This window comes from Acidovorax sp. 22279 (assembly GCF_052045435.1).
Taxonomy (GTDB): Bacteria; Pseudomonadota; Gammaproteobacteria; order Burkholderiales; family Burkholderiaceae_C; genus Acidovorax; species Acidovorax delafieldii.
The window spans coordinates 1-56,982 of record NZ_JBQEOV010000001.1 but is presented as its reverse complement, the minus strand read 5'-3'; the positions used below and the strand labels follow the sequence as shown (position 1 = coordinate 56,982).

Below are 56,982 nucleotides of genomic sequence, written 5' to 3'. Positions count from 1 at the left end.
CGGCAGGAGCTGCCCCAGGTGCGTTTTGTGTCGGGCGCATTCGATGCCAGTCTGGTGCAGGGCCAGAACCTGCACGCGGTCTATCGTTCGCCAGGGCTGAGTCCCGAGGCAGTGGCTCCTGTTTTGGAAGCGGCTCGTGCAAACAACATCAGCGCTGGCGGTGAGTTGAGCCTGTACGCCACGGCCTTGGCCGCGCTGCGTGCATCGCATGCATATGGCCCGGCCGTGCTGGCCATCACCGGCACCAACGGCAAGACCACCGTGACCTCGCTCACCGGCCAGCTGGTGGAACGCTCGGGCAAACGCGTGGCCGTGGCCGGCAACATCGGTCCGCCCCTGCTCGACACGCTGGCAGAACACCTGGATGCCGACACTTTGCCCGATGTGTGGGTGCTGGAGCTGTCGAGTTTTCAGCTGGATGGCGTGAATGGGGGGGAAGGGGGCTTCGAACCCACAGCCGCCACGGTGCTCAACATCACGCAGGACCACCTGGACTGGCACGGCAGCATCGACGCTTACGCTGCGGCCAAGGCACGTATCTTTGGCCAGACGGGCTTGATGATCCTGAACCGCGAAGACGCTGCGGTGATGGCCATGCTGCCGCCACCCGTCAAGGTCAAGCTGCAAAAGCCGCAGGTGCGCGCACACATCACTTTTGGTGGCGACATGCCCCGGCGTCCGGGCGACTTTGGCATCGAGGTGGTGAGCGGCATGCCCTGGCTGGTGCGCGCCATGGATGCGGACGAAACCCGCAAGCGTGGCCGCAACGAGGTCGAAGAGGACCTGCACATCCAGCGGCTCATGCCGGCGGATGCCCTGCGCATCCGGGGTCGCCACAACGCCACCAACGCATTGGCCGCGCTGGCGCTGGCCACGGCGGCGGGTTGCCCGCTGGCGCCCATGCTCTACGGCCTGCGCGAGTACCGGGGCGAGCCGCACCGTGTGGAGCCCGTGGCCATCATCCACGGCGTGGAATATTTTGACGACAGCAAGGGCACCAACGTGGGCGCCACGGCGGCTGCGCTGGTGGGGCTGGGCACGGAGCGGCGTTTGGTGGTCATTCTGGGCGGAGAAGGCAAGGGGCAAGACTTTGCGCCTTTGGCAGCCCCCGTCGCGCGCTATGCACGTGCCGTGGTGCTGATCGGCCGCGACGCACCGCTGATCCGCACTGCGCTGCAGGACGCTGGCGTACCACTGCTCGACGCGGGCACCTTGCCAGAGGCTGTCGCACTTGCCGCGCAGCGCGCCCATTCTGGCGATGCGGTGCTGATGTCGCCAGCCTGTGCCAGCTTTGACATGTTCAAGGACTACGAGCACCGCGCCCAGGTCTTTTGCGAGACCGTGCGGGCGATGGCCGACGATGCGGGCCAGTCGGCGGAGGGCATGCAATGACGGCACCCGCCAGCACCCTGTTGCAACGCGTGACCGGCTGGTTCGGTGGCCTGCCCGGCAAGGCGGCCGATGTGTTGCCCGTGCGCGTGGGCGGTACCGAGTACCGCCAGTCGTCCAGCACGCCCGCGAGCGTGCTGGGCTTTGACCAGGCCTTGCTCTGGGTGGTGGTGGCACTGCTGGCGTGGGGGTTGGTGATGGTGTATTCAGCGTCGATTGCCATGCCGGACAACCCGCGCTTTGCCAACTATGCGTCCACCCATTTCCTGACCCGCCACATGATGTACTTGGTGGTGGGGTTTGTGGCGGCACTGCTGGCGTTCCAGGTGCCCATGGCGCTGTGGGAGCGGGTGGCGCCCTGGTTGTTCATCGTGGCCTTGCTCATGCTGGTGGCGGTCCTGATCCCCGGCGTGGGCAAGGTGGTCAATGGCGCGCGCCGCTGGTTGTCCATCGGGCCCGTAGGCTTCCAGCCCTCCGAGGTGGCCAAGTTTGCGGTGCTGATCTATGCCGCCGACTACATGGTGCGCAAGATGGAGGTGAAGGAGCGCTTCTTCCGCGCCGTGCTGCCCATGGGCGCTGCGGTGGCCATCGTCGGCGTGCTGCTGCTGGCCGAGCCCGACATGGGCGCCTTCATGGTGGTGGCCGTGATTGCCATGGGCATCCTGTTCCTCGGCGGTGTGAATGCCCGCATGTTCTTCCTGATCGCAGGGGTGCTGGTGGGTGCCTTTGCGCTGATGATCGCCAGTTCGCCCTGGCGCCGCGAGCGCGTGTTTGCGTACCTGGATCCCTTCAGCGAACAGCATGCACTCGGCAAGGGCTACCAGCTATCGCACTCGCTGATTGCCATCGGGCGCGGCGAGGTGTTTGGCGTGGGGCTGGGGGGCAGCGTGGAGAAGCTGCACTGGCTGCCCGAGGCGCACACCGACTTCCTGATGGCCGTGATCGGCGAAGAGTTTGGCCTGGTGGGCGTGGTCGCGCTCATCGTGCTGTTCCTGTGGATGACCCGCCGCATCATGCACATCGGCCGCCAGGCCATTGCGCTGGACCGCGTGTTCGCAGGGTTGGTGGCGCAGGGCGTGGCGATCTGGATCGGTTTTCAAGCCTTCATCAACATGGGCGTGAATTTGGGCGCGCTGCCGACCAAGGGGCTCACGCTGCCACTGATGAGTTTTGGCGGGTCGGCGATTTTGATGAATCTGGTTGCGCTGGCGGTGGTGCTGCGGGTCGATTACGAGAACAAGCTCCTCATGCGGGGAGGTCGCGTATGAGCACGCAGAAGACCGCCCTCATCATGGCTGGTGGAACCGGCGGCCACATCTTCCCCGGCTTGGCCGTGGCCGAGGAACTGCGCGCACGCGGCTGGCGTGTGCACTGGCTGGGCGCGCCCGGCAGCATGGAGTCGCGCATCGTGCCGCAGCACGGCTTTGCGCTGGAACTCATCGATTTTTCGGGCGTGCGCGGCAAGGGACTTGTCACGCTGGCCCTGTTGCCGCTGCGCCTGCTGCGTGCGTTCTGGCAGGCGCTGCAGGTCGTGCGCCGTGTGAAGCCCGACGTGGTGGTGGGCCTGGGTGGCTACATCACTTTTCCGGGCGGGATGATGGGTGTACTCGCGGGCAAGCCCCTGGTGCTGCATGAGCAGAATTCGGTGGCGGGCATGGCGAACAAGGTCCTGGCAGGTGTGGCCGACCGGGTGTTCACCGCCTTCCCCCAGGTGTTCAAGCAGGGCCAGTGGGTGGGCAACCCCCTGCGCACCGCCTTCACGCAGCAGCCGGGCCCGGCCGAGCGGTTTGCCGGCCGCAGCGGCCCGCTGCGCCTGCTGGTGGTGGGCGGCAGCCTGGGAGCGCGTGCGCTCAACGAGATCGTGCCCCAGGCCATCGCATTGATGCCGGCCGGCCAACGACCCACCGTGATCCACCAAAGCGGTGCGGCACAGATCGATGCCCTGCGCGCCCACTACGCCGCTGCAGGGGTCGAGGCAGAGCTGACGCCATTTATCGACGACACCGCCAGCGCGTTTGCAGCGGCCGACATCATCGTCTGCCGGGCGGGGGCGAGCACCGTCACCGAGATCGCCGCCGTGGGCGCCGCGTCTATCTTTGTCCCCTTCCCGTCGGCCGTGGACGACCACCAGACCACCAACGCGCAGTTCCTCGTGAACGCAGGAGGCGGCTGGCTGGTGCAGCAGCGCGACCTGACGCCGCAAGGGCTGTCTGAAATGCTATTGAAATTAGAGCGTCCCACACTTGTGGATGTAGCGCTCAAGGCCAAAAACATGCAAAAAATCAACGCCACCCGCGAGGTGGTGACTGCCTGCGAGGAGTTGGCCCAACCATGAAACATGCGATTCGCCACATCCATTTCGTAGGCCTCGGCGGCGCCGGCATGAGTGGCATTGCCGAAGTGCTGTTCAACCTGGGTTACCGCATCTCGGGCTCGGACCTGGCCGACAGTGCCACGCTGCGCCGCCTGGCAGACCTCGGCATTAAGACCTGTCTCGGCCACGCGGCAGCGCACATCGATGGTGCCGATGCCGTGGTCACGTCCACAGCCGTCACTTCGGACAACCCTGAAGTGCTGGCCGCACGCGAAAAGAAGATTCCCGTGGTGCCGCGCGCACTGATGCTGGCCGAGCTGATGCGCCTGAAGCAGGGCATTGCCATCGCGGGCACGCACGGCAAGACCACCACCACCAGCCTCGTGACCAGCGTGCTGGCCGAGGCGGGGCTGGATCCGACCTTCGTCATCGGCGGCAGGCTCAACAGCGCAGGCGCCAATGCCAAGCTGGGCAGCGGCGACTACATCGTGGTCGAGGCCGATGAGTCCGACGCGTCGTTCTTGAACCTGCTGCCCGTGATGGCCGTGGTGACCAACATCGACGCCGACCACATGGAGACCTATGGTCACGACTTCGGCCGGCTCAAGGGCGCGTTTGTCGATTTCCTGCACCGCATGCCGTTCTACGGCACGGCTGTCCTGTGTGTGGATAGTCCCGCCGTGCGCGACATCCTGCAGAGCGTGACCTGCCCCATCACCAGCTACGGCTTCTCGGAAGACGCGCAGGTGCGCGCCATCAACGTGCGCGCCGAGGCGGGCCAGATGCGCTTCACCGTGCAGCGGCGCAACGGCGTCACGCTGCCCGATATGGAGATCGTGCTCAACCTCGCGGGCGAGCACAACGTGCTCAACGCGCTGTCGGCCATTGCCGTGGCGGTGGAGCTCAACATCCCCGACGACGCCGTGCAGCGCGCGCTGGCGGGCTTCAAGGGCGTGGGCCGGCGATTCCAGCGCTATGGCGATCTGCCCGCGAAGGACGGCGGCACCTTCACCGTCATCGACGACTACGGCCACCACCCTGTGGAGATGGCTGCCACGCTGGCGGCCGCACGCGGTGCGTTCCCCGGGCGGCGCCTGGTGCTGGCCTTCCAGCCGCACCGCTACACCCGCACGCGCGATTGCTTTGAAGATTTCGTCAAGGTGATCGGCCATGCCGACGCGGTGCTGCTCACCGAGGTGTATGCCGCGGGCGAGGCGCCAGTCGTGGCCGCCGATGGACGCTCGCTGGCCCGTGCCCTGCGTGTGGCAGGGCGCGTGGAGCCGGTGTTTGTGGACAACGTGGCCGATCTGCCCCAGGCCATTGCCGACAACGCACGCGCGGGCGACGTGGTGATGTGCATGGGAGCCGGCTCCATTGGCGCAGTGCCCGGCAAGGTGGTTGAGATGCTACAAAATAATGAGCTGAAAGCGCATGAAGGGAGCGCACTATGACCCTTCCTGAATCGAATATCGATGTGAAGTCGCTGGGCAAGGTTGCCGTCCTGATGGGCGGGGACTCGGCCGAGCGCGAGGTGTCGCTGATGTCGGGCAGCGGCGTGCTGCAGGCGCTGCGCTCGCGTGGCGTGGATGCCCATGCGTTTGACCCCGCACAGAACGCGCTGGGCGACTTGAAGCGCGACGGCTACGCCCGCTGCTTCATCGCACTGCACGGCCGCCATGGCGAAGACGGCACGGTGCAGGGCGCGCTGGAGCTGCTGCGCATTCCGTACACCGGCCCCGGCGTGATGGCCTCGGCCATCGCCATGGACAAGGTCATGACCAAGCGGGTGTGGCTGGCCGAGGGCCTGCCCACGCCCCGCTATGTGTGGCTGGCTCCTGACCGGCAGCAGCGCGAGGTGGTGCGCACCGTGCCCGACGAGCTGGGCCTGCCGCTCATCGTCAAGCCGCCGCGCGAAGGCTCGTCCATCGGCGTGACCAAGGTGCGCGGCTATTCGGACATGCAGGAGGCCGTGCAGCTGTCTGCCCAGTACGACCCCGACGTGCTGTGCGAAGAGTTCATCGAGGGCGAAGAAGTGACCTGCCCCGTGCTGGGCCAGGGTGCCAACGCGCGCGCACTGCCGGTGATCCGCATCGTGGCGCCCGATGGCGCCTACGACTACCAGAACAAGTACTTCACCGACGACGTGAAGTACCAGTGCCCGAGCGGCCTGCCCGAGGCCGAAGAGCGCGAGATCCAGCGCATCGTGCTGGAGGCTTACCGCACCCTGAGCTGCCGGGGCTGGGGCCGTGCCGACCTGATGATCCGCGCGAGCGACCGCAAGCCCTTCCTGCTGGAGATGAATACATCCCCCGGCATGACGGGGCATTCGCTGGTGCCCATGTCGGCCCGCGCCTCGGGCATCAGCTACGAAGAGCTGTGTCTGCGCATCCTCGCGGATGCGGCCCTCGACACGCCCGCAAAACCAAAGGCCGCCTGATGACCCAGACGCTGCCCGCACCCCTGGACGTCAAGCTCATGAACCTGACCGCGTCGGTCTTGTTCGTGGGCTGCGCCCTGGCCGTGCTGGCGGCGGGGGTGGGGTGGGTGCTGCGCTACCCCGGCTTTGCCATCGCACGCATCGTGGTGCAGGGCGAGCTGGTGCACAACAACGCGGTGACCCTGCGGGCCAATGTGGCGCCGCATCTGGTGGGCAACTTCTTCACCGTGGATCTGCGTGCCGCCCGCGAGGCCTTCGAACAGGTGCCCTGGGTACGCCGCGCGCAAGTGCGGCGGGTGTACCCCGGCAGCTTGCGTGTGGAGTTGCAGGAGCATGACGCGGTGGCGTACTGGGGGCCGGACACCGGCTCAGCGCTGGTCAACAGCCAGGGCGAAGTCTTCGAGGCCAATGTGGGCGACGTGGAGCAGGAGGGCCTGCCGCGCCTGCAGGGGCCTACAGGCAGCTCGGCCGAGGTGCTGCAGATGTATGGGCTGCTGGAGCCAGTGTTCAAACCTCTGGGCCTGGACGTGGAAGAACTGCAGCTGACCGGGCGAGGCGGCTGGCGCGCCACCCTCGACAGCGAGGCCGTGGTAGAGCTGGGAGGCGGTACGCCGCAGGAAGTGGTGCAGCGCACGCAGCGTTTCGTACGCACCCTGACCCAGGTGGCCGCGCAGTATGGCCGCCGCGTGGACGCGCTGGAGTCTGCGGACCTGCGCCACGCCGGGGGCTACGCCCTGCGCCTGCGGGGTGTGACCACAGTGACTGCAGACGCAACCGGCGCGACGGCCGTGCGCAAGAGGTAATGGCATGAGGCAAGACAGAGCAAGACGCAGCACGCAGACTGGATGCAGCGTGCTGTCGGCCCCGAGAGGGCGATGTGAGGGCTTGGTGGGGCAGCGGGACAGAACCGAGAAGGGCAGAGACTGATATGGCAAGAGAATACAAAGACGTCGTCGTGGGGCTGGACATTGGCACCGCCAAGGTCATGGCTGTGGTGGCCGAGGTTCTGCCCAATGGCGAGCTCAAGCTCGCAGGCTTGGGCGTGGCCCCAAGCAACGGTCTCAAGCGTGGGGTGGTGGTCAACATCGATGCCACCGTGCAGAGCATCCAGCAGGCGCTGAAAGAGGCCGAGCTGATGGCGGACTGCAAGATCCAGCGCGTCTACACCGGCATCACGGGCAGCCACATTCGCGGTCTCAACTCCAGTGGCATGGTGGCGGTGAAGGACAAGGAAGTCACGTCGGCCGACGTGGCCCGCGTGGTGGAGACGGCCAAGGCCATCAACATCAGCAGCGACCAGCGCCTGTTACTGGTGGAGCCGCAGGAATTCGTGATCGACGGGCAGGATGTGAAGGAGCCCATCGGCATGAGCGGCATCCGCCTGGAGGCCAAGATCCACATCGTGACCGGCGCGCAGAGCGCGGCCGAGAACATCATCAAGTGTGTGCGCCGCTGCGGCCTGGAGGTCGAGCAGCTCATGCTCAATCCGCTGGCCAGCAGCCAGGCGGTGCTGACCGACGACGAGCGCGAGCTGGGCGTGGTGGTGGTGGACATCGGCGCGGGCACGACCGATGTCGCCATCTTCACTGGCGGCGCGATTCGCCACACCGCGGTGATTCCGATTGCGGGCGACCTCATCACCAGCGACATCGCCATGGCACTGCGCACGCCGACCAAGGACGCCGAGGACATCAAGGTGGAAAGCGGCTACGCCAAGCAACTGTTGGCCGACCCCGAGGCGCAGGTGGAAGTGCCCGGCCTGGGCGACCGCAGCCCGCGCATGCTGAGCAAGCAGGCGCTGGCCGGTGTGATCGAGCCGCGTGTGGAAGAAATCTTCTCACTCGTGCAGCAGGTGGTGCGCGAGTCGGGCTACGAAGAAGTGCTGTCGTCGGGCATCGTGCTCACGGGCGGCAGCTCGGTCATGCCGGGAATGATCGAACTGGGCGAGGACATCTTCCTCAAGCCCGTGCGGCGCGGCATACCGAAGTATTCCAGCGCCCTGGCTGACATGGTGGCCCAGCCCCGTGCCGCCACCGTGATGGGGCTGCTTGAAGAAGCGCGCCTGGCCCGTCTGCGCGGCTTCAAGGTGGCTCAGAAGAGTGGGTCCATGAAGACCGCATTCGGGCGCTTCAAAGATTTCATCGTGGGGAATTTCTGACCATGAAATACCCCCTGTGGCTAGCGCGTGGAAGCCCTCACCAGATACCGCGCGAGCGATGGCGATGTATAGGACCGCCACGCACTACAAGAAAAATGATCCCATCTCTCAATTGGCAATTGCATACGAATTTAGAACCAGGAGCTCCAAGATGACCATCGAAATGATCGAAGCCGAAGAATTCAACCAGGGCACCCAGATCAAGGTGATCGGTGTGGGCGGTGGCGGCAGCAATGCCGTCGAGCACATGATTGCCCGCAGCGTGCAGGGCGTGGAGTTTGTCAGCGCCAACACCGATGCACAGGCGCTCACGCGCAGCTCGGCGCACCGCGTCATCCAGCTGGGCAACAGCGGCCTGGGTGCTGGGGGCAAGCCCGAGAAAGCCCGCGATGCGGCTGAGGCGGCGGTGGCCGATATCCGTGAAGCCATCTCTGGCGCCCACATGCTGTTCATCACGGCGGGCATGGGCGGCGGCACGGGCACGGGCGCTGCGCCCGTGATCGCGCGCGTGGCCAAGGAGATGGGCATCCTGACGGTGGGCGTGGTCACCAAGCCTTTCGACTGGGAGGGCGGTCGCCGCATGAAGAATGCGGACGATGGCCTGGCCGAACTGGAAGCCAACGTGGACTCGCTGATTGTTGTGCTCAACGAGAAGCTGCTGGACGTGCTGGGCGACGACATCACCCAGGACGAGGCCTTTGCGCACGCCAATGACGTGCTCAAGAACGCTGTGGGCGGTATCGCTGAGATCATCAACGAATACGGCCAGGTGAACGTGGACTTTGAAGACGTGCGCACCGTGATGGGCGAGCCGGGCAAGGCCATGATGGGCACGGCCACGGCCAGCGGCCCAGACCGCGCACGCATCGCAGCCGAGCAGGCCATCGCCTGCCCGCTGCTCGAAGGCATCGACCTGTCGGGCGCCAAGGGTGTGCTGGTGCTGGTCACGGCCAGCAAGGGCAGCCTCAAGCTGTCCGAGTCACGCCAGGCCATGAACACCATCAACGCCTACGCATCGACCGACGCGCACGTGATCTTCGGCGCTGCCTATGACGAAAGCCTGGGCGACGAGATCCGCGTGACCGTGGTGGCCACGGGTCTGTCGCGTGCCAATGCGCGCCGGCAGCCCATCTCGGTGGTGCAGGGTGGCCTGCGCACTGGTACGGACAACATGGCCTACCAGATGCCTGTCGCCGGTGTGGGTACGCTGGGTGGTGCCGTGGGCGTGCAAGGCGGCCACACGGGCAGCGCGCAGGCCGACTATGGCAGCATGTCGGTACCCAGCGTGTGGCGTACCAACCGCACGCAGGCCGCAGCCCGCGTGGATGCCCTGTCGTCCGGCGGTATGGATGACCTGGAAATCCCCGCCTTCCTGCGCAAGCAAGCGGACTGACAACCGCGCTGATCGCACCCTGCGGCCCCCTCCCGGGGGCTGCAAGACAAAAAGCCCTGCCGGCGCAAGCTGGTAGGGCTTTTTGACTGGGCGAACGTCAGCAGGCTCTCAGGCCCGGGTCGCCCCAGGCCTCTCAGTGATCAGAAAGATTCCCAGTCATCGTTATTGTCAGCCGCAGGCTTGGGGCTGCTTGCCTTGGGGGGCAATGCCGCCGCTGGCGCGGGTGAAGGCGCAGCAGCACGGGGGGCTGCTGGCGCCTTAGACAGGGCCGGGCGGGGCGCTGCCGCACGCACGGCAGGGGCCACGGCGGGGCGGGGCGCAGCTGCGGGGCGGCTGGCCGGGGCGGGAGCGGAGGTGCTGCCGTTCACGCGGAACAGCGCCACCACCTGGGTGAGCTTCATGGCTTGCTCGCGCAGGCTGTCTGCTGCTGCTGCCGACTGCTCCACCAGCGCTGAGTTCTGCTGGGTCATCTGGTCCAGTTGGTTCACGGCGGTGTTGACCTGGGCAATGCCCTGGCTCTGCTCCGATGTGGCCGAGCGGATTTCTCCAATGATGTCTGTCACGCGTTGAACGCTGTCCACGATCTCGGTCATGGTGGCGCCTGCATTGCCCACCAGTTGCGTGCCCGATGCCACCTTCTCCACGGAAGCGTCGATCAATGTCTTGATTTCCTTGGCGGCTGCAGCGCTGCGTTGTGCCAGGCTGCGTACTTCGCTGGCGACCACCGCGAAACCGCGACCCTGTTCACCTGCGCGCGCTGCCTCGACGGCGGCGTTGAGCGCCAGGATGTTGGTCTGGAACGCGATCCCGTCGATGACGCCGATGATGTCGCTGATCTTGTTGCTGCTGGCGTTGATATCCTGCATGGTGGATACCACGCGGGACACCACTTCCCCTCCGCGCGCCGCCACGGCAGCCGCTGAAGTTGCCATCTGGTTGGCGGTCTGCGCGGAGTCGGACGTCTGCTTCACGGTGCTGGTCAGCTCCTCCATGCTGCTGGCGGTGGTTTGCAGGTTGCTGGCCGTGTCTTCGGTGCGGTGGGCCAGGTCGTTGTTGCCCTGGGCAATTTCCCCCGACGCCGTAGCAATGCTGTCCGTGGCCGACCGTACCTCGGTCACCAGCTTGCGCAGCGAGGCCACCATGTGCGCCAAGCCATCGAGCATGGAGCCCGGTGGGGCGGCAGGGATCTGGGCGTCGAGGTTGCCTTCGGCCACTTCGGACATGATGGCAATGGCGTGGGTGGGTTCGCCACCAATCTGGCGCAACACCGAGCGCGACACCAGCAGGCCGATCACCCCCACCGCCACAAACACCGCCACCACCAGTGCAAGGCTCGACCACAGGGCCTGGCGCAGCATGGCATCGACGTCGTCCGTATACAGCCCGGAGCCCACCATCCAGTTCCAGCCGTCCACTTTGACGATGTACTGCAGCTTGGGCACGGGTGTCTGCTGGCCGGGGCGCGCGAACATGGTGGGCACAAAGGCCTTGCCGTCCTTGCTGCTGCGCATGCCGTTGACCAGCAGGCCGATGATGTCCACGCCCGAACCATCCTTGACCTTGCCGAGCATGTCCTGCCCGTCCCACTCGGTCTTGAAGGGGTGCATCACGCCCACGCCCTCGGTGGTCCAGATGTAGAAATATTCGGTCTTGCCCTCGGGGCCACCGTAGCGTGCAATGCGCAGGGCGTCCTTGGCAGCCTTCTGCGCGTCTTCCACCGACATGGCGCCGCTCGCGGCCTTGGCCTGGTAACCGACCACAATGCTGTGTGCGGACTGGACGGCGGTGGTCAGCAGGTCCTTGCGGGACTCGGTGATCAGTCGCCGCTCCTGGAGGAGTGACAGGATGGCCATGATCAGCAGCGCCGTGAGCGCGGTGCCGATCATGAGCATGACTTTCATCTTGAAACTGAGTTTGCTCATGGGAGTCTCCTGTGGGGCGGGTGTCGTGTGTTCATGTTGTGGTTGTTAAGGCCCTGTGTACCAAATTGTGCGGCGAACCATGGGGCCTGCGCAGTAGGTGAAAACGCGGCGGTAGCTCTACGTACGCGTCGCTTTGAGGTGCGACAAGACCTCGGCACGTGCGGGGCGGTGCCGCAGAAACTAAAATGCGCAGATGCTCCAGCAACGCACCCTCAAGACCCTGACCCGCGCCGTAGGCGTGGGTCTGCACAGCGGCCAACGGGTCGAGTTGACCCTGCGGCCCGCGCAGCCGGACACAGGCATCGTGTTCCGACGGGTGGATCTGCCGCAGCCGGTGGACATTCCCATCCGTGCCGAGGCGGTGACGGATACGAGGCTGGCGTCCACCATCGCGGTGGGCAATGCCAAGGTGCACACGGTGGAGCACCTGATGTCAGCCTGTGCGGGGCTGGGTATCGACAACCTGTACGTGGACATCACGGCCGAAGAGGTCCCCATCCTCGATGGGTCTTCGGCCTCGTTTGTGTTCCTGTTGCAAAGCGCCGGGGTGGAACTGCAGAACGCACCCAAGCGCTTTATCCGCGTCACCCGGCCCGTGGAGGTGCGCGAGGGTGAGGGCGCCAACGCCAAGTGGGCGCGCCTCACGCCGTACCACGGCTACAAGCTCAGCTTCGAAATCGACTTTGACCACCCGGCCGTGGACTCCACCGGCCAGCGCGTGGAGTTTGACCTGGGGCAAGGCAACTACAGCCGCGACATTGCCCGCGCGCGCACCTTCGGCTTCACCCGCGATGTGGAGATGATGCGCTCCAACGGCCTGGCGCTGGGTGGTGGGCTGGACAACGCCATCGTGATGGACGACTACAAGGTGCTCAACAGCGACGGCCTGCGCTATGACGATGAGTTCGTGAAGCACAAGATCCTGGATGCCATGGGGGACCTGTACCTCATCGGCAAGCCGCTGCTGGCCGCCTACAGTGCGTTCCGCTCGGGCCATGCCATGAACAACCTCTTGCTGCGCGAGCTGCTGGCCCAGCGTGATGCCTGGGAGGTGGTCACGTTCGAGGACGAGCGCCAGGCTCCCACCGGCTTTGCGCAGCCTGCGCGCGCCTGGTAGGGCCCGCTGGCCATGCTGATCTTTCGCTGGCTGGCCGTGCTGCTGCTCCTGGCGGCGGCCGTGTCGTTCGCGTTTTACGCGGGCACCGGGCAGCCGCGCTACAAGCGCCTGGGGCTCGTCATCCTCAAGTGGACAGTGATTGCCGCCGTCTTTTTCTTCGCGGTGATCCTCATCGGCCGCCTGGCCTGATGCGCGGGCGCTGCACCGCCGTTTTTTCTCTGGCCTATACTCGCGCCTGCTCCGGGGTGTGCTGATGCGCTGAGATGCGAGAGGCCTGAAGAAATTCAGGCCAGCTTGCGAACCCGACGAACTTGATCCGGTTCATACCGGCGGAAGAAGAGCCGACCTCCTTGTCCCCGTGCCCGCACTCCCTGTGGGCACGCCTTGCCTCAGGTGCTGCCATGCGCAGCCACCCGAGGGGCGCACAGGTCCATTCCGGAGCAGACCCACCGCCACCGGAACCAGGAGACCTGCCCATGAACGCCCCCGATCCCCACGCCACACTGGCTGCCCCTGAAAAGTTCGCCGAGCTGCTCGCCCGCACCCGCGAACCCTTCCCCGCATCCCGCAAGGCCTTTATCCCCGGCCACCTGCACACCGACCTGCGCGTGCCCGTGCGCGACATCGCGCTCACCAACGGCGAGCTGGTCAGCGTGTACGACACCTCCGGCCCCTACACCGATCCCAACGCCGTGATCGACGTGCGCCAGGGCCTGGCCAGCGTGCGCGGTGGCTGGATCACCGGCCGTGGCGATGTGGAGCACTACGAAGGCCGCGCCCCCGTAGCTCTGGACGACGGCCAAAAGAGCGAAGATGCCACCCGCCTCGCCCAGCTGCGCGCCGAGGCCGCCGCGCTGCAGCGCAAGCCCCTGCGCGCCAAGGCGGGTGCCAATGTCACGCAGATGCACTACGCCAAGAAGGGCATCGTCACGCCCGAGATGGAATACGTGGCCATCCGCGAAAACGGCAAGCGCGAGTGGATGGAGCAGTACATGCAGGACGCAGGCCGTGAGAAGCGCCTGATGGGCAACCCGATGGGCGCGAGCATTCCGCGCATCATCACGCCCGAGTTCGTGCGCGACGAAGTGGCCCGGGGCCGCGCCATCATCCCCGCCAACATCAACCACCCCGAGGTGGAGCCGATGGCGATTGGCCGCAACTTCCTGGTCAAGATCAACGCCAACATCGGTAACTCGGCCGTCACCTCCAGCATCGAAGAAGAAGTAGAAAAGCTCGTCTGGGCGATCCGCTGGGGCGCCGACAACGTGATGGACCTGTCCACTGGCAAGAACATCCACACCACGCGCGACTGGATCGTGCGCAACAGCCCCGTGCCGATTGGCACCGTGCCGATCTACCAGGCGCTGGAAAAGGTGGGCGGCGTGGCCGAAGACCTGACCTGGGCGATCTTCCGCGACACGCTCATCGAGCAGGCCGAGCAGGGCGTGGATTACTTCACCATCCATGCGGGCGTGCGCCTCGCTTACATCCACCTCACGGCGCAGCGGCGCACGGGCATCGTCTCGCGCGGCGGCTCCATCATGGCCAAGTGGTGCATGGCGCACCACCGCGAGAGCTTTTTGTACGAGCACTTCGAAGACATCTGCGACATCATGAAGGCGTACGACGTGTCGTTCAGCCTGGGTGACGGCCTGCGGCCTGGCTGCGCGTCCGATGCCAACGACGAAGCGCAATTTGCCGAGCTGCACACGCTGGGCGAGCTGACCCAGGTGGCCTGGAAGCACGACGTGCAGACCATGATCGAAGGCCCGGGCCATGTGCCCATGCACATGATCCAGGCCAACATGACCGAGCAGCTCAAGACCTGCCACGAGGCGCCTTTCTACACCCTGGGCCCGCTGACCATCGACATCGCCCCCGGCTACGACCACATTGCCTCGGCCATTGGCGCGGCCATGATCGGCTGGATGGGCACGGCCATGTTGTGCTACGTGACGCCCAAGGAGCACCTGGGACTGCCCGACCGCGACGACGTGAAGCAGGGGATCATTGCCTACAAGATCGCCGCCCACGCGGCCGATGTGGCCAAGGGCCACCCCGGCGCTCGCTCGCGCGATGATGCGCTCAGCCAGGCGCGCTTTGACTTCCGCTGGCAGGACCAGTTCAACCTGGGCCTGGACCCTGAGACCGCCAAGGAATACCACGACGAGACCCTGCCCAAGGACTCGGCCAAGGTGGCGCATTTCTGCTCGATGTGTGGCCCCAAGTTCTGCTCGATGAAGATCACCCAGGAGGTGCGTGACTTCGCCGCCCAGAAGGGTGTGGCCGAGGCTGACGCCCTGGCCCAGGGCATGCAGACCAAGGCGGCGGAGTTCCAGAAGGGCGGGGGCGAGCTGTACATCCCGCTCAAGCCCGTGTGACAGCAGCGCAATAAGCGCAGCTACTGGCCCCGAGGATTCCCTGAAACAGGGCCCCGGGGCCGTGCTTACCCTGTGCGGTGGACCGTCTTGCCCGGCATATAGTCCCGCCCACCCCCGGCCCAGAAGGCGGGGGGTGTGTGTGGCACCAAATTTGCTATGCTGGACTGTCTGTTAAAAAATGTAAGGAAGAGCCATGAATGCTCTCGGCCGCTTCTCCATCCGCACGCGTCTCTACTTCGGAACCGTCTTTTCCCTGATCCTTCTGGTCGTCATTGGTGCCATGGGCTACGTGGCCCTGGACCGAACGCGCGGCACGCTGCAGGTGCTGTTTTCAGAACGCGTGCAGACGCTGACCGACATGTCCGAGCTGCGCACCACCCTGGGTGACCTGCGCCGGACCGAAAAAGACATCATCATCAACTTCAACAACTCGGTCGAGGTCTCTGCCCTGCGCGAGTCCTGGGCCAAAACCCTGACCTCCCTGCGCAAGCGCCTGGCCGATGTGCGGCAAGTGCAGTCGGGCGATGCCGAGTTTGTGGCCTCGATCGACAAATCGCTCGACGAGATCAAGCAGTACGAAACTGGCATCTCACCCATCTTCGAGAAGATCGAGGGCGCGCAGCTTGACGGCGCAGGGGGCGGCGCCTACGCCGACCGCCTGAAGGTCCACATGGAAGCCACCGACAAGCTGTTCTCCAGCCTGGCGGGTTCGGCTCGTGCGCAGATGGACGAGGCCCGCGCGGGTGTCGAATCGCGCACCTCCACCATGGCCGCGCTGATTGGTGTGGGCCTGGTGCTGGCGCTGGCGGTGCTGATTCCGCTCACGTTCTTCAGCGTGCGTTCCATCACAAAATCCCTCGGACAGGCGCAGGAGCTGGCCGAACGCATTGCCAGTGGCGACTTGTCGCGCGATGTGGCGGCCATGAACCAGGATGAAGTGGGCCAGCTGGTAGGCGCCATGGGCCGCATGCAGGACTCGTTGCGTGACCTGGTGCGCCAGGTGCAGGACGCGGCGGGCAACATCTCCACCGCCAGCTCCGAGATCGCCAGCGGCAACCATGACCTGAGCCACCGCACCGAGCAGACAGCGGCCAACCTGGAAGAGACCGCCTCATCGATGGAGGTGCTGACCAGCACCGTGCAGCAAAGCGCCCAGGCCTCGCGCCAGGCCAGCGACTTTGCCTCGTCCGCCGCCGAGGTGGCTGCACGCGGCGGCGCCGTGGTGTCGCAGGTGGTGACCACCATGGACCAGATCACCACCAGCTCGCGCAAGATCGCGGACATCACGGGCGTGATCGATTCGATTGCGTTCCAAACCAACATCCTGGCGCTCAACGCGGCGGTGGAAGCCGCCCGTGCCGGTGAGCAGGGCCGTGGCTTTGCGGTGGTGGCCAGCGAGGTGCGCAACTTGGCGCAGCGCAGCGCCGAAGCTGCCAAGGAGATCAAGGGCCTGATCGGTTCGTCGGTGGAGCGGGTCGAAGACGGCTCGCGCCTGGTGAGCCAGGCCGGCCAGACCATGACCGAGATCGTGAGCAGCGTGCGGCGCGTGTCCGACATCATTGCGGAGATCACCGCTTCGTCGGCCGAGCAAAGCGACAACATCGGCCAGATCAGCCAGTCGGTCACCCAGCTCGACCAGATGACCCAGCAGAACGCGGCGCTGGTGGAGGAGTCCACCGCAGCGTCCGAGTCGCTGCGCGAGCAGGCGCACCACCTCAACAGCGCGGTCAGCCAGTTCAAGCTGCAGGATGGCGCGACGGCATCCCCGGCGTTTAGCACCTCGGCACCCGCAACGCCCGCCGCACCTGCGATGGCCCAGGTGGGGCGCCGGCCCGCGCTGCAGATCCGGTAGTTTGAAGTGTTTTTGGCTGGTAGCGCTAGTGCTTCATGCGCTAACGGCTATCAAAAACGTAGCAAATCAGTCTCGCGTCACCCGCAGCACTTCTTCGCGGCTGGTGATGCCGGCGGCAATCAGGCGTTCGCCGTCGTCCCGCATCAGCGCCATGCCACCCGCCAGCGCTGCGGTGCGGATGTCGGCCTCTGAGGCCTGGTTGTGGATCTGTGCCCGGATCGCGTCCGTGGTCACCAGCAACTCGAACACGCCCGTGCGGCCGGTGTAACCCGTCTGGCCGCAGTGCTCGCAGCCCGCGCCGTGGCAGTGGCTGCAGAACTTGCGCACCAGGCGCTGGGCCAGCACGCCCAGTAGCGACGACGACAGCAGGAAGGGCTCCACACCCATGTCGGTCAGGCGCGTGACCGCGCTGGCCGCGTCGTTGGTGTGCAGGGTGGCCAGCACCAGGTGGCCCGTGAGCGAGGCCTGGATGGCGATCTGCGCGGTCTCGAAGTCGCGGATTTCGCCAATCATGATGATGTCCGGGTCCTGCCGCAGGATGGCGCGCAGCGCTTTGGCAAAGGTCAGCTCGATTTTGCTGTTGACCTGGGTCTGGCCCACGCCCGGCAGCTCGTATTCGATGGGGTCTTCCACCGTCATGATGTTGTTGCGCGTGGCGTCCAGCCGGCCCAGCGCAGCATACAGCGTGGTCGTCTTGCCCGAGCCCGTGGGGCCGGTGACCAGGATGATGCCGTGCGGCTGGCCGATCAGGCCCTCAAAGCGGCGCAGGGTGTCGCCCTGCATGCCCACGGCCTCCAGGCTGAGCTTGCTTTCACTCTTGTCCAGCAGGCGCAGCACGGCGCGCTCGCCGTGCGCGCTGGGCAGGGTGGAGACGCGCACGTCGATGGCACGGGTGCCCAGGCGCAGGCTGATGCGGCCGTCCTGGGGCAGGCGTTTTTCGCTGATGTCCAGGTCGGCCATGATCTTCAGGCGCGAGATCAGGGCGGCATGCAGCGCGCGGTTGGGCTGCACCACTTCGCGCAGCGTGCCATCCACGCGAAAGCGCACGCTGCTGTGGCGCTCGTAGGGCTCGATGTGGATATCGCTCGCGCCGTCGCGCGCGGCCTGCGTGAGCAGGGCGTTGAGCATGCGGATGATGGGTGCGTCGCCGGCTGATTCCAGCAGGTCCTCGACGGCCGGCAGCTCCTGCATCATGCGCGAGAGGTCGGCGTCGCTCTCGACCTCGCTCACCACGGTGGCGGCGCTCGATTCGCTGTGCGAATAGGCCGCGCTGATGCGCTGGGCCAGGGCCGGGGCATCGAGCGCAAGCAGTTGCTGCACCGGGTGCTTGCGCAGCACTTCGGACAGCGCGCCCGCATCGGGGCTGGGGCCGTGCCACAGCACCAGCTGGTGGCCGTCGTCCTCCAGCAGCAGCTGGGCGGTGCGGGCAAAGGCGTAGGGCAGGGGGTGGCGCATGGGTGGCGGCTCTTCTCTTCTTCAGCGTGGCGAGGTCTCTGCGGGCAGGGGCGCCAGCGGCTGTGTAGGCACGGTGGCGGCGCCGGGCTCTGTGCGTTGTGGCAGTGCGGGCAGGATGGGTGCGCCCGACACCGACTTCATCACCACGCTGGGCGCGGGCTGGGTGGTCTGCTGCAGCGCGCGGATGGCCTCGTAGCGGTCCATCATCAATGCGTCGCTGGTGGCGTTATCACGCACCACAATGGGGCGCAGGAAGACCATCAGGTTGGTCTTGTTGCGGGTGCGGTTCTCGCTGCGGAACAGGTTGCCCAGCACCGGGATGTCGCCCATCACCGGCACCTTGTCCTGGCCTTGCGAGTAGCTGTCTTCCAGCAGGCCGCCAATCACGATGATGCTGCCATCGTCCACCACCACGTTCGACTCGATGGAGCGCTTGCTGGTGGTGGGGCCGTTGGCGTTGCTCAGCGTGGCGGTGTCGATCTTGGAGACCTCCTGGTAGATCGCCATCTTCACCGTGCCGTTCTCGCTGATCTGCGGACGCACCTTGAGCATCAGGCCCACGTCCTTGCGCTCCACCGTGGTGAACGGGTTCACCGTGCTGCTGCCGGTGCTGTTGGCGTACGAGCCGGTCACGAAGGGCACGTTGTTGCCGATGATGATGCGCGCCTCTTCGTTGTCCAGCGTCATCAGGTTGGGGGTGGAGAGCACGTTGGCATCGCCGCTGTTCTGCAGGAAGTTCGCCAGCGCGCCCAGGTAGTACTGGCCGTTGATGCGCGGTGCGAGCGCCAGGTTCAGGCCCTTGCCCAGCGAACTGGCCGCCGTCGCGATGGAGGTGGTGGAGCCCGAGGCCAGGGCGGCTGTCACGTTCAGGATGTTGGCACCGGCCGCGCCGGAGTTGGTGCCGATCACGCCCACGGTGCCATCGCCGTTTTTGCCCAGAATGCCCTGCCACTGGATGCCGAACTCGGCCACCTTGTTGGCAGAGACCTCGACGATCAGGCTCTCGACCAGCACCTGCGCGCGGCGGCCGTCGAGCTTGTCGATCACGTCGCGCAGCTGGCGGTACAGCGGCTCGGGCGCCGTGATGATGAGCGAGTTGGTGGTGGGGTCGGCCTGGATCTGACCGCCGGTGGAGGGCTGGTTGTTGTTGGTGCTGCTGGTGCCCATTGCGCTGGTGCTGGATCCCAGGCCGCCGCTGGTGCTGCTGCCGGACGAGCTGCCGTTGGTGGACAGCATGCCCCCGGTGCTCAGCCCGGTGCTGGGTGCGGGCGAGCTGGCACCGCCACCGCTGCTGGCCGCACCGCCATTGCCGCCACCCATGGCCGCCATGGCGGCGCGCAGGGTGGTGGCCAGCTTGGTGGCGTCGGCGTTCTTGAGGTAGACCACATGGATGTTGCCGCTGGCCGCGCTGCTGCCCGGCGCGGGGGCCTGGTCCAGCTGGGCCACCAGGGCGCGCACCTGGGCCACGCGGGCCGGGTTGGCGGCACGCAGGATCAGCGAGTTGCTGCGCGGCTCGGCAATCAGGGTGGTCTTGAACGCGGTGTCGGCCTGGCCGGGCGCGGCCGCGGCTGCGGCACCCCCGTTGGCGCTGCCGCCGTCGATCAGGCGCGACACCAGCGGTGCCAGGTCGCTGGCAATCGCGTTCTTGAGCGGAATCACCTCCACATCGCTGGCGTTGGACACATCCATGGCCGCCACGATGCGCGCCAGGCGCTGCAGGTTGTCGGCATAGTCGGTGATCACCAGCGAGTTGTTGCCGGGGTTCACGTTGATGGTGTTGTTGGGGCTGATGAGCGGGCGCAGCACCGGCACCAGATTAGCGGCGTTTTCGAAGTTGAGCTTGAATATCTGCGTGACGATCTGCCCGCCGCCGGGCGCGCTGCCGGCGTTGCCCTGCACCACGCTCACGCTGCCGCCCTGCAGCTTGGCGTCGGCCTCGGGCACCACCTTGTACAGGCCGGCCGCCTCCACCACCGTGAAGCCCTGCAGCCGCAGCGCGGCCAGGAACTGCTGGAACGCGGCGGCAGGCGTCACCGCGCGCTCGGTCACGAGGTTGAGCTGGCCTTTGACCCGTGGGTCCACCACCACGTTGCGGCCGGTGATGGTGGCCATGGTGCGGGCCACGGCCTCGATCTCGGCGTTGGCAAAGTTGAGCGTGACGGGTTCGCTGGGGCGCACGCTGCCGGTGCGGGTGTCCACCGCCGTCTGGGCGCCAATCTGGCCACTGGCGCAGGTAAATATTGCGCTGGCTGCTATGGTTTTGAGAGTGAAGCGCAGGCGTGGAGCAAACAGGAAAGTCATAGATTCAACCCACGGTGATGATGGAGCGCGCGCCATTGCGCCGTCCGATGATGTTCAGAAGATTGGACAGCGCGGCCTCCCGCTCGGGGGTGGCGCTGGCCTCGCCCGCAAAGCGCAGGCGGTTGCCCACCCACTGGCCGCTGCCGCTCAGTTGCAGGGCCCCGTCGAGGGTGCTGAGGGCGAGCGTGGGCACCTCGCCGCCCTGCAGCACCAGCCGGTAGCTGCCCATGGGGCGCAGGGTGGACAGGCGCGAGGACATGGCCCGCGCATCCATCTGGGCCTGGCCCGACAGCACCATGCGGCCAGCAGCCCATTGCGCCGTCAGCGCGCGTGTCTGCAGTGCCAGCTGTCCCTGCGGCTGCAGGGTGTTCCAGGGGGTGCCCAGGCCCGCCAGCAAGGCCGCGGGCCACTGGCTCTGGCCGTCGGCCACAGTGATTTGCGGGCCGGCCCAGCGCAGGTGCACCTGGGCCCGCAGGGGCTCGGGCGTGCAGCAGCCTGCGTGCAGTTGGGCGCTTAGCCCGCCCCAGGTAGGGCGCAGCTGCCAGTCCACCCGGCCGGGCAGGGCGGCGCTGTCTTTGCTGGCATTGCCGCCGGTCAACACCAATTGGGCCGAGCCGGTCCATACCGTGCCCCTTGGCTGCAGCAACAGCACCTGTCCCTGGGTGGCGCGGGCCACGCCGCCGGCCAGCCAGTGCGCGGGCGCAAAGGCCACCACGGCGGGCAGCACGCCGGCCAGCGCACCGGCCCATGCCCAGCCCCACGCCGTGCGGAGGGCGGAGCGGGGGGCAGGGCGTGTCGGACGGAGGTTGCGGGCCACGGGGGGAATGTATTGTTCAGGTCAGTCCGCGGGTCAGCGGGCCGGGGCGGTGGGCAGGGCCAGCACCACGGTGCCATCCCAGCGGGGCATGGCCACGGGCGCGCTGCCCAGGGTGACGGGCGCATTGCCGGCGGGCGCCGCGGCAGCGCTGCGGGTCAGCCGCGCTTCCAGCGGCGTGGCGCGGGCATTGCTGCGGGCTTGGGCCAGCCATTGGGCCAGCGCGTCGGCCGAAGCCCCTTTGAGCGTGACCGTGGCGCGGTCGCCCGCCACGTTGAGCTGTGCCGTGTTGCCCAGGCGCTGCGTGAGGGCGGTGCGCAGCGCACCCACGGCATCGCCGGGGCTGGTGGCGGGTGTGGCCTGCAGCTGCTGGGCCTCGGCCTGCAGGCTTTGCATGCGCTGCAGCTGGGCGTCGAGTGCGGCGTGCCGCGCGGGCGCGGCGCGCAAGGTTCCGAGCGCGGGGGCGACGGCCACCCACCACAGCAGGGCCAGCGCCACCACCGCGGCGGCGGCCAGCACCAGGTTCTGCTCGCGGGGCGCCAGGGCTTTCCAGCGGTCCTGGAGGGCGGAGGATCGGGTCATGGGCTCACCTCGGTGCGCAGCAACAGGCTGCCATCGTCCACGCGGGCACGGTACCCGGCGGCTTGCAGGCGGCCGGACACCACAGATTCTTCATCGGGCGCCAGGGTTACGCCACGCAGGCGCAGCTCGCCGGGCGTGTATTCGATGCTGCTGGGCAGGCGGCCATCGGGCAAGGCCGCTCCAGCCGCCGCCAGCAGGGGCTCCAGGTCGCGCGCCGACACGCTGCCGGCAGCCTGCCGCAGCTGGGCGAGTTCGCGTTCCATCTGCACCGGCGCATCGACCACCACCTGCACTTTGGGGAAGGTCTGGGTCAGGGTGTTGCGTACGCTGGCCTGTTTGGCGGCCAGCGCCTGCCGTTCTTGCCAGGCCCAGGCATTGAGCCCCACCAGGTGCGCCACCACCAGCACGCCCGCGCCCCAGCGGGCTGCACGCCACTGCGGGGCATACAGCGCCGCGCTCAGCGCGCTGCCCACTTTGCGCAGCGCGCGGGTGCTGCTGGTGCTGGACAGGTCGAACTGCGCCAGGTCCCAGTCGCCGCGGGCGGCATCGAGCGCGCGCTGGCTGGTGGTGTGCAGGGCAATGCGTTGGCCTTGCTGGCCCAGGGTGCGTTCGGCCAGTGCAGCCACGGCGGGCTCGGCGCGGACCATGAGGGCTGGGTCGTCGCCATTGTCGGCGGTCGGCAGGCCGGCGCGTGCCAGTGTCAGGGCCATGGGGGTCAGCGGCAGCACCGCCACGCCTTGGTCGGCGCCATGGCCGGTCAGCACCACATAGGCCTCTTCGGGCGTGCCCAGGGCACACAGCTCGGGCTGGCCGCTGGCCGTGGGGCCGGGCGCAAATTCGGGCACCACGCGGGCCACGCGGCGGCCTGCGGCCTCCAGCGCCTGCAGGTGTTCGCGCAGCCAGGCGCGGTCGCACACGGCCACCCACACCGGCTCGCCGGCCTGCGCACGACTTTGTGCGCCGGGTTGCAGCGCAAAGTGCAGCTGGCTGGCATCGTCCAGCACGCGGTCTTCCAGCAGGCCTTCCAGCAACGAGCGCAGCCGGGGCGTCTGCTGGCCGGCGCCCAGCGGCACACCGGCCGGAATGGTCACGCGCTGCCACGACAGCGCCCGTGCGGGCACCACGGCCACGACCTCGCCGCCGGGGCGGGTGGGCTCGGGCAGCAGGGCAGCGGGTGCGGTGGCGTGCTGGAGGGCGGAATGGCCGTCTGCCGTGAGCGTGTAGGCGTACTCGGAGGCGGGTCCCGGGCGGGCCGGCGGCAGGAAAAGGATCAGGGTGCTCATGGGCGGGTTTTGCGGGCCATTTTAGGGGGCGGGCGTGACGCAGCGGCGGTGTGGGTGGGTGCAGTGTGAGGGTTGTTACACCCTCAGCGCTGTGCCCCGGGCAGCAGTTGCGTGGTTTCCCGGTCGAAGGCGCCGCGTTCGCGCCACAGTGTGGTCACGTCGATGCCCTGTTTGCGCACCAAAGAGCGCTCGTCCACCATCGCATCGCCGAGCCGCAGGCGGCCCCGCACTTCAAAGTACGAAGAGGCCACGGCGTGGGCACTTTCGTTGATGTCGATGCTGGCGCCCACCAGGTCGCGCACGTCGCTGAGGGTGCGGAAGTGCCGCGCCTCGCGGGTCTGCACGATCTTCTGGGCCGTGGCGCTGTCCAGCCCGTCGATGGCGGCCATCAGCACGTTGATGTCGGCGGTGTTCAGATTGACCGGGGTGCGCACCGGCAGCAGCGTCACATGCGGGGCGAGCGCCGCCACCGTGGCCGGGGTCAGGCCCAGCCACCCCAGCTGGGTCACGCTGGGCGGCAGAAGGGGGGCGGAGCCGCTGTCGGCACCCGCACCCGCTTGCGCGCGGCGCAGGCCGTCGATCAGGGTGCTCAGTTGTTGTCCGGGAAGGCCCAGGCGCTCGAACAATCGGGTGAACTGCCGCAGCGCCACGGCCTGCACCTGCCCGCCCTCCGCGAGGTTGGTGATGTTCAGGCGGCCCTGCAGGTCGGTGATCTGGCCCGACAGGAAGGCCTCGGTGGTGTCGGTGCTGGCATCGTCCACCTGGGTCACGTTCTTGTCGGCCGCGAGGAAGGTGGACAGCCGGGCCTCCTGCAGGGGGATGGCCCAGGGTTCGGCCAAGTGGTCGGCCCCGCCGGAGCGCCCGTCCTCGCGCAGGATGAGCCGCGACCAGTCGAGCGCACCGACCAAGATCCAGGTGGACTGCACGTGGCCGCGCTCGGCCGTCTCGACCTCCACCGCGCGCCACTGCTGCCACATCGCGGCCGCCGCAAAGGTGGCGACCAGCGTGACAGTGAGCATGGCGGCGAGCAGCGCGGCGCCGCGCGCCCTGTGCCTGTGCCATGGGCGTTGCCGCAGCGGGTGCCACCGTGGAGCTGGCTTTGCCAGGCCACGGGTGGCGTCCCCCTGGGGGGAGGCGGCGCAGCCGCTCAGGGGGGTACTCACGATCTGCCTCCGCCCAGCACGGGGTTGACCCAGTCGCGCGTCAGCTGGCCTGCCAGCGCCTGGCCCGGGGGCAGGGTGATCTGCACGCGAATGCCATCCGGAATGGCCGAGGTGCTGTCGCCCGACGAGGTGCCCGTGCTCGACTGCGGGTTGGACCACGCGCCGCCCCGGTAGTAGAAGATCTGCCAGCTGTCGAGCGGCAGCAGCGTCACCTCGTAGCGCCGCTCGGCGTCGCCCGGCGTGCGCGCCCACTGGGCGGCCTGCTCCCAGGCCTGCCGCCAGTCGGCGCGGGTGCGCACCGGCGGCGACTGCCAGCGCAGCCACTGGCCCACGCCCTGGTTGTTGTTGCGGCGTGTCCAGGCCACCACCAGCGCACCCTCGTCGGGCACGGCGCTGCTGCGGCGGGTGAGGCGCAGCACCTGGCCGTCCCAGTCCAGCGGCGTGGTGTTGGCAACGGGCATCAGGGCGTCCAGGTCCGTACCCCACTGCCCCAGCGCAGCCTGCAGCACCAGCATCTCGTCTGCCCGCTGGCGCGTGGACTCCTGCGCCCGCACCATGCCATCGAGCCCGCGCCAGCTCAGGATGGCAATCAACGCCATCACGCTGATGGCGACCAGTAGCTCGATGAGTGTGAAACCGCGCGCCCCCCGGGGCCGTGCCACGGCTGCAATGCCAGCGCGAGGTCGGCCCGCCAGGGCTGCCTCGCAGCCAAGGCCGTCGTCCTCCCTGAAAGGGGAGCGCGCGAAGCGACTTGGGGGAGAAGACATCACCATCAATACCGCCCGATGATGGTGGAGAGGCGCAGGATGGAGTTGTCCCCGTCCAGCACCTGCGCATCGATGCGCCGAAAACTCGGGTTGGGCGTAGGCCGCACGATGGTCACCACCTGCAGCTGGCGCCCGGCCTGCTCGCAGGTCAGGTTGCTGTCCCCCACACTGGGCATCTGGCGCGAGAGTCGGGCCTTGACCAGCTCGTTCTCCGCGCAGAGCTGCGCGAGCACGATGTCGGACTGCCGCAGGGCGTTGCGCGTGAGCGCCGTCGTGGCCTGCAGCCCCGCCATGAGGGCAATGGCCACGATGGCCAGCGCCACCAGCACTTCCACCAGCGTGAAACCCCGGTGGCCGATGAGAGGGCGGCGCATCCTCACTGCACCGCATCCACGGAAAACGGGCGCACGCCGTCGGTGGCAATGCGCAGGGTGCGGTCGGGGGAGGACTGGTGGGTGATCAGCACCTGCTGCGGGCCGATCAGGGGCTCGGGGCCCAGTAGCAGCACTGCCGGCCCGCGCACCACGGTGCCGGGGTCCAGCCACTGGTTGGGCAGGGCGGCCTGCGCGTTGCGCGGCAGCCCCTCAAAACGGAAACCCCCTGGCAGCGCGCGCCAGCGCACGGGGATGCCCCCTGCGCGGGACTGTGCACGCGCGGATTCCAGCAGCGCCGCCAGCCGCGCGGCTTCCCGCTCCAGTTGCGTCTGTCCGCCATCGCGCATCGCCAGCCCCACGCCCGCCGTGGCCAGCGCCATGATGCTGATGACCACCAGCAGCTCCAGGAGGGTGAATCCGCGCGAGCGGTTCATGAAGCTGCGCGATGGGAGGTCGCAACGGTCACGGCGCATCCACCAGGCGCACGGCCGCAGCGCCGGGCCGCCCCAAGCAAGGCCGGGCCCCATCCACCAGCGAAGCGCGGGGCGAGCCTGCTGTGGGGAGCAGGGAGTGACACGCCAGAGCACGACCGTGGGGGCCACATTTCTTTACTGCCAGCTGCCAATATCGGCGTCCTTGCCTTCGCCGCCCGACTGGCCATCGGCGCCGAACGACATCACGTCGATCTCGCCCTTGATGCCGGGGTTGAGGTATTGGTAAGGGCGGCCCCAGGGGTCGTTGGGCAGCTTTTCCAGGTACAGCTTCCAGTTGCCCGGTACGGGGCCCGCAGTGGGCTTGATGACCAGCGACTGCAGGCCTTGCTCGGCCGTGGGGTAGCGCTGGTTGTCCAGGCGGTAGAGCTTGAGCGCCTGCATGATGTTGGTGATGTCGGTGCGGGCGGCCGTCACGCGGGCATCGTCGGCACGTTCGAGCACGTTGGGCACGATCAGCGCGGCCAGCACGCCGATGATCACCAGAACCACCATCAGCTCGATGAGGGTGAAACCACGGGCCACGGACTTGGCAACGCGGCGGGGGGCGGAACGCACGAGGAGGGAGAAAGAAGTGTTCACTGCTGGCGGTCTCTCGGATGGTCGAATCGCGTGAATCATAATCCCCGCATGGTGACCAATACGTACAGCAAATGGGGCGTCCGCCTGGGGACTCTGGTGCTCTGGGCAGCAGCCGGCGCCAGTGTGGTCTATTGGGGGCTGCGCCTGTCGGCGCCTTCGTCCGCGTCCTCCGCCCCGGCAGTGGCGCCCGCCCCAGTGGCCATGGACGCGCAGGCGCTGGCGCGTTTGCTGGGTGCTGCGCCTGCAGCCTCTGGCGTGGCAGCGCCGGTGGCACCCACCGCGAGCCGGTTCACTCTGATCGGGGTGCTGTCGGGGCGCAGCAGCGGCGGCGGTGCGGCACTGATTGCCGTGGACGGCAAGCCCGCCAAGCCCTTCCGCGTGGGCGCTGCGGTGGACGAAGGCTTGGTGTTGCAGGCCCTGGGCCCCCGCCAGGCGCAACTGGGGACCAGCATGGGCGGACCCGCTACGGTGACGCTGGACATGCCGCTTAAGAACTAGGCACCTGCTGGCCTACAGCTTCAGGCCAGTTCCCTGATTTCCCATTTCCCCCAGCCCGGCGCCGCCACCGGCCAATCCTCTGAGCGGGGCAGAGCGCTCTCACCCCGCTCCTGCAACCAGGCCACGCAGCGGGCCACTCCGGCGTGGGTGATCCACACCACCTCATTCACGCCCTGTTCAGTGCGCCACGCCTGGGCGGTCTGCAGGGCTGCCGCCACGCGGTGCAGCATGTGGGCCAGGCTTTCGCCCCCGCCGGGTGCGTGGGTGGCGAACCCGGCCACCCAGGTGTCGATGGCACTTTTGCCGATGGCGTCCCAGGGCTGCCCTTCCCAGCGGCCGAAGTCCATCTCGCGCAGCCGGGCGTCGGGAGTGAAGGTCAAATCCGGTCTGAGCGCTTGTAATTCATGCGCCAGCAGCTCACATCTTTGTAGCGTGGAATACGCCACGCACGCAGCGCGCCCCCCCGGGGGCAGGGCCGTTGCCAAGCGCTCTGCCGCAGCGCGGGTGGCCTGCGCGTCGGCCGGCACGTCCCACGCGCCGTAGCAAGTGCCCGGAGGAACCAGCGGGGCTGCATGGCGCACCAGCCACAGGCGGCTGCTGGTGGCGGCAGGGGGGGGCGTCATAGCCATCGCAGTGCGATGGCCGCGCCCAGGTAGAACCCGATCTCGCTCACCTGCTGCGTGGCGCCCAGGCAGTCGCCGGTGAAGCCTTGCAGCCGTCGGGCGAACCAGCGCGCCATCCAGCCCGCGCAGAGCGCGCTGAGAGCAATGGGTGCTACCAAAAAGAGAGCTGTCTGGGCATATCCGACTAGCGCAAGGGGTGGAAAACACCATAAAAGTGCCGCAACCAGTGCGTGGCCGGAGATCTGGTCGGCCAGCGGCTTGCTTTTGGACCGCGCCGTATCACCCACATGCGGCAGGCTGCGCACGATGAGCAGGGGCCAAAAGCGCGACAACACATGCGCGCCGACCAGGGCCGCCAGTGCCACCGGCAGGCTGTGCGCCCCCAGCAGCGCCAACAGGCTGAGCTTGGCCAGCAACGCCAGCACCAGCGCCATGGCCCCGAAGGCGCCGATGCGCGAGTCCTTCATGATGTCCAGCGCGCGTTCGCGGTCGTAGCTGCCGCCCAGGCCGTCGGCGACGTCGGCCAGGCCGTCTTCATGGAAACCACCGGTCATCAGCACCGTGGCGACGGTGCAGAACACGGCGGCCACGGCCGGGGCCAGCGGGTTGGGCGCCAGCGCCCAGTGCAGCGCGGCGTACACGGCCGTGGACAGCAGCGCCGCCAGCCAGCCGATGCCCGGAAAGTGCGCCGCGCTGGCCCGCAGCATGGCCGGGCTGTAGCCCACCCACTGCGCCAGCCGACCGGTGACGGGAATGCGGGTGAAGAACTGCACGGCCAGCAGGTAGTGGCGCAGGGCTTGCATGGTGTGCAGTTGTTGCTCGATGCTTCTTTTTTGATAGCTGTCAAGGCATGTTCAACTAGCGCTTGCAGCCATTTTTGGCATTATTTGGAGCGCAGGAACAGGCGGTAGGCCGGGTTCAGCGTTTCTTCCACATAGGGGTAGCCCAGCGTGGCCAGGAAGGCGTCGAAGGCCGCCTTGTCTTCGGGCGGCACCTGCATGCCCACCAGGATGCGGCCATAGTCCGCGCCCTGGTTGCGGTAGTGGAACAGGCTGATGTTCCAGGTCGGCTGCATCAGGCTCAAAAATTTGAGCAGCGCACCGGGCCGTTCGGGGAAGGTGAAGCGCATCAGGCGCTCGTCCTGCGCCAGCGCCGAATGCCCGCCCACCAAGTGGCGCAGGTGTTCCTTGGCCAACTCGTCGTGTGTCAGGTCCAGCGCCTCGAAGCCGTGGCGGTTGAAGTTCTTGGCGATCTTTTCCGATTCGCCCTTGCCGTTGGTGGTCAGGCCCACAAACACATGGGCGCGGGCGGCGTCGCTGATGCGGTAGTTGAATTCGGTCACGTTGCGCGGGCCGCCGGGCAGGCCGCCCACCACCTCGCAGAAGCGGCGGAAGCTACCGCGCTCTTCCGGAATGGTGACAGCGAGCAGCGCTTCTCGCTCCTCGCCCACCTCGGCCCGCTCGGCCACAAAGCGCAGCCGGTCGAAGTTCATATTGGCGCCGCACAGGATGGCCGCGTAGGTCTCGCCCTTGGTCTTGCGCTGGGCCACGTACTGCTTGATGGCAGCGACAGCCAGCGCCCCGGCGGGCTCGACGATGCTGCGCGTGTCCACAAAGATATCCTTGATGGCGGCGCAGACGGCGTCGGTATCGACGGTGATGTAGTCATCCACCAGGCCCTGTGCCACGCGGAAGGTTTCCTCGCCCACCAGCTTCACGGCCGTGCCGTCGGAGAACAGGCCCACATCGGCCAGCGTCACGCGCTCATGGGCCTGCACCGACTGGATCATGGCGTCCGAGTCGTTCATCTGCACCCCGATCACCTTGATCTCGGGGCGCACGGCCTTGATGTAGTTGGCCACACCCGAGATGAGTCCGCCGCCGCCAATCGCCACGAACACGGCATCGAGCTGGTTGCTGCCCAGACTTTGCAGCTGGCGCAGGATCTCCATGGCGATGGTGCCCTGGCCGGCAATCACGTCCGGGTCGTCGAACGGGTGCACGAAGGTCAGGCCCTGTTCCTTTTCCAGCTGGACGGAATGGCCGTAGGCGTCGGAATAGCTCTCGCCAAACAGCACGACCTCGCCACCGAGGGTCTTCACGGCATCAATCTTGAGCTGCGGCGTGGTGGTGGGCATCACGATCACGGCGCGCGTGCCCAGTCGGTGGGCGCTCATGGCCACGCCCTGGGCGTGGTTGCCGGCCGAGGCGCAGATCACGCCGCGCTGCAGCTGCTCGGGCGTGAGGTGCGCCATCTTGTTGTAAGCGCCCCGCAACTTGAAGCTGAACACGGGCTGCTGGTCTTCGCGCTTCAGGAGTACCTTGTTGTGCAGGCGGCGGCTGAGGTTCTTGGCGGGCTCCAGCGCCGACTCCACCGCCACGTCGTACACGCGGGCAGTCAGGATTTTCTTGAGGTAGTCGGCGGGGGTGAGGTGCTGGGTCATGGCAGGTGCAGGAGGAGAGCCCCACCGGCGCAGGGCGGCGGGCGGGGGCCCACATCATAGGGCGTCGCCCTGGGCAGGGGCGGAGGCCTCTGGGCGGGCTGCCTGTTGCGGCGCAGGGCGACCGAGCAAAAAAAAGCCCCGGGCCGTGAGGCCTGGGGCTAATCCATCCTTTGAGGAGATGGAGGAGACAATCGGTGCGAGGCAAGTGCCGGGTTCCGGGCTTCTTGCCGCCTGCCGGTTCCTTTCTGTTCGAAAGCGGCAGCGCATGGGCGAAGTTTAGCGCGAGTCTTGTTGCGATGCAGCAAAATTCGCATCAAATTCTTTTCGTTTCGGTTTTCCGTGCGAAAAAAACCACGTGTCACACAGGAGAAACACAAATGGAATGCACAGTCAGTTGGACCGGCGGGGCGGGAACCCGTTCTGGCATGGGTTTTGTGGCCGAAACCGGCAGCGGCCATGTTTTGACCATGGACGGCGCCCCCGATGCCGCCAACCCCGCCAACGGCGGCCAGAACCTGGCGCCCCGGCCCATGGAGACCGTGCTGGCGGGCACGGGCGGGTGCACCGCCTATGACGTGGTGCTGATCCTCAAGCGCGGCCGCCATGACGTGCGCGGCTGCAGCGTCAAGTTGACGACGGAACGTGCGCAGACCGACCCGAAGGTGTTCACCAAGATCCACATGCACTTCACCGTCACGGGCAAGGGCATACCCCCAGCCGCCGTGGAGCGCGCGATTGCCATGAGCCACGACAAGTACTGCTCGGCCAGCATCATGCTGGGCAAGACAGCCGAAATCACCACCGGCTTCGAAGTGCTGGAGGTCTGAGGGGGCGCGTGTAGTGGTCTGGACTGCCAGGCTGAGCGGGTTGCGGCGCGTATGTTTTGGTGCGCCTGCTGCCTGCGTGAGCCAGCTTGGGGTTCAAAGATAGTGCGCCGTGGTGGTCATGACCTTGGCGGCGCCTTTCATGGCAAGGCGCACCGGGGCGGGCAATTCCAGCGCACCGGCGGCGCGGGCCTGGTCTGCGTGCCGCTCCTCGTCCTGCTTCATCCGGGCGACCACGGCCCTTGACGCCTGGTCTTGCTCGGGAAGCCTGTCGAGGTGGCTTTGCAGATGCGCGGCCACCTGGGTTTCCGTCTCCACCACAAAACCCAGGTTGGCCCGATCGCTGACCTTGGCAGCCACCAGCCCGAGCGCAAAAGCCCCTGCGAACCACAGAGGGTTGAGCAGGCTGGGGCGTGCGCCCAGTGCGTCCAGGCGCTGTTGTGTCCATGCCAAATGGTCTGTCTCTTCGCGCGCCGCTGCCTGCAGGTGGTCCCGCAGGGCGGGGTCACGGGTGACGGCCGCCTGCGCACTGTAGAGTGCCTGGGCGCACACTTCCCCCACATGGTTCACGCGCATCAGGGCTCCCGCCAGCTTTTTCTGCGCAGGATCCAGCGACGCCTCGGGCACACCGTGTGCCGGTGTCTGTTCGGAAGCTCGGGGTTGGGCAAACAGTGTGCGCAGCGCGTTGTCTGCGGCAGTCAAAAAAGCGTCCATGGAAAGCTCTCGAATGGCAATGGTGTCGAAACACAAATTGCACTTGGATACAAAAAACCGCAAGGCAAGGCACAGGAGTTGCATGCAGCAATCGTGATTTTGCCCGTGCGCACTGAAATGTTGCAACACTGCAACGAATTTCCCCTTTCGGGGCGATTGTGGGTGAATTCCTTTGCGAAACCCGGCCGGGTCTGGTGCAATAAGAGCAACTTCCCCACCAGGAGGTTGGCCCGGGAAACCGGCGGGACTGTGCAGGTGCTTTCACCATAGACCCCCCGTACCGGAGCCCGATGTTTAACCTTGGAGTAACTCGCAATGAAAAAATCCCTGATTGCCCTGGCTGTGCTGGCTGCTTCCGGCGCTGCAATGGCTCAATCTTCCGTGACCCTGTTCGGCGTGGTTGACGCAACCTACGCTTACGGTTCCGGCAGCGTCTCTAACAAGTCGCAACTGACGAACTCCGGCTACAACAGCAGCCGTCTGGGTTTCCGCGGCGTTGAAGACCTGGGTGGCGGCATGTCCGCTTCGTTCTGGCTCGAAGCTGGTCTGAACAACGACAACGGCACCGGCGGCGTTACCAACACCAACAACCAAGCAGCTACCAGCACTGGCGGCGGCTTGGTGTTCAACCGTCGTTCGACGGTTAGCCTGAACGGCGGCTTCGGTGAAGTGCGTCTGGGCCGTGACTACACCCCCCAATTCTGGAACCTGACCGTGTTCGATCCGTTCGGCACGAACGGCGTGGGCACCACCCAAACCCTGAACTCCAGCCTGGGCGGCCCTACCACCATCCGCGCTTCGAACTCCATCGGCTACTTCCTGCCTGGCAACCTGGGTGGTTTCTACGGCCAAGCCCAGTACTACATGGGTGAGAACAACAGCAACGCTGCCAACAAGAAGGACGGCAACGGCCTGGCACTGCGCGCTGGTTACGCTAACGGCCCCATCAACGCCGCTATCGCTTTCTCCGAAACCAAGTTCCTGACGGGCAACATCAAGGCTGTGAACCTGGGCGGTCAATACGACCTGGGCATGGCTAAGATCATGGCTCACTACAACCAAGACAAGATCAGCGGCGGCAACGACGGCAAGGGCTTCCTGATCGGTGGTCTGATCCCCGTGGGCGCTGGCGAAGTTCGTCTGGCTTACTCCACCTACAAGATCGACACCGTGGGTGCTGATCCCCGTACGAACAAGCTGGCTCTGGGCTATGTGCACAACCTGTCCAAGCGCACGGCTCTGTACGCAACGTACGCTCACCTGACCAACAAGAACGGCGCTGCACAAGCTCTGAACGGCGCTGTGACCGGTGTGAACAGCAACTCCAACGGTTACGACTTCGGTATCCGTCACAGCTTCTAATATCGTCAGCTGGCTTTGGCCAGTTGTTGATATACAAGCTCAAAAGCCGCCTTCGGGCGGCTTTTTTATTTCTCGGGTTGTTTGCTTGAATGCTTTGTTCCTGAGAGAGCCTTTGTTGGTGTGTTTGGTTGATGCCAATTGACTCCCTGGTTGGTGTTCCAAGGAGGAGCGCTCATGCGGAGCTTTGGCTGTGTTTTGCAGCCGATTGCCGCCATGCGCCCGGTGTTCCCGTAGCGACTAGGGGCTCAAGAACCGCGGTTAGGAGGTCCAACGTCGGTACATCGGCCCAAGGTTTATTGAAAAGGTGCCGAGGCGATATCGCCCTCGTGAGCAACCGCATGAGTGCCAATTGGTACTCGCGAAAGCAAAGTTTCAGCTGCTGGCACCAACCTTGCATGACGAAAGCGTTGCCAGCGCAGTTATAGGCCCTTCGTGGCATCGGGGATTCAGGGATTTCCCGTTGGCTATAGAGCAACCTTTACTGCATAGTAAAACTTTTAATCAAGAGGGTTCCATGAAACTCAACCACAGTCTTTTGTCGGTGGCTGCTGCTGCCGCGCTGCTGTTTGCGCCGTCATTGCAGGCCAAGCCTTTCAAATGGGCCAGTCAGGGAGAAATCGCGACCTGGGACATTCACTCCCAAAATAATGCGCTGCAAAACGGCCTTCATGCCAACGTGTATGAAAGCCTGGTGTACTACAACAGCAAGACGTTCGATGTGGAGCCCGTGTTGGCAACCGCCTGGAAGGAGATCAGCCCCACGCAGGTGCGCTTCACGCTGCGTCAGGGCGTGAAGTTCCATGATGGTTCGCCGCTGACCACCGACGATGCGGTGTACTCCATCCAGCGGGCCATGGCCAAAACGTCCAACTTCACCCCCTACGTTCAGGGCATCAGCAAAGTGGTGAAGGTGGATGCGCAGAACTTTGACGTCATCCTGTCTTCGCCCAATCCGGTTTTGCTGCGTCAGATGACCGAGTTACGCATCATGAGCAAGGCCTGGGCGGAAAAGAATAAGTCGGTTGAGCCCAAAGATATCAAGGGCACCGACGAAAATTTTGCCCACCGCAACGCCATGGGCACAGGCCCTTACACCCTGGAGTCGTGGCAGCCTGATGTGAAGATGGTGTTCAAGCGCAACCCCAACTGGTGGGGCAAGATGGACGGCAATGTGACCGAGATCATCTACACACCCATCAAGTCCGCAGCCACACGCATTGCTGCGCTGTTGTCGGGTGAAGTGGATCTGGTGCTCGACCCGTCTCCTCAGGATCTGGGTCGCTTGCGCGCCAGCCCTGACTTGAAGGTGATTGATGGCGTGGAGAACCGCACAATTTTCCTCGGCATGGACCAGTTCCGCGAAGAGCTGCCGGGCTCGAACATCAAGGGCAAGAACCCGCTCAAGGATGTGCGGGTGCGCAAGGCGCTCTACCAGGCGATTGATGCAGAAACCATCTCGCGCAACATCATGCGCGGTCTGGGCAAGCCCACCGGCACCATCGTTGCGCCGCAAGTGGCTGGCTACACAGAGGCTGTTGGCAAGCGTTTTCCATACAGCGTTGATGCATCCAAGAAGCTGCTGGCCGAGGCGGGTTACCCCGATGGATTTGAAGTGGATTTCGCCTGCCCCAACAACCGCTACATCAACGACGAAGCCATCTGCCAGGCTGTGACGGCCATGTGGGCGCGCGTGGGGGTGAAGGCCAAGCTGCGCACGCTGCCGCTGGTCAACTACTTCCCGATGATCCAGCGCTACGAAGCCAGCATCTACATGCTGGGCTGGGGCGTGCCGACATTCGACGCGCTGTACAGCCTGCAATCGCTGGTGCGCACCGTGGGCCAGGGCGGTGACGGCAACTACAACGTGGGTCGCTACAGCAACCAGCGCATGGACTATCTGGTGGACCGCATCAAGGCCGAGACCGATGCGCCTGTTCGCGCTCGCATGCTGACCGAGGCGCTGCAGCTGTCCAACGACACCGTGTCCCACATTCCTCTGCATGACCAGGTGATCCCATGGGCCATGAAGAAGAACATCGAACTGGTGCACCGTGCCGATAACCGCGTGGACATGCGCACCGTCAAGGTGAACTGATTTATTCTTGACAGACTGAAAGCAAGGGCCATGCGGCCCTTGCTTTCTTTGGTATATCTGACGATGTATTGACCCGCAGTGCCCCAGTCACCAAAAGTGGCGGCGGCACTTCCATCGAACACTCACTCGACTCTCTGATGCTTGCCTTTATTTTGCGCCGCCTGATACAGGCTGTGATTGTCATGGTCACGGTAGCCTTCATCTCCTTCATGCTGTTCCAGTACGTGGGAGACCCCGTGGTGTTCCTGCTGGGCCAGGACGCCACCCCCGAGCAGATCCGCGAGTTGCGCAGCGCCCTCGGCTTGGACAAATCCTTCTTTGTGCAGTTCTGGCACTTTCTGGTGAATGCAGCGCAGGGTGAGTTTGGACTGAGCCTGCGCCAGGGGGCCAAGGTGTCGCGCCTGATTGCCGAGCGCTTCCCGGCCACTCTCGAGTTAGCGCTGGTTGCAGCCCTCCTCGCGCTGGTCATTGGTGTGCCGATGGGCGTGTATGCCGCCCTCAAGCGCGGCACCTTCACCAGCCAGCTGTTCATGACACTGTCCCTGCTGGGAGTGTCCCTGCCCACCTTCCTGATCGGCATCTTGTTGATTTTGGTGTTTGCCGTACACCTGGGCTGGTTCCCCAGCTTTGGTCGGGGTGAGGTCGTGCAGCTGGGCTGGTGGAGCACCGGCTTGCTCAAGGCCAAGGGCTGGCACCACATCACCCTGCCTGCGATCACGCTGGCCATCTTCCAGCTCACGCTGATCATGCGGCTGGTGCGGGCCGAAATGTTGGAGGTGCTGCGCACCGACTACATCAAGTTCGCCCGGGCTCGTGGCCTGTCCAATCGGGCCATCCATTTTGGCCACGCCCTCAAGAACACTCTCGTGCCCGTGCTGACCATCACAGGTCTGCAACTGGGTGGCCTGATCGCCTTTGCCATCATCACGGAGACGGTGTTCCAGTGGCCAGGCATGGGCCTGCTGTTCATCCAGGCTGTGACCTTCGCTGACATTCCCGTGATGGCCGCTTACCTGTGCCTGATTGCGTTGATCTTTGTGGTGATCAACCTGGTGGTTGACCTGCTGTACTTCGCGGTCGATCCTCGACTGCGCGTTGGCAAGGCAGGAGGCCATTGATGCAAGGCCCCCGTTTGAAAGCTGGTGGCCGCGCCTTCGCTCACATCGCGCAGTACCACCCTGAGTTGACGGCACTGCGGCGTGACCTGCATGCCCATCCGGAGCTGGGTTTCGAAGAGATCTACACCAGCAAGCGCGTCAAGGAAGCGCTGAAGCTCTGCGGTGTGGATGAGATCCACGAAGGCATCGGGCGCACGGGTGTGGTGGGCGTCATTCGGGGGCGCAGCAGCGCCAGCGGTAGCATGGTGGGCCTGCGCGCCGACATGGATGCCCTGCCGCTGACCGAGCACAACGACTTCGCCTGGAAGTCCTGCAAGCAGGGCCTCATGCACGGCTGCGGCCATGACGGCCACACCGCCATGCTGATTGGCGCTGCGCGCTACCTGGCCGAAACCCGCAACTTCGATGGCACCGCCGTGCTGGTGTTCCAGCCGGGCGAAGAAGGCTTTGCCGGTGCCCGCGTGATGATGGAAGACGGGTTGTTTGACCGCTTCCCCGTGCAGTCCATCTTTGCCATGCACAACTGGCCCGCAATGAAGCCCGGCACCGTGGGGATCAATGCAGGTCCGATGATGGCAGCCGCCGACCGTTTCACGGTCGAGATCACTGGGCGTGGCGGCCACGGCGCGCACGCCTATCAGACGGTGGACGTTGTGCTGGTCGCGGCCCACATCATCACCGCAGCTCAGAGCATCGTTTCGCGCAATGTGCGGCCCATCGACAGTGCGGTGGTCAGCCTGTGCGCGATGCAGGCAGGCGACCTGGGTGCCTTCAGCGTGCTGCCCGGCACGGCCACGCTAGTAGGCACCGTGCGCACCTTCGACCCGCTGGTGCAGGAGATGGTGGAGAAGCGCCTCAAGGAGTTGTGCAGCGCCATTGCGCTCGGCTTCGGTGCCACGGCCACGGTGCACTACGAACGCATCTACCCCGCCACCATCAACAGCGAAAGCGAAGCAATCTTTGCGGGCGATGTGGCCGAGTCGCTGCTGGGGGCCGACCACGTGGTGCGCGACCTGGAGCCCAGCATGGGCGCTGAAGACTTCTCTTTCATGCTGCAGAACAAGCCGGGCGCCTATCTGCGCATTGGCCAGGGCACAGGATCGAGCGGCAGCGCCTTGCACAACAGTCGGTATGACTTTAACGATGACATCCTGCCGCTGGGCGCTGCGCTGCACGCCAGCCTGATCGAGCAGGCCATGCCGCTGCCCGCGCTCTGATCAGGCGCGGGCGTCTGACTTTTCCACGCACACATCGCTTACCCACCGGAAGTCTTCGTACCCTTCCATCCCACCCTTTCACTACCAGGAGATTTCCATGAAATTCCAGAAAAAAGTCGCTGTGACCGCTCTCTTCGCTGCGCTGGCTGCGACGAGTTTGGTAGCTCAGGCACAGACCGTTCGCATCGCCAACCAGGGCGATGCCCTGTCGATGGACCCGCACTCACTCAACGAGTCGCTGCAGCTGAGCGTGACCAGCAACGTTTACGAACCGCTGGTGGGCCGCAACAAGGACCTGAGCCTTGCGCCCGCATTGGCTACCAGCTGGAAGCAGATTGCCCCCACCGTGTGGCGCTTCGAACTGCGCAAGGGTGTGCAATTCCACGACGGCACGCCGTTCACGGCTGACGATGTGGTGTTCAGCTTCGCCCGCATGAAGGGCGATGGCTCTGACATGAAGGCCACCAACAGCGATATCAAGCAGGTGCGCAAGATCGACGACCACACGGTCGAGATCGACACCATGGCTCCCCAGCCCATCCTCCCGGACGTGATCACCACGTCCTACATCATGAGCAAGAAGTGGTGCGAGACCAATCAGGCCACAACCCCGGTAGACCGCCGCAAGGGCATCGAGAACGCGGCGTCGTTCCGCGCCAATGGCACCGGCCCCTTCCGCCTGCGTGAGCGCCAGCCCAACGTGCGCACGGTGTTCGTGCGCAATGGCGCCTACTGGGACAAGATCGAAGGCAACGCCACCGAAGTTGTGTTCACGCCCATCGGTAACGATGCCACGCGCGTGGCGGCCCTGCTGTCGGGCGAAGTGGACGTGATGGAGCCTGTGCCAGTGCAGGACATCGAGCGTATCAACGGCAGCGCCAATGCCCGCGCCATCACTGGCCCTGAGCTGCGCACCATCTTCCTGGGCATGGACCAGAAGCGCGACGAGCTGCTGTACTCCAACGTCAAGGGCAAGAACCCCTTCAAGGACAAGCGCGTGCGCCAGGCCTTCTACCAGGCCATCGACATCGAAGGCATCAAGAAGACCGTGATGCGCGGCGCCTCCAACCCCTCCGCGCTGATGGTGGGCCCCGGCATCAACGGCTTCCAGCCGGATGTCAAGCGCCTGCCCTATGACGTCGAAGCCGCCAAGAAGCTGATGGTCGAAGCCGGTTACCCCAACGGTTTTGAAGTCACCATGAACTGTCCCAACGACCGCTATGTGAATGACGGCCGCATCTGCCAGACGGTGGCCGCCAATCTGTCGCGCATCAACGTCAAGATCAACCTCGCGGCCGAGACCAAGGGCACGTACTTCCCCAAGGTGCTGCGCCGTGACACGAGCTTCTACATGCTGGGCTGGACCCCCACCACCTACGACTCGCACAACGCCCTGAATGCGCTGATGATCTGCCCCGACGACAAGACCGGAGCGGGCCAGTTCAACCTGGGTGCGTATTGCAACCCCAAGCTGGACGAACTGACCAAGAAGATCCTGGTCGAGACCGACAAGCCCAAGCGTGATGCCATGATCAAGGAAGCCTTCGATGTGCACACCGCCGACGTGGGCCACCTGCCGCTGCACCAGCAGGCGCTGGCCTGGGGGGTGAGCAAGAAGGTCAAGCTGGTGCAGATGGCCGACAACTACATGCCTTTCAAGTGGATCACCGTGAGCAAGTAATCCTGCTTGTTCCCGCCTGATCGATACGACGACTACAACAACGACAACGCCATCGGCTGATTCAAGCCCGCAACAACACCCGCAGCTACCCGTTGCGCGTGTTGTTGCCTGTTGATTGGTTTCCCACAATGAAAACTACCCTTGCCCGCTGGTTCGACAGCGACGTTGGCTACAGCTTCCGCACATCGCCGGTCGCCATGCTGGCCGCCGCCATTGCGCTGATTTGCCTGTTCTGTTCGGTGTTCGCCGGATGGGTGGCGCCCCACAACCCGTTCGACCTCACCACGCTGGAGCTGAGCGACGCGCGGCTGCCCCCGGCGTGGAGCGAAATGGGCTCCATGAAATACCCCCTGGGCACCGATGACCAGGGCCGTGACATCCTGTCCGCGCTGATCTACGGTGCGCGCATCTCCCTCGTGGTCGGCATTGCCTCGGTGCTGCTCTCCGTGGTGGTGGGTGTGGCCTTCGGCCTGCTGGCCGGTTTCCGGGGCGGCTGGGTGGATGCTGTGCTCATGCGCCTGTGCGATGTGATGCTCTCCTTTCCTGCCATCCTGGTCGCGCTGCTGATTGCCGGCGTGGGTCGTGCGCTGTTTCCCAATGCGCACGAGTCGCTGGCGTTCGGGGTGCTGATCCTCTCCATCTCCCTCACCGGCTGGGTGCAATATGCCCGCACGGTGCGCGGCTCCACGCTGGTGGAGCGCAACAAGGAATACGTGCAGGCGGCCCGAGTGACGGGGGTCCCGCCGCTGCGCATCATGCGCAAGCATGTGCTGCCCAACGTGATGGGGCCCGTGCTGGTGCTGGCCACCATCCAGGTGGCCACGGCCATCATCACCGAAGCCACGTTGTCCTTCCTGGGTGTGGGCGCTCCGCCCACTTCGCCCTCGCTGGGCACGCTGATCCGCATCGGCAACGACTACCTGTTCTCGGGCGAATGGTGGATCACCGTGTTTCCTGGCGCCATGCTGGTGCTGATTGCGCTGTCGGTCAACCTGCTGGGTGATTGGCTGCGCGATGCCCTGAACCCGCGCCTGCGTTGAGCCACAACAAGAACAAGAAAAGCGATATCTCCATGAGCCTTCTCGAAGTCAAAAACCTCGTTGTCGAATTCCCGGGCCGCCGCGGTACCCTGCGCGCCCTGGACGACATTTCCTTCTCCATTGCGCCCGGCGAGATCCTGGGCGTGGTGGGGGAGTCCGGCGCCGGCAAGTCACTCACCGGCGCGGCCATCATCGGCCTGCTGGAGCCGCCGGGCCGTGTGGCCTCGGGCCAGATCCTGCTGGAGGGCCAGCGCATCGACAACCTCAGCAATGAGGAAATGCGCCACATCCGTGGTCGCCGCATTGGCGCCATCTTTCAGGACCCGCTGACCTCGCTGAACCCGCTGTACACGGTGGGCCGACAGCTCACCGAAACCATCCTGGCGCACCTGCCGGTCAACGCCGCCGAGGCCCGCCAGCGCGCCATCCAGTTGCTCAAGGACACCGGCATTCCCGCGGCTGAAGAGCGCATTGACCACTATCCGCACCAGTTTTCCGGTGGAATGCGCCAGCGTGTGGTGATCGCCTTGGCGCTGGCGGCCGAGCCCAAACTCATCGTGGCCGACGAGCCCACCACGGCGCTGGATGTGTCCATCCAGGCGCAGATCATCACGCTGCTCAAGAACATCTGCAAATCGCGCGGTGCAGCCGTGATGCTGATCACCCACGACATGGGCGTGATTGCCGAAACCTGTGATCGCGTGGCCGTGCTGTACGCCGGCCGCGTGGCCGAGATCGGTCCGGTGCACGATGTGATCAATCAGCCATCGCACCCCTACACCAGCGGTCTCATGGCCTCCATCCCCGACATGACGATGGACCGTGAACGTTTGAACCAGATCGATGGCGCCATGCCGCGCCTGAACGCCATTCCCCGTGGCTGCGCCTACAACCCCCGCTGCCCCAAGACCTTTGACCGCTGCATGACCGACCGCCCCGACCTGATGGATGCAGGCGCTACACGCGCTGCTTGCTGGCTGCACGCTGGTGCCGCGACCCAAGCCGAGGTGACCGCATGAGTGCCGCCGCAACGAAAAGCAAGGCCCTGGTCCAGGCGCATGACCTGGCCAAGACCTTTGACGTCTCCGCTCCCTGGCTCAATCGTGTGATCGAGCGCAAGCCTCGCACCCTGTTGCATGCGGTGGATGGCGTGAGCTTCGAGATCGAGAAGGGCAAGACGCTAGCCCTGGTGGGCGAGTCCGGCTGCGGCAAGAGCACCGTGGCCCGCCTGCTGGTGGGGTTGTACGAGCCCACCCGCGGCGGCCTCACCTTCGACAACCAGGACGCGCACGCCGCCTTCAAGGGCAACGATGCCAAGGCCATGCGCCGCCGCATCCAGATGATCTTCCAGGACCCGTACGCCAGCCTGAATCCGCGCTGGCTGGTGGAGGACATCATCGGAGAGCCGCTGAAAGAACACGGCCTCATCACCGACAAGGAACAGCTCAAAACCCGCGTGGGCGAGTTGCTCAAGTCCGTGGGGTTGTCGCCGCTGGACATGGTCAAGTACCCGCACCAGTTCTCGGGCGGGCAGCGCCAGCGCATCTCGATTGCGCGCGCCCTGGCCACCGAACCCGAGTTCCTGGTGTGCGACGAGCCCACCAGCGCGCTCGACGTATCGGTGCAGGCCCAGGTGCTCAACATCATGAAGGACCTGCAGCGCGAACGGCAGCTCACCTACCTGTTCATCAGCCACAACCTGGCCGTGGTGCGCCACGTGAGCGATCAGGTCGGCGTGATGTACCTGGGCCGTCTGGTGGAGCTGGCCGACAAACACACGCTGTTTGATACGCCGCGTCACCCCTACACGCGCATGTTGCTCGATGCCATCCCCAAGATGCACGACACCGGCAAGGCGCGCACACCGGTACAGGGCGAGGTACCCAACCCGTTGAACCCGCCGCCCGGCTGTGCGTTCAACCCCCGTTGCCCGCATGTCAATGACCGCTGCCGCACCGAGCGCCCCCAGCTCCTGAGCATTGGCGGCATCCGCATTGCGTGCCATGCGGTGGAGGAAGGGCGCATCTGATGCCAGCCGCCACGCGGGTGTGCTGACGCGCGGCGGAGGGACTCATCCCGCAGTGCTACTGGCACAGTAGCGATTGCTATCAATAAAATAGCTGCTAGCGCAATGAATACCTGCGCTTGCGGCTATTTTTGCTTGTAAACGCGCAGAAGATGCTCATCCTGGCTCCGCAGTCACTCCTTGGCCGGCTGCCGGCAGGGCCCGCCCCAGCAGGTAGTCAATGCAGGTGCGCACTGCCCGGGTCTGGTGGCGGTTGGGCATGTAGAGCATGAACATCTGGGTGCCAAAAATGCTCAGCCGCCAGTCGTCGAGTGTGGTCAGCACTTCGCCGCTGGTCACGGCGTCCTGCACCACGTAATCCGGTACCAGCCCTACGCCCAGCCCTGCCAGGATGCCCTGGCGCAGAAACGGAAAGTGCTCCGAAATGAGGGTGGGCTCCAGCATGGCTTCCTGGCGCTGGTCACCCCGGTACCCGCGCAGGCGCAGCTGCTTGCCTACCACCCCTGCGGTGATCACCGGCGCGGCCTGCAGCGCTTCAAAGCTTTGGGGCAGCCCATGCGCCTCGGCGTACCCGCGCGATGCGCAGGCGATGTAGCGTACGCTGCCCAGGTCGCGCGCCACCAGCGTGGGTGGGGGCTCGGGCATCACGCGGATGGCGATGTCCACCTCATCGCGGATGAGGTCGTCCACCCGGTTTTCGAAGCGCACATCCAGCACGATGCCGGGGTACAGCCGCTTGAAGTCGATCAGCCAGTCCGACATCACCATCTGCCCGTAGCCACTGGGCACGCTCAGGCCCACGCGGCCCTGCAGGCCCTGGCCCAGCGTGGCAATCGTCTCGCGTGCGGCCAACATCTCGTTCTGAATGGCGCGGCCATGGGCATACAGGCGCAGGCCCACCTCGGTGGGCTCCACCCGGCGCGTGGTGCGGCGCACCAGCTGCACACCCACTGACTTTTCGAGCTGGTGCAGGTGGTAGCTGACGTTGGCACGGGACATCTTCAGGTTGCGGGCGGCCTGGCTGAGGTTGCCGGCATCGAGGATGTCGACCAGCACGGTGAGGGAGGTGAGTTCCATTGAACAGGGAGGCGGCGCGGGATGCCGTTGCGGGGGTGTTTGTCAAAAGGCGTTTGACAGTCTGTCAACGGGCTATGTAATTGTCAAGATAACTTCACGCATCAACAATCACCGAGTCATTCACAGGCAGTCAATAGCCATCGACCAGGAGACTTTCCAGCATGGGCGCCGCCATTCCCGCATCTTCCGTTGTTACTACCGCGCTGCAGGGCGATGTTCTGGTCGTCACCATCGACAACCCGCCCGTCAATGCCCTGGGCGCCGCCGTGCGCCAGGGCCTGTTGGCCGCCATGCAGCAGGCGCAGGCCGACGCCGCCGTGGCGGCTGTGCTGCTGGTGGGCGCGGGCAAGGCCTTCATTGCCGGGGCGGACATCCGCGAATTCGGCAAGCCACCGGTTGCTCCCATCCTGCCCGAGGTCTGCCGCGCCATCGAAAACCTGAACAAGCCCGTGGTCGCCGTGCTGCACGGCGCAGCCCTGGGCGGTGGGCTGGAGGTGGCTTTGTCGGCCCACTACCGACTGGCTTTGCCCGCTGCCACGCTGGGCCTGCCCGAGGTGAACCTGGGCCTGCTGCCCGGCTCGGGCGGCACGCAGCGCGCCCCGCGCCTGATGGGCGTGCAGGCTGCGACCACCCTCACGCTCAGCGGCCAGCCCCTCAAGGCCCAGGCCGCGCTGCAAGCCGGCCTGGTTGACAAGCTGGTGGAAGGCACCGGCCCGCTGGCCGCAGGCCTGGCCTACGTGCGCGAGCTGCTGGCTGCCAACGCTCCCGTGCGTCGCACCCGCGACCTCGCCATTGCCGAGCCGCAAGCCGCACTGGCCTGGCTGGACGCACAGAAGGCCGAGACCGCCAAAAAGTCGCGCGGCCTGTTCTCTCCCCTCAAGATCATCGAATGCGTGCAGGCCGCGCTGCAACTGCCGTTTGACGAAGGCCTGGCCCGCGAGCGTGCGCTGTTCATGGAGTGCATCGACAGCCCGCAGCGCGCCGGTCTCATCCACGCCTTTTTTGCCGAACGCGAGGTCGTCAAGGTGCCCGAAGCACAGGCCGCACAGCCGCGCCCAGTCGCCCGCATTGCCGTCATCGGCGGCGGCACCATGGGCGCGGGCATTGCAGTGGCAGCCCTCGATGCCGGCTTGCCGGTGACCATGATCGAGCGCGACGCCGAGTCCATCGCCCGTGGCCGCGCCAATGTCGAGAAGGTTTACAACGCCCTGGTGGCCAAGGGCCGCATGACTGAATCTGCCCAGGCCGCCGTGATGGCGCGCTACACCGGCAGCACCGACTACGCCGACATCGCCCAGGTGGACCTGGTGATCGAGGCCGTGTTTGAAGACATCGAGGTGAAGAAGGCCGTGTTCCGCGAGCTGGACCGCGCATGCAAACCCGGTGCCGTGCTGGCCACCAACACGTCCTACCTCGACATCGACGCCATTGCCGCCGCCACCGGCCGCCCGCAGGATGTGATCGGCCTGCACTTCTTCAGCCCCGCCAACATCATGAAGCTGCTGGAGATCGTGGTGCCCGCCAAGGTGGCGCCCGACGTGGTGGCCACGGCGTTCGAGCTGGCCCGCAAGCTGAAAAAGGTGCCTGTGCGCGCGGGCGTGTGCGACGGCTTTATCGGCAACCGCATCCTGGCTGTCTATAAGCAGGCCGCTGACTACCTGCTGGAAGACGGCGCCAGCCCGTATGAAATCGATGCTGCCGTGCGCGGCTTTGGCTTTGCCATGGGCCCGTTTCAGGTGACAGACCTGGCCGGTGGCGACATTGGCTGGGCCACGCGCAAGCGCCGCGCCGCCACGCGCGACCCACGGGCCCGCTACGTGGAGATTGCCGACCGCATCTGCGAACGCGGCTGGTTTGGTCAGAAGACCGGGCGCGGGTTCTACCTGTACCCCGACGGTGCCCGCACCGGCCAGCCCGACCCTGAGGTGCTCGCCATTGTCGATGCCGAGCGCGCCAAGAAAGGCGTCACGCCCCGCCGCTTCAGCGCCGACGAGATCATGCGCCGCTACATGGCCGCCATGGTCAACGAAGGCGCCAAAGTGGTGGCCGAAGGCATTGCCCTGCGCCCGCTGGATGTGGACGTGACCTTTGTCGCGGGCTACGGCTTTCCGCGCCACCGGGGCGGCCCGATGAAGTGGGCCGACATGACGGGGCTGGACAAGGTGCTGGCCGATATCCGCGAGTTCGCCCAGGAAGACCCGCTGTTCTGGCAGCCCGCGCCGCTGCTGGAAAAGCTGGTAGCCGAGGGGCGCAATTTCGACAGCCTGAACAAGGCTGCATAGCGCAGAGTCTGCCTGACCTGCATTGCACGCGAAGCGTTTTCCATCAGTCCCACCGTATTCGAGTCATATTGGCCTCTAGCGCCTTATGAATAAGCGCAAAAAGCTATCAAATCAGGAGCAAATCATGCGTGAAGCCGTCATCGTTTCCACCGCCCGCACCCCATTGACCAAGTCGCACCGGGGCGAATTCAATGCCACACCCGGCCCGCAGCTGGCGGCCTTTTCCGTCAAGGCAGCGGTCGAGCGCTCGGGCATCGACCCCGAGCTGATCGAAGACCTGGTGATGGGCTGCGGCTACCCCGAGGGCATCACCGGCAAGAACATTGGCCGCCAGACCGCGCTGCGCGCGGGCCTGCCCCTTTCGGTGGCGGGCATGGTGGCCAGCCGGTTTTGCGCATCGGGTCTGCAGTCGGTGGCGATTGCCGCAGGCCGCATCGTGGCCGAAGGCGTGCCCGCCATGGTGGCGGGTGGGGTGGAGAGCATCTCGGCCATCCGCGCAGGCAACCCGGCAGACATCGACCCCTGGCTGCAAGAGCACAAGCCCGACCTCTACATGGCCATGATCGACACCGCCGACATCGTGGCCCACCGCTACGGCATCAGCCGCGAAGACCAGGATGCTTTCTCGCTGCTAAGCCAGCAACGCACTGCCGCCGCACAGCAAGGCGGCGTGTTCGCCGACGAGATCGTGCCCTGCACCACGCGCATGATGGAAAAGAACAAGGAGACCGGCGAAGTCACCTACCGCGAAGTGACGGCCACGCACGACAACTGCAACCGTGCGAGCACCACGCTCGAAGGCCTGGCCAAGCTGGAGCCGGTGAAGGGCCCGGGCCAGTTCATCACCGCAGGCAATGCCTCGCAGCTGTCCGACGGCTCCAGCGCCTGCGTGCTCATGGAAGCCAAAGAAGCCGAGCGCCGTGGCCTGCAGCCCCTGGGCGCATTCCGTGGCTTTGCGGTGGCCGGTTGCGAGCCCGACGAGATGGGCATTGGCCCCGTGTTTGCCGTGCCCAAGCTGCTGGCGCGCCACGGCCTCACGGTGCAGGACATCGACCTGTGGGAGATGAACGAAGCCTTTGCCTCGCAGGCCCTGTACTGCCAGCGCCGCTTGGGCATTCCGTCCGAGCGGCTGAACGTGAACGGCGGGGCCATTGCTATCGGCCATCCCTTTGGCATGACCGGTGCACGCCTGGTGGGCCACCTGCTGCTCGAAGGCCGCCGCCGCAAGGCCAAGTACGGCGTGGTGACGATGTGCATTGCAGGCGGCATGGGCGCTGCAGGCCTCTTCGAAATTTATTGAAACACCCCCTGAGCGGCTGGCGCCGCTTCCCCCTCTCCTGCGGGAGGGGGACGACGCCCTCGCTGCGGGGCGGCCCTTGCTCGGCGTCCCCCGCCTGGGGCGTGCCATTGCAAAGGCCGTATACAGGCGCGCAGCGCCATGGATGACTGAGGAAAACCGTCAATGGACCTGAATTTCACCCCCGAAGAAGAAGCCTTCCGCGCCGAGGTGCAGGCTTTCTTGAAAGCCAAGCTGCCCGAACGCATCGCCACCAAGGTCAAGGCCGGGCAGCGCCTGACCAAGGCGGACCAGGATGAGTGGCACGCGATCCTCAACGAGCGCGGCTGGCTGGCCAACCACTGGCCCAAGGCCTACGGCGGCCCCGGCTGGGGTGCGGTCGAGAAGTTCATTTTTGACACCGAATGCGCTCTGGCCGGTGGCCCGCGCATCGTGCCCTTTGGCGTGAACATGCTGGGCCCGGTGCTCATCAAGTTTGGCAACGAGGCGCAGAAAAAATACTGGCTGCCGCGCATCCTGAGCGGCGAGGACTGGTGGTGCCAGGGCTACTCCGAACCCGGCGCGGGCTCGGACCTGGCCTCCGTGAAGACCACGGCGGTGCGCCAGGGCGACCACTACATCGTCAACGGCCAGAAGACCTGGACCACCCAGGGCCAGCACGCCAACATGATCTTCTGCCTGGTGCGCACCGACCGCGAAGCCAAGGCCCAGTCGGGCATCAGCTTCTTGCTGGTGGACATGCAATCGCCCGGCGTGGAGCTGCGCCCCATCCGCACGCTCGATGGCGACAAGGAAGTCAACGAGGTGTTCTTCACCGATGTGAAGGTGCCTGTGGAAAACCTGGTGGGCGAGGAGAACAAGGGCTGGACCTACGCCAAGTACCTGCTGACCTATGAGCGCACGGGCATTGCAGGCGTGGGCTTTTGCATTGCCGCGCTGGCCAAGCTCCAGGTGATTGCCGCCAAGGTCATCAAAAACGGCAAGCCGCTGGACCAGGACCCGCTGTTTGCCGCCCGCATGGCCCAGGTCGAGATTGACCTGGAGAACATGAAGACCACCAACCTGCGCGTGATTGCCGCCGTGGCCGGTGGCGGCGTGCCCGGGGCTGAAAGCTCCATGCTCAAGATTCGCGGCACCGAGATCCGGCAGGAGATCCTCTCGCTCATCCGCCGTGCTGTGGGCCCGTACGCGCTGCCGTTCATCGAAGCAGCGCAGTACGAAAGCTATGCCGATGAGCCGGTGGGCCCGAAAGAGGCCGCGACGGCAGCTGCCAACTACTTCAACTACCGCAAGCTGTCGATCTTTGGCGGCTCCAATGAAATCCAGAAGAACATCATCTCCAAGATGATTCTCGGCCTGTGAGGTTGCCGCGATGAACTTTGAACATACCGAAGACCGCCGCATGCTGGCGGACACCCTGAACCGTTTTGTGGCCGAGCAGTACGGGATCGAGACGCGCAACCACATCGCCTACGGCGACAACGGCATGGACGCGGCGCTGTGGAGCCGCTTTGCCGAGCTGGGCGCGGTTGGCGCTCTGTTCCCCGAAGCCGACGGTGGCTTTGGCGGCGCGGGCTTTGACGTGGCCGTGGTGTTTGAAGCCCTGGGCGCAGGCTTGGTGGCCGAGCCGTTTGTGGGTGCGTTGATGGTCGGCCGGGCCCTGGGCATGGTGGGCAGTGCTGCGCAAAAGGAGCACCTTGCCAGCATCATCGACGGCAGCACAGTGGCCACGTTGGCGCATGAAGAACCCGGCGCGCACTACGCCCTGAACCGTGTGACCACCCGCGCCGTGCGCAATGGCGACGGTTGGCTACTCACCGGCTACAAAGCCGTGGTGCTGCACGGCGACCAGGCGCAGTTGCTGCTGGTCAGCGCCCGCACCGCGGGCGCTGTCGACGATGAAGACGGCGTCTCGCTATTTCTGGTGCCCGCCGATGCCGCTGGCCTGCACCGCCGCGGCATGGGCCGTGTTGACGGAGGGCGTATGGCTGAAATCACGCTGCAAAACGTGCAGGTCGGCGCCGGTGCGCTGTTGGGCGCGGAAGGACAGGGCTTTGCCACGCTAGAGCACGCCGTGGGCTGGGGCATTCTGGCCGTGTGTGCCGAGGCGCTGGGCGCCATGGACGTGGCCAAGAAACACACGCTGGAATATCTGCAGACCCGCAAGCAGTTTGGCGTGCCGATCGGCAGCTTCCAGGCACTGCAACACCGCATGGCCGACCTGCTGCTCGAAGTGGAGCAGGCGCGTTCGGCGGTCATCAACGCAGCCGCTGCCATGGAGAGTACCGACCGCGTCGAGCGCGAGCGTGCGCTGTCCGCCGCCAAGGTCACGATGGGCCGCATTGGCGCGCTAGTGGCGGAGGAAAGTATTCAGCTGCACGGCGGCATTGGCATGACGTGGGAGCTGCCCCTGTCCCACTACGCCAAGCGCCTCGTCATGGTGGACCACCAGTTTGGCGATGAAGACCACCACCTGGCGCGCTTTATCGCGCTGGGCCGGAGCTGAAGCCATGGAGCAGCCACAGCCTCTGCTGCAACGCCGCGAGGGCGCGGTGCTCGTGCTCTCCAACAACAACCCCGCCGCGCGCAACGCGCTGTCGCCCGCGTTTTACACGGCGCTGACCGAGGCCTTGGCGGAAGCCGAGTCCGACCCTACCGTGGGTGCCATCGTGCTCACGGGTGAAGGCGGGCACTTTTGTGCGGGCGGTGACTTGCGCCAATTGGCCAAGCGCCGCGATCTGACCATTGAAGAGCGCCGCGCCAAGCTCGAAGGTCTGCACGACCTGATCCGCACCGTGCGCGATTGCCGCAAGCCGGTGATTGCAGCGGTGGAGGGCGCTGCCGCTGGTGCGGGCCTGTCGCTGGCGCTGGCCTGCGACATGCTGGTGGCTGCGCGCAATGCCGTGTTCTCGGTGGCTTACGTGAAGGTGGGCCTCACGCCCGATGGCGGCACCACGGCCTTCCTGGCCGAGTTCGTGTCACGCCAGGTGCTGACCGAGCTGTGCCTCACCGGCGAACGCATCTCTGGCGAGCGACTGCATGCACTCGGCCCGGTCAACCGACTGGCCGAACCGGGTGGGGCGCTGACCCAGGCATTGGCATTGGCCGCGCAGGTGGCCACCGGCCCTGACCTGGCCATGGGCCGTATCAAGGCGCTGTGCCGCAGTGCCTACGTCCAGCCGCTGGATGACCAGCTGGAATTGGAAGCACAGCTCATGGTGCAGTCGCAAGCCACCGAAGAATCCCGCGAAGGCATTGGTGCGTTTCTGGAAAAACGCCCGGCCGATTTCGCCCGCCTGCGCCAGGTCAATGCCGCTGGCGCGGGTACACAAGACACTACGCAATGACCTCCACCACCCCCACACCCCCATTGCCCGAGGGCATGGACTTCCCGCTCGAAGGCGTGCGCGTACTCGACCTCTCGCGTGTGTTTGCGGGCCCGCTGTGCGGCCAGGTACTGGCCGACTTTGGTGCCGACGTCATCAAGGTGGAACACCCCGGCCGGGGCGACGACACCCGCGACTGGGGCATGCGCATCGGCAAGACCGAGACCACCTACTACAACAGCATGAACCGCAACAAGCGGTCCATCACGGTGGATTTGCAGACGCCCGAAGGCGTGAAGATCATCCGCGACCTGCTGCCGCAGTGCGACGTGGTGGTCCAGAACTTCAAGACCGGCGGCGCCGAGAAGCTGGGCCTGGGCTACGAGCAGCTCAAGGCCATCAAGCCCGACCTCATCTACTGCTCGGTGGCGGGCTACGACAGCTCCGGCCCCGAGGCCAAGCGCCCCGGTTATGACCTGGTGATCCAGGGCGAGGCGGGTCTGATGGCCATCAACGGTGAGGCCAGCCAGCCCCCGCTGAAGTTCGGCGTGGCCGCGGTGGACATGATGACCGGCATGTATGCGGCGCAGGCCGTGCTGGCCGCGCTGTTCCGGCGGGAGCGCACGGGCAAGGGCCGCCACATCGAAATGGCGCTGTACGACTGCGGTCTGATGATCACCGGCTACTACGGCCTGGACGCCATGCTGCTGGGCCATGACCCGCAGCGCTACGGCAACGCCCACCCGTCCATCGTGCCCTACGGCATGTTCGAGGCACAGGATGGTCCGCTCATCATCGCCGTGGGCAACAACAGCCAGTTCGACAAATTCTGCCGTCAGGTGGTGATGCGCCCGGATATCGTGGAAGACCCCCGTTTTGCCACCAATGTCGAGCGTGCCCGCAATCGACTGACCTTGCTGCCCGAGATGAAGGCGTTGATTGCCAGCTTCCCGCGCGATGTGCTGCTCGAACGCCTGACCGCTGCAGGCATCCCTTGCGGCCGCGTGGCCGGCCTGCATGAGGCGCTGACCGGCGAGCGTACGCGGCGTGGCGGCCTGCTGCAGGAAATGCCCCACCCCGTGGCGGGCACCACGCATGTGTTCGCGCCGCCTTATCGGCTGGACGGCCAGCGCCTGCCCATCCGCAACGCACCGCCCACCCTGGGCGACGCCACGCGCGATGTGCTGCAGCAGCTGCTGCAACTGCCCGAGGCCGAGCTTCAGGCCCTGCGCGACAAGGGTGTGCTCACACTTCCCCCGCTTTAATAGCTATAAAAACGATAGCGGAATGCGCTTGCAGAACAAGCGCTATCGACCTTTTCCTATTGCCATCCGGAGACAAACATGAACTTCTTCCGTATTCCCCGCCGCAGGGTCCTGCAGGGCCTGGCCGCCCTCATCAGCACCGGCCTGCTGGGCTCGGCCCTGGCCCAGGCGGGCAAGGACGCCTGGCCTGCCAAGCCTATCAAGCTGATCGTGCCGTACCAGGCCGGTGGCGCCACCGACATCACCGCCCGCGCGCTGGGCGAGAAGCTCTCGGCCCGTCTGGGCCAGCCTGTGCTGGTGGACAACCGCGGCGGAGCCGGCGGGGTGACCGGCACGGACCAGGCGCTCAAGTCGCCAGCCGACGGCTACACCCTGCTGGTGTCCCTGGGCACCACCATGCTCATCAACCAGTTCCTGTACGACCGCTTGCCGTACCAGCCGCAAAAGGACCAGGCCCTCATCACGCAGATCGCGCTGGCGCCGGTGGTGCTGCTGGTCAACCCGCAGCTGCCGGTCAACAACGCCTCGGAGCTGATGGCCTACATCGACCGCAACAAGGGCAAGATCGCCTATGGCTCGTGGGGCATGGGTTCGTACGCCCACCTGGCGGGTGCGTGGCTGTCCGACAAGCACAAGGCCGACATGAACCACGTGGCCTACAAGGGCGAGGCCCCCATGCTGCAGGATCTCGTGGGCGGGCAGTTCCAGATGGCGTTTGCCAGCCTGCAGTCGGCCCGGCCCTACATCGAATCGGGCCGCCTCAAGCCACTGGCCGTGACCGGCGCGCAGCGCATGGACGCGCTGCCCAAAGTGGCCACGATGGCTGAGCAGGGTATCAAGGACGAGGTCTTCCAGGTGACGGGCTGGGTGGGCATGAGCGCACCCGCCAAGACACCGCCCGAAGTCGTAGCCCGGCTTGGCGTTGAGCTGCAGGCCGTGATCGCGATGCCCGAAGTGCGTGACCGCATCCAGCAGATGGGTTTCATCCCCGTGGGCAGCAGTCCCGAGCAGTTCAACGCCCAGTTCAAGAAGGACGCACCGGTGTGGGAGCGCGTGGTGAAAGTGTCTGGCGCAAAGCTCGATTAACACCCCCCTGAGCCGCAGCGCGGCTTCCCCCCGCTCTCGCATGGCTGCGCCATGCGGGCAGGGGGACGCAGCCAGCGCGGCGGGGCGGCCCTTGCGCGGCTGCCCGCGCCTGGGCCGCGCCGGTTACGTCGGGCGTGGGTCAGCACAAAAGCTGAAAGTAAAAACGGATCTCTGATGACGAAACAATCTCTTTTCCCCGCCGCCTTTTCGCGTCGCGCGGTGCTGTCCGCAGCTGCCGCTGTGTGGGCCATCGGCCTGCTGGGCACGGCCCCAGCGCACGCCCAGGCCTGGCCCAACAAGATGATCAAGCTCGTGGTGCCCTTCCCGGCTGGTGGCCCCACCGACACGGCCTCGCGCATCGTCGGCCAGAAGCTGGCCGAGCGCCTGAAGCAGCCGGTGGTGGTGGAGAACCGCGCGGGCGCTTCGGGTTCGATTGCTGCGCAGCAGATTGCCAAGACCCCTGGCGACGGCTACACGCTCATGATGCTGGCCACGCCCACGCTGTTGGCTCCGCACCTTTACAAAAAGGCGGGCTACGACACCACCAAGGATTTCGTATCGGTGGCCACGGTGTATGACCTGCCCATCGTGGTGGTGGTCAACCCGGCGCAGATGCCCACCGTGACCGATCTGCAAAAGCTCATCACCCACGCCAAGGCGCGGCCGGGTCAGCTCAACTACACCTCCTCGGGCGTGGGCAGCTTTGGCCACCTGAGCATGGAGCTGCTCAAGCAGCTGGGTCAATTCGAGATGGAGCATGTGCCTTACAAGGGCGGTGTGCCCGCCATCACCGACACGCTGGGCGGCCAGGTGCCCATGATGTATGCCGACCTCGTGGCAGCGCTGCCCCATATCCAGACGGGCAAGCTGCGCGCCATTGCCGTGGGCTCGCCGCAGCGCGTGGGCGTAATCCCCAACGTGCCCACCATTGCCGAGCAGGGCTTCAAGGGCTTTGATGCCGTGTCGTGGGGCGGCCTGATGGCCCCGCTCGGTACGCCCAAGGAGGTGGTTGATCGCATCAGCACCGAAGTCAAAGCCATCCTGGCCGACAAGGAAGTGCAGGACAAGCTGCTCAACGCCGGTGCCATCGCCAACTACCAGGGCCCCGACCAGATGGCCAAGCGCGTGAGTGGCGATTACGCCAAGTGGGGCCAGGTGATCCGCGACAAGGGCATCGTCTTCGAGTAAGTTGGGCCATGACCAACGCAACTGCCTCTGCCCCTTTCCCCCCGTTCCGCCGGGTCTCCGATCTGCTGCGTGACAACGCGCGGCAGCGCCCGCAGGCCAGCGCCCTGGCCGATGACGACTCCGCGTTGAAATGGGCCGCACTCGATGCCCTGGTGGACCGCGTGGCCGCATCGCTGCAGCAGGCAGGCCTGCAGTCGGGTGATGTGGTGGCCGTGTGCGCCGCGTCGTCGGTGCGTTATGCCGCTGTGTACCTGGGCGCCCTGCGTGCGGGTGTGGTGGTGGCACCGCTGGCGCCCTCCGTCACGCCCGATGCGATGGCATCGATGCTGGGCGACGCCCAGGCGCGCCTGCTGTTTGCTGATGCGCAGGGCAAGGCGGCGGTGCCGCCTGCAGTGATGGAGGGCGCCGGTGCGCTGCCGCTCGTGGCGCTGGACGACGCGGGTGCGGGCACGCCGTGGAGCGCATGGCTTGCCGCCGAAGGCGCCGTGCCGCAGCCTGTGGACGTGGGGTCCGAGCACCCGTTTAACATCATTTATTCCTCCGGCACCACCGGCAACCCCAAGGGCATCGTGCAATCGCACGGCATGCGCTGGGCGCATCTGGTGCGCGGCCTGGCGCAGGGCTACGGCCCGGACAGTGTCACGCTGCTGGCCACGCCGCTGTATTCCAACACCACGCTGGTGTCGTTCTTTCCCGGCCTGTGCTGGGGCGGCAGCGTGCGGCTGATGGCAAAGTTCGATGCACTGCGCTACCTGCAGACCGCGCAGCAGATCCGCGCCACGCATTCCATGCTGGTGCCGGTGCAATACCAGCGCATCATGGCGCTGCCGCAGTTTGGTGAATTCGACCTGTCGTGCTTTCGCGCCAAGTTCTGCACCAGCGCGCCGTTCCGTGCCGAGCTCAAGGCCGACATCCTGGCGCGCTGGCCGGGCGCGCTGTACGAGTTCTACGGCATGACCGAAGGCGGCGGCACCTGCATCCTGGCGGCGCACGAGCACCCGGACAAGCTGCACACTGTGGGCCAGCCCGCGTCCACCAGCGATATCCGCCTGATCGACGAAGAGGGCCATGAGTTGCCGCCCGGTGCCACCGGCGAGGTGGTGGGCCACTCGCCCGGCATGATGACCGGCTACCACCGGCAGCCCGACAAGACGCGGGAGGCCGAGTGGTTTGATGCCACCGGCAAGCGCTTCATCCGCACAGGCGATGTGGGCCGGTTTGACGCGCAGGGCTTTCTGACCCTGCTGGACCGCCGCAAGGACATGGTCATCAGCGGCGGCTTCAACATCTACCCCAGCGACCTCGAAGCCGAGCTGCGCAAGCACCCCGCCGTGGAGGACGTGGCCGTGACCGGCGTACCCTCCGAACAGTGGGGCGAGACGCCGGTGGCCTTTGTGTGCCGCCGGCCGGGTGCCACCGAAGACGCCACCCAGATCATGGGTTGGTACAACGCCCGTGCGGGCAAGACGCAGCGGCTGGCTGCGTTGCATTTCATCGACGAGCTGCCGCGCAGCGCGATTGGCAAGGTGCTCAAGCGCGAGCTGCGCGACCTGCACCGCGCGCTGTCGCACTGATCGATTTCCTGTTTTTTCAGAAAGACCCAACCATGAAAATCCTCGTCCCCGTGAAGCGCGTGGTGGACTACAACGTGAAGGTCCGCGTGAAGTCGGACAACACGGGTGTGGACATCGCCAACGTGAAGATGAGCATGAACCCCTTTGACGAAATCGCCGTCGAAGAGGCCGTGCGCCTGAAAGAAAAAGGCCTGGTGACCGAAGTCATCGCAGTCTCCTGCGGCGTGGCCCAGTGCCAGGAAACCCTGCGCACAGCCATGGCGATTGGCGCCGACCGCGCCATCCTGGTCGAGACCGACGTGGAACTGCAGCCCCTGGCCGTGGCCAAGCTCCTGAAGGCCCTGGTGGACAAAGAGCAACCCTCGCTCATCATCCTGGGCAAACAAGCCATCGATGACGACGCCAACCAGACCGGCCAGATGCTGGCGGCCCTGGCCGACCTGCCCCAGGCCACGTTCGCCAGCAAGGTTGAACTGGCTGCAGACAAGGTCAGCGTGACCCGCGAAGTGGACGGCGGCCTGGAAACCCTGGCCCTGACGCTGCCCGCCGTCATCACCACCGACCTGCGTCTGAACGAGCCCCGCTACGTCACCTTGCCCAACATCATGAAGGCCAAGAAAAAGCAGCTCGATACCGTCAAGCCCGAAGACCTCGGTGTGGACGTGGCTCCGCGCCTGAAGACCCTCAAGGTGACCGAGCCCGCCAAGCGCGGCGCTGGCATCAAGGTGGCCGACGTGGCCGCCCTGGTCGAAAAACTCAAGAACGAAGCGAAGGTGATCTAAATGTCGGTACTCGTTATTGCTGAACACGACAACGCGTCCATCAAGGGCGCCACGCTGAACACCGTGACGGCCGCTGTGGCCTGCGGCGGCGACGTGCACGTGCTGGTGGCCGGCCACAACGCCGGTGCTGCTGCACAAGCCGCCTCCAAAATAGCCGGTGTTGCCAAGGTCATCCACGCCGACGCCCCTGGCCTGGAACACGGCCTGGCAGAAAACGTGGCCGCGCAAGTCCTCGCCATCGCATCCAACTACAGCCACATCCTGTTCCCCGCGACTGCCAGCGGCAAGAACGTGGCCCCCCGCGTGGCGGCCAAGCTGGACGTGGCCCAGATCAGCGACATCACCAAGGTGATCGCAACCGATACGTTTGAGCGCCCCATCTACGCCGGCAACGCCATTGCCACCGTGCAAAGCCAAGATGCCGTCAAGATCATCACCGTGCGCACCACCGGCTTTGACGCCGCAGCCGCCACGGGTGGCAGCGCCGCTGTCGAAACCGCCGCCGCCACGGCCGACGCAGGCAAGAGCAGCTTCGTGGGCAGCGAAATCGCCAAGAGCGACCGCCCCGAGCTGACCGCTGCCAAGATCATCGTCTCCGGTGGTCGTGCGCTGGGCAGCAAGGAAAAGTTCGACGAAGTCATGACGCCCCTGGCCGACAAGCTGGGCGCCGCCCTGGGTGCCAGCCGCGC

At 65.9% G+C, this 56,982-nt stretch carries 49 protein-coding genes and 1 riboswitch (1 of these 50 only partly in view); of the genes, 33 read left to right on the top strand and 16 right to left on the bottom strand.

What is annotated here, in order from left to right:
- From murD to ftsZ, 8 genes are all read left to right on the top strand, one after another.
- Positions 1-1,392 carry the 3' portion of a UDP-N-acetylmuramoyl-L-alanine--D-glutamate ligase gene (gene murD, locus ACTJKQ_RS00245; RefSeq protein WP_440595656.1) on the top strand. 558 nt of this gene lie to the left of the window's left edge, so 1,392 of the gene's 1,950 nt are visible here — the last part of the coding sequence; the start codon falls outside the window, past its left edge; it ends in the stop codon at positions 1,390-1,392.
- A complete protein-coding gene (gene ftsW, locus ACTJKQ_RS00240; protein ID WP_056059212.1) occupies positions 1,389-2,657 on the top strand; it encodes a putative lipid II flippase FtsW in 1,269 nt (422 codons plus the stop codon). Before murD ends, ftsW begins: the two co-directional genes overlap by 4 nt.
- The gene (gene murG / locus ACTJKQ_RS00235; protein ID WP_395452814.1) at positions 2,654-3,724 is read left to right on the top strand and encodes an undecaprenyldiphospho-muramoylpentapeptide beta-N-acetylglucosaminyltransferase; all 1,071 of its coding nucleotides are present in this window, start codon (positions 2,654-2,656) and stop codon (positions 3,722-3,724) included. Before ftsW ends, murG begins: the two co-directional genes overlap by 4 nt.
- Positions 3,721-5,154 (top strand): UDP-N-acetylmuramate--L-alanine ligase, encoded by a 1,434-nt coding sequence (murC, locus tag ACTJKQ_RS00230; protein ID WP_440595655.1) that lies wholly within the window; start codon positions 3,721-3,723, stop codon positions 5,152-5,154. Before murG ends, murC begins: the two co-directional genes overlap by 4 nt.
- Positions 5,151-6,140 (top strand): D-alanine--D-alanine ligase, encoded by a 990-nt coding sequence (locus tag ACTJKQ_RS00225; RefSeq protein ID WP_440595654.1) that lies wholly within the window; start codon positions 5,151-5,153, stop codon positions 6,138-6,140. The genes murC and ACTJKQ_RS00225 overlap by 4 nt, the downstream gene beginning before the upstream one ends.
- Positions 6,140-6,943: a cell division protein FtsQ/DivIB gene (locus tag ACTJKQ_RS00220; protein WP_099731221.1), complete on the top strand. Its 804-nt coding sequence runs from the start codon at positions 6,140-6,142 to the stop codon at positions 6,941-6,943. The genes ACTJKQ_RS00225 and ACTJKQ_RS00220 overlap by 1 nt, the downstream gene beginning before the upstream one ends.
- A gap of 125 nt (positions 6,944-7,068) precedes the next feature.
- The gene (gene ftsA / locus ACTJKQ_RS00215) at positions 7,069-8,298 is read left to right on the top strand and encodes a cell division protein FtsA (protein ID WP_015012559.1); all 1,230 of its coding nucleotides are present in this window, start codon (positions 7,069-7,071) and stop codon (positions 8,296-8,298) included.
- Between the two features lie 151 nt (positions 8,299-8,449).
- Positions 8,450-9,691, top strand: coding sequence for a cell division protein FtsZ (ftsZ, locus tag ACTJKQ_RS00210; protein ID WP_056059196.1), 1,242 nt, complete (start codon positions 8,450-8,452; stop codon positions 9,689-9,691).
- A 140-nt stretch (positions 9,692-9,831) separates the two neighbouring features.
- Here ftsZ and ACTJKQ_RS00205 read toward each other — a convergent pair whose 3' ends face one another.
- Positions 9,832-11,613, bottom strand: coding sequence for a methyl-accepting chemotaxis protein (locus ACTJKQ_RS00205; RefSeq protein ID WP_121941983.1), 1,782 nt, complete (start codon positions 11,611-11,613; stop codon positions 9,832-9,834).
- A gap of 193 nt (positions 11,614-11,806) precedes the next feature.
- Here ACTJKQ_RS00205 and lpxC point away from each other — a divergent pair, with 193 nt between their 5' ends.
- From lpxC to ACTJKQ_RS00185, 4 genes are all read left to right on the top strand, one after another.
- Entirely contained in the window at positions 11,807-12,730 is a 924-nt protein-coding gene (lpxC, locus tag ACTJKQ_RS00200) for a UDP-3-O-acyl-N-acetylglucosamine deacetylase (protein WP_015012562.1), read from the top strand.
- 12 nt (positions 12,731-12,742) lie between these two features.
- The gene (locus tag ACTJKQ_RS00195; RefSeq protein WP_440595653.1) at positions 12,743-12,919 is read left to right on the top strand and encodes a hypothetical protein; all 177 of its coding nucleotides are present in this window, start codon (positions 12,743-12,745) and stop codon (positions 12,917-12,919) included.
- A gap of 42 nt (positions 12,920-12,961) precedes the next feature.
- Positions 12,962-13,085, top strand: a riboswitch (TPP riboswitch).
- 148 nt (positions 13,086-13,233) lie between these two features.
- A complete protein-coding gene (thiC, locus tag ACTJKQ_RS00190; RefSeq protein ID WP_440595926.1) occupies positions 13,234-15,111 on the top strand; it encodes a phosphomethylpyrimidine synthase ThiC in 1,878 nt (625 codons plus the stop codon).
- A gap of 193 nt (positions 15,112-15,304) precedes the next feature.
- A complete protein-coding gene (locus ACTJKQ_RS00185) occupies positions 15,305-16,963 on the top strand; it encodes a methyl-accepting chemotaxis protein (RefSeq protein WP_056059188.1) in 1,659 nt (552 codons plus the stop codon).
- A gap of 66 nt (positions 16,964-17,029) precedes the next feature.
- Here the strand turns inward: ACTJKQ_RS00185 and ACTJKQ_RS00180 are convergent, their stop codons facing one another.
- The 10 genes from ACTJKQ_RS00180 to gspG all read right to left on the bottom strand — a co-directional run bounded on the left by ACTJKQ_RS00180 (position 17,030) and on the right by gspG (position 26,775).
- Positions 17,030-18,418 carry a GspE/PulE family protein gene (locus ACTJKQ_RS00180; protein WP_056059185.1) on the bottom strand — a complete coding sequence of 463 codons (1,389 nt, stop codon included), beginning with the start codon at positions 18,416-18,418 and terminating at the stop codon, positions 17,030-17,032.
- Between the two features lie 21 nt (positions 18,419-18,439).
- The gene (gene gspD / locus ACTJKQ_RS00175; protein ID WP_440595652.1) at positions 18,440-20,719 is read right to left on the bottom strand and encodes a type II secretion system secretin GspD; all 2,280 of its coding nucleotides are present in this window, start codon (positions 20,717-20,719) and stop codon (positions 18,440-18,442) included.
- A gap of 4 nt (positions 20,720-20,723) precedes the next feature.
- On the bottom strand, positions 20,724-21,536 hold the full coding sequence (gspN, locus tag ACTJKQ_RS00170; RefSeq protein ID WP_440595651.1) for a type II secretion system protein N: 813 nt from the start codon (positions 21,534-21,536) through the stop codon (positions 20,724-20,726).
- Between the two features lie 33 nt (positions 21,537-21,569).
- On the bottom strand, positions 21,570-22,115 hold the full coding sequence (gspM, locus tag ACTJKQ_RS00165) for a type II secretion system protein GspM (RefSeq protein ID WP_440595650.1): 546 nt from the start codon (positions 22,113-22,115) through the stop codon (positions 21,570-21,572).
- Complete coding sequence (gene gspL, locus ACTJKQ_RS00160; RefSeq protein ID WP_440595649.1) at positions 22,112-23,398, bottom strand: type II secretion system protein GspL; 1,287 nt, start codon at positions 23,396-23,398, stop codon at positions 22,112-22,114. The genes gspM and gspL overlap by 4 nt, the downstream gene beginning before the upstream one ends.
- 83 nt (positions 23,399-23,481) lie before the next feature.
- Positions 23,482-24,474 carry a type II secretion system minor pseudopilin GspK gene (gene gspK, locus ACTJKQ_RS00155; protein ID WP_440595925.1) on the bottom strand — a complete coding sequence of 331 codons (993 nt, stop codon included), beginning with the start codon at positions 24,472-24,474 and terminating at the stop codon, positions 23,482-23,484.
- An 83-nt stretch (positions 24,475-24,557) separates the two neighbouring features.
- On the bottom strand, positions 24,558-25,328 hold the full coding sequence (locus ACTJKQ_RS00150; protein WP_440595648.1) for a PulJ/GspJ family protein: 771 nt from the start codon (positions 25,326-25,328) through the stop codon (positions 24,558-24,560).
- A gap of 5 nt (positions 25,329-25,333) precedes the next feature.
- Complete coding sequence (gene gspI / locus ACTJKQ_RS00145) at positions 25,334-25,702, bottom strand: type II secretion system minor pseudopilin GspI (protein ID WP_056059169.1); 369 nt, start codon at positions 25,700-25,702, stop codon at positions 25,334-25,336.
- A 2-nt stretch (positions 25,703-25,704) separates the two neighbouring features.
- On the bottom strand, positions 25,705-26,136 hold the full coding sequence (locus ACTJKQ_RS00140; RefSeq protein ID WP_440595647.1) for a prepilin-type N-terminal cleavage/methylation domain-containing protein: 432 nt from the start codon (positions 26,134-26,136) through the stop codon (positions 25,705-25,707).
- Between the two features lie 174 nt (positions 26,137-26,310).
- Positions 26,311-26,775, bottom strand: a complete 465-nt coding sequence (gene gspG, locus ACTJKQ_RS00135) for a type II secretion system major pseudopilin GspG (RefSeq protein ID WP_056745246.1) — start codon at positions 26,773-26,775, stop codon at positions 26,311-26,313.
- Between the two features lie 48 nt (positions 26,776-26,823).
- On the opposite strand from gspG, the gene ACTJKQ_RS00130 reads away from it, so the two are divergent.
- The gene (locus tag ACTJKQ_RS00130; protein WP_056059159.1) at positions 26,824-27,273 is read left to right on the top strand and encodes a type II secretion system protein N; all 450 of its coding nucleotides are present in this window, start codon (positions 26,824-26,826) and stop codon (positions 27,271-27,273) included.
- 20 nt (positions 27,274-27,293) lie between these two features.
- Here ACTJKQ_RS00130 and ACTJKQ_RS00125 read toward each other — a convergent pair whose 3' ends face one another.
- The 3 genes from ACTJKQ_RS00125 to ilvA form a co-directional block, all read right to left on the bottom strand.
- Complete coding sequence (locus tag ACTJKQ_RS00125; protein ID WP_440595646.1) at positions 27,294-27,896, bottom strand: histidine phosphatase family protein; 603 nt, start codon at positions 27,894-27,896, stop codon at positions 27,294-27,296.
- Positions 27,893-28,699 carry an adenosylcobinamide-GDP ribazoletransferase gene (locus ACTJKQ_RS00120; RefSeq protein ID WP_440595645.1) on the bottom strand — a complete coding sequence of 269 codons (807 nt, stop codon included), beginning with the start codon at positions 28,697-28,699 and terminating at the stop codon, positions 27,893-27,895. The genes ACTJKQ_RS00125 and ACTJKQ_RS00120 overlap by 4 nt, the downstream gene beginning before the upstream one ends.
- 80 nt (positions 28,700-28,779) lie before the next feature.
- Positions 28,780-30,339, bottom strand: coding sequence for a threonine ammonia-lyase, biosynthetic (gene ilvA, locus ACTJKQ_RS00115; protein WP_015012579.1), 1,560 nt, complete (start codon positions 30,337-30,339; stop codon positions 28,780-28,782).
- A gap of 377 nt (positions 30,340-30,716) precedes the next feature.
- Here ilvA and ACTJKQ_RS00110 point away from each other — a divergent pair, with 377 nt between their 5' ends.
- Positions 30,717-31,166, top strand: coding sequence for an OsmC family protein (locus ACTJKQ_RS00110; protein WP_056745242.1), 450 nt, complete (start codon positions 30,717-30,719; stop codon positions 31,164-31,166).
- A 93-nt stretch (positions 31,167-31,259) separates the two neighbouring features.
- On the opposite strand, the gene coq7 is transcribed toward ACTJKQ_RS00110, so the two are convergent.
- Positions 31,260-31,877 carry a 2-polyprenyl-3-methyl-6-methoxy-1,4-benzoquinone monooxygenase gene (gene coq7, locus ACTJKQ_RS00105; RefSeq protein ID WP_056646690.1) on the bottom strand — a complete coding sequence of 206 codons (618 nt, stop codon included), beginning with the start codon at positions 31,875-31,877 and terminating at the stop codon, positions 31,260-31,262.
- A 315-nt stretch (positions 31,878-32,192) separates the two neighbouring features.
- Here coq7 and ACTJKQ_RS00100 point away from each other — a divergent pair, with 315 nt between their 5' ends.
- The 8 genes from ACTJKQ_RS00100 to ACTJKQ_RS00065 all read left to right on the top strand — a co-directional run bounded on the left by ACTJKQ_RS00100 (position 32,193) and on the right by ACTJKQ_RS00065 (position 42,419).
- Positions 32,193-33,239 carry a porin gene (locus ACTJKQ_RS00100; RefSeq protein WP_395452834.1) on the top strand — a complete coding sequence of 349 codons (1,047 nt, stop codon included), beginning with the start codon at positions 32,193-32,195 and terminating at the stop codon, positions 33,237-33,239.
- Between the two features lie 514 nt (positions 33,240-33,753).
- Positions 33,754-35,334, top strand: a complete 1,581-nt coding sequence (locus ACTJKQ_RS00095) for an ABC transporter substrate-binding protein (RefSeq protein WP_440595644.1) — start codon at positions 33,754-33,756, stop codon at positions 35,332-35,334.
- A gap of 137 nt (positions 35,335-35,471) precedes the next feature.
- Positions 35,472-36,452, top strand: a complete 981-nt coding sequence (locus ACTJKQ_RS00090; protein WP_015012584.1) for an ABC transporter permease — start codon at positions 35,472-35,474, stop codon at positions 36,450-36,452.
- Entirely contained in the window at positions 36,452-37,669 is a 1,218-nt protein-coding gene (locus ACTJKQ_RS00085; protein WP_015012585.1) for a M20 aminoacylase family protein, read from the top strand. Before ACTJKQ_RS00090 ends, ACTJKQ_RS00085 begins: the two co-directional genes overlap by 1 nt.
- Before the next feature lie 97 nt (positions 37,670-37,766).
- On the top strand, positions 37,767-39,350 hold the full coding sequence (locus ACTJKQ_RS00080) for an ABC transporter substrate-binding protein (RefSeq protein ID WP_056059145.1): 1,584 nt from the start codon (positions 37,767-37,769) through the stop codon (positions 39,348-39,350).
- Positions 39,351-39,478: 128 nt separating this feature from the next.
- Complete coding sequence (locus ACTJKQ_RS00075; RefSeq protein ID WP_056059141.1) at positions 39,479-40,390, top strand: ABC transporter permease; 912 nt, start codon at positions 39,479-39,481, stop codon at positions 40,388-40,390.
- Positions 40,391-40,422: 32 nt separating this feature from the next.
- A complete protein-coding gene (locus ACTJKQ_RS00070; protein WP_108498609.1) occupies positions 40,423-41,409 on the top strand; it encodes an ABC transporter ATP-binding protein in 987 nt (328 codons plus the stop codon).
- Entirely contained in the window at positions 41,406-42,419 is a 1,014-nt protein-coding gene (locus ACTJKQ_RS00065) for an ABC transporter ATP-binding protein (RefSeq protein ID WP_116748960.1), read from the top strand. The genes ACTJKQ_RS00070 and ACTJKQ_RS00065 overlap by 4 nt, the downstream gene beginning before the upstream one ends.
- A 153-nt stretch (positions 42,420-42,572) precedes the next feature.
- On the opposite strand, the gene ACTJKQ_RS00060 is transcribed toward ACTJKQ_RS00065, so the two are convergent.
- Positions 42,573-43,493, bottom strand: coding sequence for a LysR family transcriptional regulator (locus ACTJKQ_RS00060; RefSeq protein ID WP_440595643.1), 921 nt, complete (start codon positions 43,491-43,493; stop codon positions 42,573-42,575).
- 161 nt (positions 43,494-43,654) lie between these two features.
- Between ACTJKQ_RS00060 and ACTJKQ_RS00055 the strand changes: the two genes are divergently transcribed.
- The 11 genes from ACTJKQ_RS00055 to ACTJKQ_RS00005 all read left to right on the top strand — a co-directional run.
- The gene (locus ACTJKQ_RS00055; RefSeq protein ID WP_440595642.1) at positions 43,655-45,775 is read left to right on the top strand and encodes a 3-hydroxyacyl-CoA dehydrogenase NAD-binding domain-containing protein; all 2,121 of its coding nucleotides are present in this window, start codon (positions 43,655-43,657) and stop codon (positions 45,773-45,775) included.
- A 124-nt stretch (positions 45,776-45,899) separates the two neighbouring features.
- Positions 45,900-47,075 (top strand): acetyl-CoA C-acyltransferase, encoded by a 1,176-nt coding sequence (locus ACTJKQ_RS00050; RefSeq protein WP_440595641.1) that lies wholly within the window; start codon positions 45,900-45,902, stop codon positions 47,073-47,075.
- Between the two features lie 162 nt (positions 47,076-47,237).
- Complete coding sequence (locus ACTJKQ_RS00045) at positions 47,238-48,434, top strand: acyl-CoA dehydrogenase family protein (protein WP_440595640.1); 1,197 nt, start codon at positions 47,238-47,240, stop codon at positions 48,432-48,434.
- A 10-nt stretch (positions 48,435-48,444) separates the two neighbouring features.
- On the top strand, positions 48,445-49,578 hold the full coding sequence (locus tag ACTJKQ_RS00040) for an acyl-CoA dehydrogenase family protein (protein ID WP_440595639.1): 1,134 nt from the start codon (positions 48,445-48,447) through the stop codon (positions 49,576-49,578).
- A 4-nt stretch (positions 49,579-49,582) separates the two neighbouring features.
- Entirely contained in the window at positions 49,583-50,419 is an 837-nt protein-coding gene (locus ACTJKQ_RS00035; RefSeq protein WP_440595924.1) for an oxepin-CoA hydrolase, alternative type, read from the top strand.
- Positions 50,416-51,663 carry a CaiB/BaiF CoA transferase family protein gene (locus ACTJKQ_RS00030; protein ID WP_440595638.1) on the top strand — a complete coding sequence of 416 codons (1,248 nt, stop codon included), beginning with the start codon at positions 50,416-50,418 and terminating at the stop codon, positions 51,661-51,663. Before ACTJKQ_RS00035 ends, ACTJKQ_RS00030 begins: the two co-directional genes overlap by 4 nt.
- A gap of 78 nt (positions 51,664-51,741) precedes the next feature.
- On the top strand, positions 51,742-52,749 hold the full coding sequence (locus ACTJKQ_RS00025; protein WP_440595637.1) for a Bug family tripartite tricarboxylate transporter substrate binding protein: 1,008 nt from the start codon (positions 51,742-51,744) through the stop codon (positions 52,747-52,749).
- 174 nt (positions 52,750-52,923) lie between these two features.
- On the top strand, positions 52,924-53,937 hold the full coding sequence (locus ACTJKQ_RS00020; protein WP_440595636.1) for a Bug family tripartite tricarboxylate transporter substrate binding protein: 1,014 nt from the start codon (positions 52,924-52,926) through the stop codon (positions 53,935-53,937).
- An 8-nt stretch (positions 53,938-53,945) separates the two neighbouring features.
- A complete protein-coding gene (locus tag ACTJKQ_RS00015; protein WP_440595635.1) occupies positions 53,946-55,511 on the top strand; it encodes a class I adenylate-forming enzyme family protein in 1,566 nt (521 codons plus the stop codon).
- A gap of 32 nt (positions 55,512-55,543) precedes the next feature.
- Entirely contained in the window at positions 55,544-56,293 is a 750-nt protein-coding gene (locus ACTJKQ_RS00010) for an electron transfer flavoprotein subunit beta/FixA family protein (protein ID WP_015012599.1), read from the top strand.
- A partial coding sequence (locus ACTJKQ_RS00005) for an electron transfer flavoprotein subunit alpha/FixB family protein (protein ID WP_440595634.1) occupies positions 56,294-56,982 on the top strand: 689 nt, incomplete at its 3' end.

Excerpts from the sequence above, each read along its gene's own strand:
- ACTJKQ_RS00080 (WP_056059145.1), top strand. The coding sequence starts at position 37,767 with ATGAAATTCCAGAAAAAAGTCGCTGTGACCGCTCTCTTCGCTGCGCTG.
- ACTJKQ_RS00065 (WP_116748960.1), top strand. The coding sequence starts at position 41,406 with ATGAGTGCCGCCGCAACGAAAAGCAAGGCCCTGGTCCAGGCGCATGAC.
- lpxC (WP_015012562.1), top strand. The coding sequence starts at position 11,807 with ATGCTCCAGCAACGCACCCTCAAGACCCTGACCCGCGCCGTAGGCGTG.
- ACTJKQ_RS00020 (WP_440595636.1), top strand. The coding sequence starts at position 52,924 with ATGACGAAACAATCTCTTTTCCCCGCCGCCTTTTCGCGTCGCGCGGTG.
- murG (WP_395452814.1), top strand. The coding sequence starts at position 2,654 with ATGAGCACGCAGAAGACCGCCCTCATCATGGCTGGTGGAACCGGCGGC.
- ACTJKQ_RS00070 (WP_108498609.1), top strand. The coding sequence starts at position 40,423 with ATGAGCCTTCTCGAAGTCAAAAACCTCGTTGTCGAATTCCCGGGCCGC.
- ACTJKQ_RS00220 (WP_099731221.1), top strand. The coding sequence starts at position 6,140 with ATGACCCAGACGCTGCCCGCACCCCTGGACGTCAAGCTCATGAACCTG.
- murC (WP_440595655.1), top strand. The coding sequence starts at position 3,721 with ATGAAACATGCGATTCGCCACATCCATTTCGTAGGCCTCGGCGGCGCC.
- ftsA (WP_015012559.1), top strand. The coding sequence starts at position 7,069 with ATGGCAAGAGAATACAAAGACGTCGTCGTGGGGCTGGACATTGGCACC.
- ACTJKQ_RS00140 (WP_440595647.1), bottom strand. The coding sequence starts at position 26,136 with ATGAACCGCTCGCGCGGATTCACCCTCCTGGAGCTGCTGGTGGTCATC.
- ACTJKQ_RS00150 (WP_440595648.1), bottom strand. The coding sequence starts at position 25,328 with ATGTCTTCTCCCCCAAGTCGCTTCGCGCGCTCCCCTTTCAGGGAGGAC.
- ftsZ (WP_056059196.1), top strand. The coding sequence starts at position 8,450 with ATGACCATCGAAATGATCGAAGCCGAAGAATTCAACCAGGGCACCCAG.
- ACTJKQ_RS00060 (WP_440595643.1), bottom strand. The coding sequence starts at position 43,493 with ATGGAACTCACCTCCCTCACCGTGCTGGTCGACATCCTCGATGCCGGC.
- ACTJKQ_RS00045 (WP_440595640.1), top strand. The coding sequence starts at position 47,238 with ATGGACCTGAATTTCACCCCCGAAGAAGAAGCCTTCCGCGCCGAGGTG.
- ACTJKQ_RS00185 (WP_056059188.1), top strand. The coding sequence starts at position 15,305 with ATGAATGCTCTCGGCCGCTTCTCCATCCGCACGCGTCTCTACTTCGGA.
- ACTJKQ_RS00035 (WP_440595924.1), top strand. The coding sequence starts at position 49,583 with ATGGAGCAGCCACAGCCTCTGCTGCAACGCCGCGAGGGCGCGGTGCTC.
- ACTJKQ_RS00025 (WP_440595637.1), top strand. The coding sequence starts at position 51,742 with ATGAACTTCTTCCGTATTCCCCGCCGCAGGGTCCTGCAGGGCCTGGCC.
- coq7 (WP_056646690.1), bottom strand. The coding sequence starts at position 31,877 with ATGGACGCTTTTTTGACTGCCGCAGACAACGCGCTGCGCACACTGTTT.
- ACTJKQ_RS00100 (WP_395452834.1), top strand. The coding sequence starts at position 32,193 with ATGAAAAAATCCCTGATTGCCCTGGCTGTGCTGGCTGCTTCCGGCGCT.
- ACTJKQ_RS00015 (WP_440595635.1), top strand. The coding sequence starts at position 53,946 with ATGACCAACGCAACTGCCTCTGCCCCTTTCCCCCCGTTCCGCCGGGTC.
- ACTJKQ_RS00130 (WP_056059159.1), top strand. The coding sequence starts at position 26,824 with ATGGTGACCAATACGTACAGCAAATGGGGCGTCCGCCTGGGGACTCTG.
- ACTJKQ_RS00090 (WP_015012584.1), top strand. The coding sequence starts at position 35,472 with ATGCTTGCCTTTATTTTGCGCCGCCTGATACAGGCTGTGATTGTCATG.
- ACTJKQ_RS00095 (WP_440595644.1), top strand. The coding sequence starts at position 33,754 with ATGAAACTCAACCACAGTCTTTTGTCGGTGGCTGCTGCTGCCGCGCTG.
- gspI (WP_056059169.1), bottom strand. The coding sequence starts at position 25,702 with ATGCGCCGCCCTCTCATCGGCCACCGGGGTTTCACGCTGGTGGAAGTG.
- ACTJKQ_RS00180 (WP_056059185.1), bottom strand. The coding sequence starts at position 18,418 with ATGCGCCACCCCCTGCCCTACGCCTTTGCCCGCACCGCCCAGCTGCTG.
- ACTJKQ_RS00120 (WP_440595645.1), bottom strand. The coding sequence starts at position 28,699 with ATGCAAGCCCTGCGCCACTACCTGCTGGCCGTGCAGTTCTTCACCCGC.
- ACTJKQ_RS00050 (WP_440595641.1), top strand. The coding sequence starts at position 45,900 with ATGCGTGAAGCCGTCATCGTTTCCACCGCCCGCACCCCATTGACCAAG.
- ftsW (WP_056059212.1), top strand. The coding sequence starts at position 1,389 with ATGACGGCACCCGCCAGCACCCTGTTGCAACGCGTGACCGGCTGGTTC.
- ACTJKQ_RS00110 (WP_056745242.1), top strand. The coding sequence starts at position 30,717 with ATGGAATGCACAGTCAGTTGGACCGGCGGGGCGGGAACCCGTTCTGGC.
- ACTJKQ_RS00205 (WP_121941983.1), bottom strand. The coding sequence starts at position 11,613 with ATGAGCAAACTCAGTTTCAAGATGAAAGTCATGCTCATGATCGGCACC.
- ACTJKQ_RS00030 (WP_440595638.1), top strand. The coding sequence starts at position 50,416 with ATGACCTCCACCACCCCCACACCCCCATTGCCCGAGGGCATGGACTTC.
- gspL (WP_440595649.1), bottom strand. The coding sequence starts at position 23,398 with ATGAGCACCCTGATCCTTTTCCTGCCGCCGGCCCGCCCGGGACCCGCC.
- ACTJKQ_RS00125 (WP_440595646.1), bottom strand. The coding sequence starts at position 27,896 with ATGACGCCCCCCCCTGCCGCCACCAGCAGCCGCCTGTGGCTGGTGCGC.
- ACTJKQ_RS00075 (WP_056059141.1), top strand. The coding sequence starts at position 39,479 with ATGAAAACTACCCTTGCCCGCTGGTTCGACAGCGACGTTGGCTACAGC.
- ACTJKQ_RS00040 (WP_440595639.1), top strand. The coding sequence starts at position 48,445 with ATGAACTTTGAACATACCGAAGACCGCCGCATGCTGGCGGACACCCTG.
- gspD (WP_440595652.1), bottom strand. The coding sequence starts at position 20,719 with ATGACTTTCCTGTTTGCTCCACGCCTGCGCTTCACTCTCAAAACCATA.
- ACTJKQ_RS00010 (WP_015012599.1), top strand. The coding sequence starts at position 55,544 with ATGAAAATCCTCGTCCCCGTGAAGCGCGTGGTGGACTACAACGTGAAG.
- ACTJKQ_RS00225 (WP_440595654.1), top strand. The coding sequence starts at position 5,151 with ATGACCCTTCCTGAATCGAATATCGATGTGAAGTCGCTGGGCAAGGTT.
- ACTJKQ_RS00195 (WP_440595653.1), top strand. The coding sequence starts at position 12,743 with ATGCTGATCTTTCGCTGGCTGGCCGTGCTGCTGCTCCTGGCGGCGGCC.
- gspM (WP_440595650.1), bottom strand. The coding sequence starts at position 22,115 with ATGACCCGATCCTCCGCCCTCCAGGACCGCTGGAAAGCCCTGGCGCCC.
- ACTJKQ_RS00085 (WP_015012585.1), top strand. The coding sequence starts at position 36,452 with ATGCAAGGCCCCCGTTTGAAAGCTGGTGGCCGCGCCTTCGCTCACATC.
- ilvA (WP_015012579.1), bottom strand. The coding sequence starts at position 30,339 with ATGACCCAGCACCTCACCCCCGCCGACTACCTCAAGAAAATCCTGACT.
- ACTJKQ_RS00055 (WP_440595642.1), top strand. The coding sequence starts at position 43,655 with ATGGGCGCCGCCATTCCCGCATCTTCCGTTGTTACTACCGCGCTGCAG.